We start from the raw sequence: 57,671 nt of genomic DNA, 5'->3' as shown, positions 1-57,671 counted from the left end.
TGATCATCGTGCCGGTGATCGTGCTCACGCTGCTGTTCGCCTGGCATTTCCGCGCGTCCAACAAGAAGGCCACTTACGATCCCGACTGGGATCACTCCACCATTCTCGAACTGCTGATCTGGGCCGCGCCACTGCTCATCATCATTGCGCTGGGCGCGATCACCTGGGTCAGCACGCACAAGCTCGATCCCTATCGTCCGCTCGAACGGGTCACCGCCAACCGTCCGGTGCCTGCCGATGCACGACCGTTGCAGGTCGACGTGGTCGCACTCGACTGGAAGTGGCTGTTCATATACCCGGAGCAAGGCATTGCCACCGTGAACGAGCTGGCCGCGCCGGTGGATCGCCCGATCCAGTTCAAGATCACGGCCTCCACGGTGATGAACTCGTTCTTCATCCCTGCGCTGGCCGGACAGATCTATGCCATGCCCGGCATGGAGACCCAGCTACAGGCGGTGATCAACGCACCCGGCGAATTCAAGGGTTTCTCCGCCAACTACAGCGGCCACGGCTTCTCGGGTATGCACTTCATCTTTCACGGTGTCACCGAAGAAGGCTTCGCGCAGTGGGTGCAGAAGGCCAAGGCTAGCGGCGGCGACCTCAGTCGTGATGCCTACGTGAAACTCGCCCAGCCCAGCGAGAACGACCCGGTGACGTACTACGCCACGGTGGAGCCGGGTCTTTACCGGGCCATCCTCACCAAGTGCGTGGATCCGGAAAGCCCTTCGTGCATGACGCGCATGGACCTGAGTCCGCACGAGACCAGCGATTCCGGCGTCATGCTGCAACCCGCACCGACCAGCGGCATGGACGCCATGGCGAACCAGCCCCACTCCGACTGATCCTTCCCTCCGGTGGTGTCCACGATGCTTGCCCAAACCGACCTAGCCAAGCTGATTTTCGGTCGACTCACGCTGGACTCGTTGCCACTGCACGAGCCCATCGTGGTGGTGACCTTCGCCGTGGTGGCGGTTGGCGCCCTCGCGGTGCTCGGCGCGATCACCTACTACAAGCTGTGGGGCTATTTGTGGCACGAGTGGTTCACCAGCATCGACCACAAGAAGATCGGCATCATGTACATGATCCTGGGCTTCGTGATGCTGCTGCGCGGCTTCTCCGACGCGATCATGATGCGCGGCCAACAGGCCATCTCTTTTGGCAGCTCGCACGGCTACCTGCCACCCGAGCACTACGACCAGATCTTCACCGCGCACGGCGTGATCATGATCTTCTTCGTCGCCATGCCAATGGTGACGGGCATGATGAATTTTGTAATGCCGCTGCAGATCGGCGCGCGCGACGTGGCGTTCCCGTTTCTCAACAACTTCAGTTTCTGGATGACGGTGGCGGGCGCGATGTTGGTGATGTGCTCGCTGTTCATCGGTGAGTTCGCACGTACCGGTTGGCTGGCCTATCCGCCGCTGTCGGACATCGTGTCGAGTCCGGATGCCGGCGTCGACTACTACATATGGGCTTTGCAGATAGCCGGTGTGGGAACGTTGCTATCGGGCATCAATCTGCTGGTGACCATCGTGAAGATGCGCGCACCCGGCATGACCATCATGAAGATGCCGGTGTTCACCTGGACCGCGCTGTGCACCAACGTGCTGATTGTCGCGGCCTTTCCGGTGCTCACCGCGGTACTCGCGCTGCTTGCGCTGGATCGCTACGCCGGCACCAACTTCTTCACCACCGAGCTTGGCGGCAACGCCATGATGTACGTGAACCTGATCTGGATCTGGGGCCACCCGGAGGTCTATATCCTGATCCTGCCGGCATTTGGCATCTTCTCGGAAGTCACCGCCACCTTCAGCCGCAAGCCGCTATTCGGCTATGCGTCGATGGTGTACGCCACGGTGGTTATCACCGTGCTGTCGTATCTGGTGTGGCTGCATCACTTCTTCACGATGGGATCGGGGGCGAGCGTCAACTCGTTCTTTGGCATCACCACGATGATCATCTCGATACCCACGGGCGCGAAGATCTTCAATTGGCTGTTCACCATGTACCGCGGCCGCGTGGAGTTCGAGCTGCCGATGATGTGGACGGTGGCCTTTATGATCACCTTCGTCATCGGTGGCATGACCGGCGTGCTGCTGGCGGTGCCCCCGGCGGATTTCTCGCTGCACAACAGCCTGTTCCTGATCGCGCATTTTCATAACGTGATCATCGGCGGCGTGCTGTTCGGCCTGTTCGCCGGCATCACTTACTGGTTCCCCAAGGCGTTTGGCTTCCGGCTCGATCCGTTCTGGGGCAAGTGCTCGTTCTGGTTCTGGGTGGTGGGCTTCTATTTCGCCTTCATGCCGCTGTATGTGCTCGGCCTGATGGGCATTACGCGACGCCTCAGCCATTTCGATGATCCATCGCTACAGATCTGGTTCGTAATCGCCGCATTCGGTGCGTTCCTGATTGCGCTAGGCATCGCCTGCAACATCATCCAGTTCGTGGTGAGCTTCAAGAACAAGGAAAAGCTGCGCGACACCACGGGCGACCCCTGGAATGGCCGCACGCTGGAATGGTCCACGTCGTCGCCACCGCCGAAGTACAACTTCGCTTTCACGCCGCTGGTCCATGATCACGACGCGTGGTGGATGATGAAGAAATACCACTACCAGCGGCCACTGAGCGGCTTCATGCCGATCCACATGCCACTCAACACGGGAGCCGGATTCATGATGGGCGCCCTGAGTTTCGTGTTTGGCTTCGCCATGATCTGGTACATGTGGCTGCTGGCGGCGGTGTCCTTTATCGCGCTGCTGGCGGTCGCCATTGGCCACACCTTCAACTATCACCGCGACTACTACTTGTCGTCGGATGAAGTGACCCGTACCGAGGCATCCCGAACGGAGCTGCTGGCCAGCCATGTCTGAGATATCTACTACCTTGCCTGCCGGCGGGCCAAAGCAACCGCTGGCCTTCTACGACACCACGGAGCATCACCCGGTCAACGGTACGTTGCTGGGGTTCTGGGTGTACCTGATGAGCGACTGCCTCGTCTTCGCCTGCCTGTTTGCCGCCTATGGCGTGCTGGGTCGCGAATACGCCGGTGGACCCACTGCCCAGGAGGTGCTGGAGCTGCCGGCCGTGGCGGTGAACACCACGCTGCTGCTGCTTTCCTCCATCACCTACGGCTTCTCGGTGCTGGCGATGCAACGCAACCAGCGCAATCCGATGCTGGTATGGCTGGTGATTACCGGCTTGCTGGGCGCTGGGTTCATCACGCTGGAGTTGCGCGAGTTTGCGCATCTCATCTCGATCGGGGCGGGGCCACAGCGCAGCGCGTTCCTCTCCTCATTCTTCACCCTGGTGGGCACGCACGGCCTGCACGTCACCTGCGGCCTGATCTGGATGGTGGTGCTGATCACGCAGGTGCTGACAAAGGGCCTGACCACTGCCAACAAGCGCCGCCTGCTGTGCCTGTCGATGTTCTGGCACTTCCTCGACGTGGTGTGGGTGGGCGTCTTCAGCTTCGTCTATCTGATGGGGGTGCTGCCATGAGTGCGCACGACGAGTTGCACGCCCACGGCGGCGATCACGGCCACGACGAGGAGGACTTCGGCATCCACGCCACCTTTGGTGGCTACATGACGGGCTTCGTGCTGGCGGTGGTGCTCACCGTCATCCCGTTCTGGCTGGTGATGGACCACGTCATTACGAAGTCCAGCACGGCGGCGGTGATTATCCTCACGCTGGCGGCGGTGCAGATCGTGGTGCACATGATCTACTTCCTGCATATGAACGCGAAATCGGAGGGTGGCTGGAACATGCTCGCGCTGGTGTTTACCATCGTGCTGGTGGTCATCACGCTGAGCGGGTCGATCTGGATCATGTATCACCTCAACAGCAACATGATGCCGTCGATGATGGATCCGTCGAATCTCCCCTGACGATCCATATCCCCTCTTTCGATACGTGGTTCCCCGATGACTGTTGCTGAAGAACCGGGCCGCCAGCCGCGCGGCCCCGTGGCGCTGGCCTTGCTGGCTTTGTTTGGGTTGGTGCTGTTCGCCGGTTTCGTGGCGCTGGGTACGTGGCAGGTCTATCGACTGAGCTGGAAGCGCGACCTGATTGAGCGCGTGGATGCCCGCGTGCATGCGCCACCGGTGGCCGCCCCTAGGCCGGCCGAATGGCCCAGCGTAGATGCGCAGTCCGCTGAGTATCGCCACGTCGAATTGCATGGCAGCTTCCTGCACGACCGCCAGACCCTGGTGTGGACGGCGACGGATTTCGGCACGGGCTACTGGCTGCTCACGCCGCTGCAGGAAGCGGACGGCTCCATCGTGCTGGTCAACCGCGGCTTTGTGCCCACGGATTGGTGCGGCATCAAGGGTAGCTGTGCGCCTGGGCCCACCGGGGAGACGACCGTAACGGGCCTGCTGCGCATCAGCGAATCGCCCCGGCCGTTTCGACACAACGACCCCTCGCGCAACAGCTGGTACACGCGTGACGTGGCAGCTATGGCCACGGCACGCGAGCTCACTCATGTGGCGCCGTATTTCGTGGACCAGGATGCCGCACCCGGCACGCTGGATGTCGGCAAGCCTGCGTGGCCGCAGGGCGGCCTTACCGTGATCTCGTTCCCCAACAACCACCTGAGCTACCTGATCACGTGGTATCTGCTCGCGCTGATGGTATTGGGGGCGGGTATTTATGTGGCGAGGGATGAGCGGCGGCTACGCCGCGGCCCGTAGTTCCGCGGTAGGCAGGAGCGCACGGGGTGCGCTCCTGCCGTGATCCGGCTTACTTCAGGAACGATTTGCCCTGCTTCAGCACGGTGTCGCATACCTTGGTGGTCAGCTGCGACTTGAGGTCGCTGTTGCCGCCGCCGAGGCTCGACAGATCCGTGGATTGCCCGTTGCCGCCCTGCAGGATGCCCTTGGCGCCGTTGAGGTAGCCCGGATCGTTGGTGCCACTGCCCGAGCTGCTGTCGGACGATTTCTTGCTGCCGGTGAGCTTGCCGAGCATGTCGCTCGTGCTCGATCCCGTGCTGTTGCTGGACGAATTGGAACCGCCCCCGCCCAGCTTGCCCATGAGCTGGCTTTGGATGCCCGAGGCACCCGAGTTGCCGCCGAGGTAGTTGTTCTTCACACAGTACTGCAGCAGGCCGGCCACGTTGCCCATGCTGCCGGACGTCATGGAACCGCCGCCGCCGGGAATCATGCCGCCGAGCTTGCCCAAATCCTGTGCTCCGCCTGTGGTGCAGGCCAGGCTCAGGCCGATGGCCACACAGGCCGTACCAATGCTGCCGATGCGTTTGTTCATGGGTATCCCTCCGTCAGGTGCGCGCATTGAACACCCCGCGTCGTTATGGCCGCGTCAGCGCAAGCCGCGAGTGGGGCGTTTGCATTGTGGATGTGCACAGGCATGACGCGCACGTACCATGGGCCAGTGGCCCGGTTCCGACCAGGCATGATGCAGTGCTCCACCGTCCCAACCCGACCGATGGAAGATCTTCGATGAAACGATATGTGGTCCTCGCTTTCGCTGTAACGCTGCTCGCCGGTTGCTCCAGCGCGGGCAGCCTACGCAACTCCAAGCCCACCGCTTCGTATGCTGGCGAAGGCAGCGCGGCCGATATCGCGTCGTGCGTGTCCGACGCGTGGGGCAGTAAACCCGTACACCTTGAGTCCTATGTGCTCTACACAGGCACCACCATCGAGATCCACCAGACCGAAAAAGGTCCTGCCGTGGCGCTGGTGGATATCAAGCCGGTGAGCGACCACACGGTGGCCACCTACTACTCGAACTTCGACGAAGACGATACTTGGTACTTCCAGCAGGTGGCGCACTGCGTGCAGTCCACGCCAGCACCGGCGCCGTAAACTCACTGCCCACCGTCCCTGGCCTTGCACCAGGGACGGCTTAGTCGGTGACGCCCTCAGAGGTTGTGGACGACCAGCGACATCGACGTGCCCAGGCCGTCGTACGGCGTCCGCACCACGGTCAGCGAGTACCCGGCACCATCGGCGAGAGGCCGCTGCACCTTAAGGCCGCCATCCACGTGGGTTACGGGTTGCCCGCTGGCGAGCGAGGCGGTCAATTGCGCGGCACGGCCTGGCTCGAGCACTCGCGCCGCCACCGATCGTGCCCGGCCCAACCACGCGTCGTCGGTCATGCCTTCATCGTTCGCCACCCACAGGCGCGCGGATAGCGTCGGCCTCACGCAGCCGATCGTGCCTACGCGCAGCACATCGCCATCGGCGAAAAGCACGGTGGCACTCGTCCGCGATGCATTCACCGACACCGCTTGCACATCCTTGTCCTGGCGCAGGTGATCCATATCCATGGTCAGCGGTCGCTGCGGGCAGCCGGCTTCGTCGGGCGCATCGGCTGCGTGCAGCGGGCCCCATGGAGAACACAACAGCACTGCACTCGCGAGCGCTACGCGCGCGGCAACATCCATTTTCATCGTTAACCCCTATCCGCCCTTGGCGATGTCCCGTCACTGTGGCATGCGCAGGGCCAGGTCGCCAACGACGTAGCCCGGATAAAGCAAAGCGCAATCCGGGATCGATCTTGCCAAAACCATTCAACGTGGCGCGGTGAGGCATGTTCTCCCGGATGCGCTGCGCTTATCCGGGCTACTCGCTTCCCTTGCAACGGGCCATGATGGAAAGTGACCTGGATTGTCGATGAGGTTATTCGACGGCTCAGAACCGATCGCTAATCGACAAACCTGAAGAAGCCGGATATCGAGAGGAGCTTGAACATGATCGAATGGCGAGGTGCGTTCGAGAATACCGAGGTCAATGCCCTCCATGCCGAATGCTTTGGACACCCATTGCAAGGCAACGACTGGTGGTCGCGAGTGAACCAGTTCAGTCTTGGCTGGGTTCTCGCCCGGCGAGCCACGCGACTCATCGGGTTCGTGAACCTTGCATGGGATGGCGCAACCCACGCTTTCGTGCTCGACACGATGGTGGCCCCTGCTTTCCAGCGTCAAGGTATTGCAAAGGGCCTGATCGAAGAGGCGGTGGCCCGGTCGAAGCAAGCGGATTGCGATTGGCTCCATGTGGACTTCGAACCGCACCTGCAATCTTTTTATCGGGACGCCTGCGGTTTCCGACCAACCAATGCGGGGCTCATCTCGTTGAAGTGATCGCGTCGCATCATTGCGCAGCCAGATGGTGGCTATGGCACGACGGATGCGGTGCCAATGCAGGTCACAGCGCAGGGACGTCTTTATTTCGCGCCCGACGAACTGAGCTATTTCCAACCAGTGCGCGACGCGCAGGGCAAAGTTGTACGGCTAGATTACGTCGAAGGTGGCGACGCACCCGCGCAGCCTTGGCCGCGCGTGGATGCGCCGCCTACGCGTTAACGCAGCGCGGCCGCTTCGCGCGCCAGCGCCTCGATGCCAGCCCAATCACCGCTACGCAGCTTGTCCGCGGGCGTGAGCCACGAACCGCCGACGCACACCACATTCGGCAGCGAGAGGAAATCCGGTGCGTTGCTCAGGCTGATGCCGCCGGTGGGGCAGAAGGTGATCTGCGGTAGCGGGCTCGCCCATGCACCGATGAGTTTGTGTCCGCCGGCGGGAACGGCCGGGAAGAACTTGAGGAAGCGATAACCACGCTCAAGCAACGTCATCACTTCGCTCGCCGTAGCAGCACCCGGCAGCAGCGGTAGTTCGCTGTCGTCGGCGGCATCCAGCAGGCCCGGCGACACGCCCGGCGATACCGCAAACTTCGCGCCGGCCTTGTGCGCCGCGCGCAGGTCCTTGGCGCTCAGCACGGTGCCGACGCCCACCACCGCGCCTTCCACTTCTTCCGCAATGGCTTTGATCGCGTCAAGCGCGGCAGGCGTGCGCAAGGTGACTTCGATAGCGGGAATGCCACCGGCTACCAGCGCGCGCGCCATCGGCACCGCGTGGCGTGCGTCCTCAATGATCACCACGGGAACCACTGGTGCGAGGCGCAGGGTGGATTCGACCTGTTTCTGCTTGGTTTCGATGCTCATGGCGTTCCGTGAATGTCAAAGAAGAGAAGCGGCGTTCAAAACACGCCTGCGCCGAGATCGGCGGCTGTGGCGTTGCGGCGGAACATGCCGAACAGTTCGCGTCCCAGACCGAACTGATGCGCGGAGAGATCGGCCGTCGCCGGCACGCGCGCCGCGAACTCGGCGGCTTCCACCAACACGTCCAGGCGGCCTTCCACGGCATCCAGACGCACGATGTCGCCGTTGCGGATGCGCGAGATCGGGCCGTTGTCCTCGGCTTCCGGCGTTACATGAATCGCTGCCGGCACGCGACCGGACGCACCGGACATGCGGCCATCGGTCAGCAGCGCGATGCGATGGCCGCGGTCCTGCAGTACGGACAGCGTCGGCGTGAGCTTGTGCAGTTCTGGCATGCCGATGGCCTGCGGGCCCTGAAAGCGCACCACCGCGATAAAGTCGCGATTGAGTTCGCCACGCTCAAACGCCTTGCGTACGTCGTCCTGATCGTGGAACACGATGGCAGGCGCTTCAATGACGAGGCGATCCTCCGGCACGGACGATACCTTGATCACCGCGCGACCCAGGTTGCCCGACAGCATGCGCAGGCCGCCGTCAGGGCGGAAGGGTTCGGCCATGCCGCGCAGCACGCCACGGTTGCCGCTTTCCTTGGACACCGGCGTCCACGCCAACGCACCGTGATCGTCCAGGTGAGGCACCTGCGTATAGCCATCCATACCGGTGCCGAATACCGTGCGCACATTGGCGTGCAGCAGGCCCTGGCTCAGCAATTGATCGATCAGGAAGGCCATGCCACCGGCTTCGTGGAACTGGTTCACATCGGCGTAACCGTTGGGATACACGCGCGCCAACAGCGGAATCACCGAGGACAGCGCGTCAAAATCATCCCAGCGCAATTCGATACCCGCTGCACGCGCAATGGCAACCAGATGCAGCAGATGATTGGTGGAGCCGCCCGTAGCATGCAGGCCGATCACACCGTTGATGATGGCGTTCTCGTCAACGATGTGGCCGATCGGCAAGTACGATGAACCCGGTGCGCTCAACTCAGCCACACGCAGCACGGCTTCGCGCGTTAGCGCGTCGCGCAGCGGCGTCTCCGGCGCGACAAAACTGGAACCCGGCAGGTGCAGGCCCATGATCTCCATCAGCATCTGATTGGAGTTGGCCGTGCCGTAGAAGGTGCAGGTGCCTGCCGCGTGGTAAGACGCTGCTTCCGCTTCCAGCAGCTCGGCCTTGCTGGCCTTGCCCTCGGCGTAGGCCTGACGCACCTTGGATTTCTGTTCGTTGCTGATGCCGCTCGGCATCGGGCCACTGGGTACGAAGATGCCGGGCAGATGGCCAAAGCTCAGCGCGCCGATCAACAGGCCCGGCACAATCTTGTCGCAGATGCCGAGGTACATCGCGCCGTCAAACATGTCATGCGAGAGCGATATAGCAGTGGCCATGGCGATGAGGTCGCGCGAGAACAGCGACATCTCCATGCCGGCGCGGCCCTGCGTAATGCCATCGCACATCGCCGGCACGCCGCCGGCCATCTGCGCGGTGATGCCCGCTTCACGCGCGACATTGCGGATCAACTCCGGATAGCGCTCGTACGGCTGATGCGCCGAGAGCATGTCGTTGTACGCATTGATGATGGCAAGGTTAGGTGTATGGCCCTCGCGCAGGCGTTCTTTGTCAGTCGGGCCACAAGCGGCGAAACCGTGAGCGAGGTTGCCGCACGACAGTCGTTCGCGATGCGGCCCGTTGCCTTGTGCCGCCTCGATGCGGCGCAGGTACTGGGCGCGTGATTCGCGGCTGCGCTCGCGCAGGCGTTCGGTGACTTCGGCAAGGACGGGGTGCAGCACACTCATGGTCGAACTCCGGGAAGATCATCGAGCGCGCCATGCGCGCTCAGGCATCGAATCAGGCCGCTGGCGCCTTAGGGGCACCAATAGACAGCCACCGGCACGCGTTGCTGCGTCAGCACCGAGCGCACGGGGAAATTTGCGGCGTCGCCAAGGCCTAGACGCGCATCCGCCAGCAACTGTTGCTTGGCATCGCCTTCGATATGCAGAACCAGCGCGCGCGTATCGAGCAGGGCAGACAACGTGAAGGTGATGCGCGGCTCGCCGGCGCCCGGCGCGCGCATCGGCAGCACACGTGCGGTGTTGTTGAGGTCCAGCGCCTCGGGCAGGCGATCGCCTTCGGGGAAAAACGAGGCCGTGTGGCCGTCGTTGCCCATCCCGAGGATCACCGCATCAAAGGGCAGTTCCAGCGATGCCACGCGTGCACGCACCGTGGCGAGACCGGCCTCCGGCGTCGGCGCATCGGTGTAGAGCGGCACGAACTGCGCCGTCGTCGCCGCATGCTGCAGGAGCAACGCCTTCACCATGGCGGCGTTGGAACGCTCGTTACTCTCCGGCACCCAGCGCTCATCGACCAGGGTGACCTGCACTTTCGACCAGTCCAGCGTTTGGCGCGACAGCTTCTCGAAGAAGTGGCGCGGCGTGCTGCCGCCGGAAACCGCGAGCAGCGCGCCACCACGCTGGGCAATGCCTTCGCGCAGGCGGTCGGCAATACGTTCGGCCAGCGCAACGGCAAGCGCGTCGCAGTCGGTGAAGCTATGCGTGGTGACGTCGAGGGTGTCAGACATGATGGGCAGAGTGCAGTAGCTGCGCGGGAACACACGCGTGGCGGGAAAACACGTTGGTCTTGGAGTCTAAAGACCGGCTTGCGATGCACAGGTGAAACGCCTGCGCATCGTTCTGGAGCAAACCCAGCGAGGGCTTAGTCACCATCCTCGTTCCAGGTGCGGCCATCGCGTTCGATCAGCGCCACGGCGGCACTCGGCCCCCACGTACCCGAGGTGTAGGGGCGCGGCGACTCGCCGCTCTCAGCCCACGCGGTGAGGATGGGGTCAGCCCAGCGCCATGCCGCTTCCACTTCGTCGCGGCGCATGAACAGGGTGGGGTTGCCGCGCACCACGTCGAGCAGCAAGCGCTCGTAGGCATCCGGCTGCGAGGCGCCGAACGCTTCGGCAAAGCTCATGTCCAGTGGCACGTGACGCAGGCGCAGGCCGCCCGGGCCCGGGTGCTTGATGGTGAGCCACAGCTTGATGTCTTCGTCCGGCTGCAAGCGCAGCACCAAACGGTTCTGCACCAGCGGACCTGCCGAAGCATCGAAGATCGAATGCGGCACGGCCTTGAACACCACCGTGATTTCCGACACACGCTCCGGCAGTCGCTTGCCCGTACGCAGGTAGAACGGCACGCCGGCCCAGCGCCAGTTGGCGATCTCGGCCTTCACCGCCACGAATGTCTCGGTGTTGGACTTGTGATCCTTCAGTTCATCCAGATAGCCCGGCACAGCCTGGCCTTCCGCCGAGCCCGCACGGTACTGGCCGCGCACAGTGAGCTGCGCAGCATTGGTTTCCGTGATCGGCTTGAGTGAGCGCAGCACCTTGAGCTTCTCGTCGCGCACCGCGTCGGGCGCGAGCGAGGAGGGCGGCTCCATCGCCAGCATGCACACCAGTTGCAGGATATGGTTCTGCACCATGTCACGCAGCGCGCCGGCATGGTCGTAGTAGCCCGCGCGCTGTCCCACGCCCAGCGTTTCGGCGACAGTGATCTGCACGTGGTCAATGTGCTCGGCATTCCACAGCGGCTCGAACAGCGCATTGCCGAAGCGCAGCGCCAGCAGGTTCTGCACTGTTTCCTTGCCGAGGTAATGATCGATGCGGAACGTCTGCGACTCGTCGAAGAAGCGGCCAACGTCGTCGTTGATCTGGTTGGCGCTCTTCAGGTCGTGGCCGATAGGCTTTTCCAGGACCACCCGCGACTTGCCCTTGTTGAGATCGTACTTGCCCAGGCGATTGCAGATATCGACGAACAGATCAGGCGAGGTGGACAGGTAGAACACGCGGATGCGGTCCGCGTCCTTGCCCATCAATGTAGCGAAATCATCCCAGCCATCGCCTTTGCGCGCGTCCAGCGAGCGGTAGCTGACCAGCTTCAGAAAGTCTTCGACCTTCTTGCCGTTGCCATCCTTCACCAGCACCTTGCGCAGGTTGTCGCGATAACCCTCGTCGTCGAGGACTTCGCGGGCAATACCGATGATGCGGCTGTCGTCGGGAATCTGGCCATCCGTGTAACGGTGGTAAAGCGCGGGCAGGAGCTTGCGCAGAGCAAGGTCGCCGGTGCCGCCGAAAATCACCAAGTCAAAAGTCTCGACCGGCTGGGAAGAAGCAGTCACTTCAGTCACCTCAAGGCGATACGTGGGGCCGTGCGTGGCTTGCATACCACGTACGTTTCCCACTGATCGTACCAGTGACATACCAGACAACACCAGTTCCCCGTTGGCCTCCGGTGGACCGCTATTGGACACGGATTTTTCCGTAAAACTGGTACCACCCAAAAGCCGCAGCAAAACAGTCGATTGCCAAATTGGTATGGTCATTGGTATCGTTTAGGTATGGAAACCGCCCTCGTCAACGAATACCGCCGGCTCAGCCGCGACCTCGCCACCAGCCAGCCGCTGGCTTATCTGCGCCTGCGTCGGGCTATCCGTAATGTGGTGGAACACCGCGACATCGAACCGGGTCAGGCATTGCCCAGCGAGCGCGATCTTTCCCGCCTGCTCCAGCTATCGCGCGTTACGGTGCGCAAGGCGATCTCCGGTCTGGTGGAAGAGGGCCTGCTCAACCAGCGCCACGGCGCGGGCACCTTCGTTGCCGAGCGCATCATCAAGCCGATGTCGCGCCTCACCAGCTTCACGGAAGACTTGCGTGCGCGCGGCTTGAACCCGCGCTCCGAATTCTCCGAACGAATCATTGGTGAAGTGACGCCCGAAGAATCGATGGCGCTCAACCTGTCGCCGGGTGTGCTGGTGGCACGCCTGCACCGCGTGCGTTATGCGAAGGAAGAACCCTTGGCGATCGAGCGCAGCGTGGTGCCCGCCAGCATCCTGCCCGACCCGACCATCGTGCAGGATTCGCTGTATCAGATCCTCGAAACGCTGGGCGCGCGCCCGCGTCGCGCCTTACAGCGCCTGCGTGCAGTTTCGCTGGGCGCGCAGCAGGCACGTCTGCTTCACGTGCCCGCCGGCAGCGCTGGCCTCAACATCGAGCGTCGCAGCTTTCTCGATGATGGCCGCGTGGTGGAGTTCACCACCTCGTGGTATCGCGGCGATATCTATGATTTCGTGGCAGAGCTGCAGACGGATTGAGTGTCTCGCGGATTCCGGTGGCGTCATGCTTGCGCGGCGCCATCCCCTCGGCAGTCATGACGCATATCGCCAACGAAACGCTAAGAAGAAAATGGTGCGCTGTCAGCAGGCAGCCTAGGAATCACCTGAGTTATCCAAACAGTAAGCGGCTCACCGCTTACACCATGCGCTGACCGCCACGGCTGCCCTAGTTGCATGGAACGGGAGCGCCACGCGCGGATCTCGCTCTGCGCTCTGACAATCCCAAGGGGAATGGATGATCCCTGGCCGCTCGTTTTTCTGCAGACACACGCCGCTATAAACGCCGCAGCCGTTGCCACGCGGTAGCTAAGTCGATAGTCAGCGGTGCGGTACTTCCTGCGGTGAAATCGAGGATGTCTGGGCGCTCCGTACCAGCGCCAAATCGATCGCCAGATGGCTTCGACTCGTAGAAATGACATGCTTAAGAACGAGTATGGATTATCCATACTTAAACTGTCAATGGGATCCGGACGACACGCATCAGGGTAAGCCGTACATTGCCAATCGGTGTTTGCCTAAAGGCAATAGGTACATGGTTGATTTCAGTGATCGCCTTCGGGCAGCAAGAACAGCTGCAGATTTCACGCAGGAACAGCTGGGTCTTGCGGTGGGCGTATCAAAACAAGCCGTGTCAGACTGGGAGAACGGACGGCAGCACCCCAGTTTTCAGCTATGGGATCCATTGCGCAAGGAACTAGGCGTAACACTGGATCACCTGATCGGTGGAGACCCTCTACCGCGCCGGGTGCAGGAAGAAACCGCGACCTACGGTGAACGGCTGCCTCCTGACCTTCGACGTCTGCTCGAGCTGGGACGTCGCTTGACGCCCCGCAAGCTCAAATTGCTGGTGACGTTTCTCGGCAGATAGGGCACACGAAAACCACCGTAGCCCGGATGAAGCAAAGCGCAATCCGGGATCAATCTTGCCAAAGCCATGCAACGCACGACGGTGAGCGCGTTCCCCCGGATGCGCTGCGCTTATCCGGGCTACTTCCGTGCAACGTCAATCGCATGGGTCACTCCCCAAACCCCTCACCCGACGCCCAATCCGCCGGTAATAAACCGTGCCGCACAAACCGGTGAAACGATGACCACGGCCAATCGACCGTGCGCGTGACAAGACCATGCTTGACTGGGTTGTAGTGGATGTAATCCACATGCCGCGCAAAATCCACGTCATCCCGAATCACGTGCTCCCAGAATCTGGACTGCCAAACACTCTGGCCCGCACCGACGGGCTGCATCCGGCATCTGGCCACGTGCCTGGTAAAGAGTGATTTGCACATCCGCCAACGCCCCGAATAATCGGCGTCCCCTGCGGGCAACGTCCACACTGCATGCAGATGCTCGGGCAGCACCACCATGGCATCGATCGTGAAGGGTCGTTGTAAACGCGTTTTACGTAACGCGTCGCGTAGGGCGTCGATGTGATCCACCAGCGTGCTCGCGCGCCGATCACGTAGCGTCACCGTGAAGAAGTACGTCCCACCCGCCACACGAGCACGCCGATAGTTCACCATCCACCCCATCTCCACGTCGCACAGCACGACAACAACGTAGCCCGGATAGAGCGAAGCGCCATCCGGGATCAGTCTTAAAAGTCGAGCGGTGTAGTGTTCACCCACAGATGGCGCAGCGCTTATCCAGGCAACCGCTGCACCAGCTCGATGTAGCCCGGAGGAAGCAAAGCGCCATCCGGGGTAATCCTCCCAAAGCCACGCAACGCGGCATGGTGAAGCGTATTCCCCGGATGGCGCTGCGCTTATCCGGGCTACTCGCTACTCGCTCGCTACCGCCGCACCCACTCGATGTAGCCCGGAGGTAGCGAAGCGAAGTCCGGGATCGACCCCGCCAAGGCCGCGCGGTGAAGTGAAGTGTTCTCCCGGATGCGCTGCGCTTATCCGGGCTACTCGCTTATCCAGGCAACCGCCGCACCACCTCGATGTAGCCCGGAGGAAGCGAAGCGAAATCCGGGATCGACCTCGCCCAGGCCGCGCCGTGAAGTGAAGTGTTCCCCCGGATGGCGCTGCGCTTATCCGGGCTACTCGCTCGTTGCGCCATGTCAACGTAGCCCGGATGAAGCAAAGCGCAATCCGGGGCAATCCTCCCAAAACCACGCAACGCGGCATGGTGAAGCGTATTCCCCGGATGCGCTGCGCTTATCCGGGCTACTCGCTCGCTACGGATGGATGAATTACAAGTACTGCATGGTGAATGTCATGGACGAATTGGCGGTGCCTGCGGAAATGGTCCCTGTGCGGTAGTAACGAGCGCTGAGCGGCACCGTATAGTTACCATCGGCGCTGCCGCTGAATCCGCTGAGCGTCTGCCAGCTGCTCAGCGGGAAGGCGGCGGTACCGGCACTATTGAGCAGCTGCACACCCACTCCCGAAGCCGAAGAGCCGGAGTTCAAGGCAACGACCGACTGTGCGCTATTGACTACGGTAGTCACAGGATCAATGCGGTACTGGACGCCATGGATCATTCCCGCTTGCGTGCCAGACACGGTGGCTCCGCCAGGGCAGTTGTTTAGTTTGACGGTGAAACTCACCGGCGTGGTACCCGCACCAACGCTAGCCATTTCGTTTGGCGAATGCGTGCCCAGGGGCACGAGGACGTCGGGGGTCGTGCAGGCGAGTGCATTGATCTGCACATTGATGGTGTAACTGTTCGCGAGCTGTGTCTGGGTAGCGTTGTTATCAATGGGCGCCAGTTGTACCGCGATACCCGAAATGAGGCCGCTCTGCGCCTGTGAACTTGTCTTAACAAGCGCAACCTGCACTTGGGCGCCAGCCGTACCGCTAGCAGCGTAGCCAGGCCCACCACAAGCTAGGCCGGCCCAGGAGTTCGCAGTGCTTCCCCAGCCGGTCCAACCTCCCTTGTACGTACAGGTTTGGGCGGTAAAAATCAAATTCCTGCCAACAGCAATGCCAACGCCCTGCACGTTGGTATTCCAAACCGTATAGGTGACCCCGCCATACGAGTAAGTCCCGCCGGAGTTACCTGTGGCCACAGGTCCTGTCTGGGCGCGAACGCCATAGTTGGCGTTGGGCCAGTTGCAACTCCAGATATTGGAGGTCTGACTCGACTGCACCCATGTCGTCAACAGCGAACCTACCGGCAGGTCGCGTGCAACCGATACCGTTGCCGGCAAACTGAGAGCGATCGTTTGCCCGCCACCGGTACACGTCGCCCATGCACCTTTGGAGCCCATGAGCAGCAGTATCAGTGCAAACAACTGCAGTTGGATACTGCGGCGTAGCTTCTTGTTCATTTCAATGGAAGTATTCATATCAGTACCCTCGGTGCATCGCAGAAACGACGCGCAAGTTCGTCATCTCGTAGTTAGCGGCACACCGCATCGGTCGATTCCACACCCGCACTCTGGCCCTTGGCCCGTGCCGGCAATTGATAACTCACGTGGCACTGCTTGGCCTCGTCATCGCCCCAACGCACCAGCAAGGTGCCGCCGTCTTCCGCACCACGTACAAATAGCTGACCACCCTGGCCGACCATGCCCACGGTGTTGCCCTTCTCGTCGAGCACGTCCGCACCGAATGGGAGCGGTTCGCCGTTAGGCTGCTTGGCGCTAATCATCACGGCGCGACCGCTGACGGTGTTGAACGTGAGCGGGATCACCGCACCCGCGCGCGGCGCTGTCTGCAGACGTGTGGTCTGCAGTTCCACGTCGCTGGAGGTGCCCGCCGGGTCCAGCGTTACATCGTTCATGCGGTACGGCATCAGATCGGTGGCTACCGCGTAGCCACGCCCGTCCACGGTGGTCTGACCGCTACTGGACACGCGCGCACCCTTGGCATCTGGCGCATGGATGATCGCAATAGGACTGTTAAGGTCCAACGACGGCGACAGCGTGATGCCGCCGCCATGCACCACCACGCCACCGGACGCACTGACGGACGCCTGCTGATAGTGATCGGAGTACGAGTAGCTACCGTTGAGATTGGCGTACGGTGCCTGCCAGCCCAGTGTGCCGCTCGCGGTGGTCTGCGAACTGCCCGAGCTGCTGTTGTTGTAGTTGCTGTAGGTCGCGTTGCCGCCGTAGTTGAATTCGCTGTTCTTGCCGAACGTGCCGGTGACACCGACGCGGTCGTTGTCGCCCATGACATCGTCGTGGGTGGCGCTGAAGGTCAACTGCGGTGCGTTACGCGAGGACGGACCACCCAGTGGGATGGAGACGTTGAGGCCGAACTGGTTGTCGTAGTGCGAGCCGTTGTACATCGGGCCGGCCGAATAGGTACGGCTGGCGGTGATACCGAAGTTCACGCGCTTATAGGTGTTGCTGTAGCCCATCTGGTAGGTGGTGGCATTGGTCATGCCGTTCCAGTAGGTGTTGTGCGACCCATTGAAATAGAGCTGGCCGTACTTGCCGCCAAAGTCCTGGTTGATGGTGACGTTGAGGCGCTGCTTCTGGCGCATCGTGTTGACCACGTCCAGGCTGGACGTGTGCATGGAGGTCATCATGTCCTGCGTGAGCACGGCATCGCTCAGCGACAGGTAGTTGCCGTTGGAATAGCGGTAGGACGCCAGCGCGAAGGTGGTGCCCGAGGTGGGAATCGCCTTCGAATACGACGCGCGGTAGCTATAGCCTGAGAGCGACTCAGCGCCCTTGAAGGTGGTGTGCGAATTGGTGACGTCCAGCGCGAACGCACCGATGGCCGTGTTGATGGCCGCGCCACCCAGGTACGAGTGGTACAGATCGCGGTAGGTGGACTGCACGCCACCGTACACCGTCAGCCAGTTGTTGATGCCGCGCTGATAGGTGCCTTCGACGAAGTACGGTTTGTCGTTGCGCAGCGCATCGTTGCGCACTTGGCCGTCGGTGATAGCCCAACGCCCGACGCCCGGACGCAACAGCATCGGTACGGCGGAGTACGGCACCAGAAAGCTGTGCACGCTACCGTCGGCTTCGAACACGAGGACGGTGAGGTCGCCGCCGTAACCGGTGGCATACAGGTCGTTGATCACGAACGGACCCGGGGCCACCGTCGTCTGGTACAGCAGGTTGCCGCTCTGGCGCACTTCCACGCGAGCCTGGGTGTTGGCGGTGCCGCGCACGGTCGGCGCATAACCCTGCTGCGAGTCGGGCAGCATGCGGTCATCGCTGTAAATAGTGAGGCCGCGGAACGGCGTGGTGTCGAACACGATACCCTGGGTGTAGCTATCGCCCAGTGTGAGCTGCGCCTTCCACTTCGTGATGTCATGGGTAGCGGTGGTGTTGACGTTGGTCCAGTGCTCTTTACCGGTGTTCTGATCCCACTGCACATTCTCCTGGCTGCGGATGCGCCAGCCCGCTACGTTCAGGCCGAGGTTAAGGCCGAGATACGCGTTGATGTCGTTGGAGTTGTAGCCACTGCTCTGCGCGGGCGTAAACGTGCCGCGCTGCACCTGCACGTACTGGCCGGCCGTGTTGAGCATGTAGTTGCCCGACGGCGCCGCTGTGTAAGAGCCACCGGGGCCCGGCACGTAGTACTGGCTACCCTGCACCTGCAATGGGCTGCCGTCCTCCGCCACGGCGGTACCGTAACCCGGGTTACGCGGGCCGGAATAGCTCTGATTAAGCGAGTAGGCGTTGAAGTTGTAGCCAACCAGCAAGGCCGTTTCGCCCTGATCCCACAAATCCGGGCTCACGTAACCGCGCGCCTGGCGCTTGAGCGCCTCCTGCGGAATGGACACGTCCAGGCGAAGCTCGCCGACGTTCATGGTCACGCTGGCATCGGCGCTGATGTCATGAATCGAGACGCACACGTTCTGCGGATTGACGACCTGCGGATCGAGGGCGCTGACATCCACACCCATCTGCACCAGCGTGGGGTAGTCGAAGCACGGCTGCGCGACCTGGCTACCATCTACCGCATGGAACTGGACGTTCTTGCGAGCGACACGACCGTCGTTGACGAACACGTCGACGTTGTAGTTACCCGGCAGCACCGGATTGCCATGCTCGAAGCGGGACACGTCCACCGACTGGCTAGAGGCAGTGAAGGCACTGCTGAATTCGACGGCACCACCCGGATCAGCGGCAGGTTCGAGCGCAGGAGCCGCCGCGGGTGCGATCGCCGGAGCGGCAAACACGGCGGCCGGCGACAAGCCCAGCGCGATCATGACCGACCAGCTCAGCAGGCGGGGGCGCGCCGTATCGCGCGAAGTAGCTTCCGTCGAGTGCGTGGAGTTCATGGATTTAATGCTCGTCGCGTTCATGGGTGTCACCGGACTCGTTGGGACAAAGACTCCCCGCCGGACAAGCCACGGATGCGGCGCCGGAAACAGTCTTTGAGGAGCAATGCCCTGCTGGGCTGCTTGCTTGGTTACGCCTTAACCAGCTCTTGAAGTGCGGCGGGTGCGCAGCATCTGCATCGGCGTCGGTGATGTCTCGTGGTTCTTTCCGACGCGAATAGGATCGCGCTGTGGCTGCACTGAAAGCATAGGAACTGTCTTAAACCCCACCACTTCGCAGAGACTCCAGAAGCGTCTCAATCGGAGACAACCTGACCGACGCCGCGCCCTGCGCGCCATTCGCTCGATCACCGAATGGCGCAGTCGCGTCCTTGCCGTGCTCTTTCTCCGTGGCGGGAGGGTTGCCGTTCACGTGCTATCGATCAGCGCGAGAAGCTGACCTCGCGCGGGTTGAAACCGCCAAAATCGTTGATGACCGTGACGACGAGTTTTCCACCGGCGTCGATCGTGCCTGTGACCGGGAACGTGCCCTTACCCTTGGCCGGACACATGCCGCCCTTGCTGACGGATGGCTGCTCGGGTGTGCCTTTTAACGAGACGTCGCTGAAGGAGATGTTGTACGGGGTATCGTTGGTGCATTCCACGTCGTAACCGTTGCCGTTGGACACCAGTCGCCAATGGGTCTGGTCCAGCGCTTCGTCCACCGAGCCCTGCAGGCCCTTGGGACGATAGAACAGCTTCAGGCGCGAACGCACTGCAAGCTGCATGAAATTGTTCGCCGCATCGCTGCCCGCTTTGGGCTTGGGCGGAATCTCGAGAATATTGAGCCAGAACACCGTTTCACGGTCCTGGGGAAGATTGCCCGTACCGGTGTACATGATGCGCAGGGTCTGGCCCTTGCTGGGATCGACGCGCGACATCGGCGGCGTGATCACAAATGGGGCCTTGCTGGTTTCGGGGCGCTCACTGGCGTCACCGGTATCGACCCATGCCTGGATGAGACGTGCTTCCTTGCCGTCATTGACCATGCTCAACGAAACCTCGCGCTGATCGGCGGGGTACACCACACGGGTGCCGTTGATGGTGATGCCTGCATAGGCGGAGCTGAGGCTCGCGGCGATGACGGTCACGGCGCACAAGACGCGGCGGAAGACTTTCATATCACTGCTCTCTGGGCTGGAAACGAACAACACTTATCCGTTTAGGGTTGAGCGAGGCCGGCGAACCGGCCTCGCTCCTGAAAGCTCAAGAGAGCGATCAGTTGTACTGCATGGAGTACGTCAGGTAGGTGGTGACCGCACCGGCGGTGGCGGCGCCACCGTTGGCGAGGTACTGGCCCACGTAATTCAGGGTCGCGGTGTTGCCGGCGATGGTGGCGGCCGGCTGGTTGCTGGCGGCGATCAGCGTGGTGCCGTTGACGACAGCAGCGTTGATGCCCAGGTTGATCGGCTGGTTGTTTGCCGGGTTAACCATGCGCACTTCGACGTTGGTCGCGCCACCGGAAGCCTGGTTCTTCAGGGCGCCCGTAGCGGTGTCCAGAGCCGGCGTGCCGGTGGTTTCGACCCACAGAGCAGCCGTCTTGCCGTTGGTGCAGTTGGTGCCGCCACCCAGGACCAGCGAGAAGTTGGTGTCGCCAGCGGTCTTGCCGGCAGCCGCCAGGGCCGAGGCGCTGACGGTCGGCAGGGTCACGGTGATGTTGCCCGTGCCGGTGGCAGCGCCGCCGCCGGTGATGGTGCAGGTGGTGTCGGTGATCTGGCCGTTGAACGTGATGGTGCCATCAGCAGCGGAAGCCTGCATAGCAACGAGGCCAAACGCGACAGCCAGAGCGGCGGAGAAAAGAGTCTTCTTCATGGGTGGTTCCTTAGTTTTAAAGTCGTCTTTCCAGGGATCGGCTGGAACGTTGGATAGTGGCCTCGTGATCCGAGTCCCTTGCGGGGTGAGGCGCCATGTCGACGCGAGGAGAACTCACTTAGCCGACTGTGCACATGATCCCGATTACCCATACCCCGGGATATCGGACGACTCTCAAAATAATCTGAGAAATATTCACTCCTGCACTCGTGAACTGGCGCAAGATCGCTCAAATGCCGCAATAAAGCGGGTTTGAAGCATTCATATGTCAGATGCAAGTAAAGTTCCTAGCTACGCGACATCCGGAATCTCCGTACACTCGCCATCAGCTTCTGCGCAAAAGGCGACAGCCCCATGGCTGTGTTCAGCGATGACCTTTGAGCCGCAAGAGCGGCTGTACATCGCGTGATAAGGCGGTTGGGTTCTGTGCCGGACGTATCGCTCGATCAAGGGATACGCGGCAGCCATCGACGACGGACAGGTTCGAGAGAAAGCCACAACACGCGGCTCTGGATTTTTACGTGTGCTCGAACTTCAACGCCGCCTTACGTTGTGCGACTTCAGTGTTTCGGGAGGATCGCAGGCCTTTCGCGCGGCCATTGATGACAGGTGGAACTCCTGCACTTGGGGATCGCGCAGAACACTGTGGCGCAATGACGCTGCCACGCGTAGGCGCACTCCTGGAATCCGCTTCGCTTGCCGCGCATCACGTCTGGAGCTTGACGAGGGGAAACGCAAGGAAGTGCTTCGACAGCCGGATTTCCTGGCCCACCACGTGAGCCATGCAGGCGTCGCCTATCGAATGGTCGGAATGCATTCGGCATCAGCAGCCATGACTGTGTCTATCAAGATGGACTGTCAGCCCATGTAACTCATGGAGATAGCGCCTATGAAGATACGCACGATCATTGCCGACGATCATTCCATCGTTCGCAACTGCATACGTACAGAGATCGAGACGATTGAATGGATTCAAGTGACGTCCGAGGTGTCGTCACCGCATGAGCTAGTCGCTGAGTTGTGGTGGGCTCCGTGCGACTTGTTGATTACGGACTTCAATATGTCGCAAGGGCCAACGGAAGATGGCCTGGCCATGCTCGACTGCATCCTTGAGCGTTATCTCGATCTGCCGATCATCGTGTTAACCATGGTCACCCAAGCGGACATGCTGCGAGCGATTTACAAGAGAGCGGTGTCGGGTCTGGTGAGCAAGAACGACTCGCTGGGTGCGATCTCGGCCGCTGTGCGAGCTGTCTCCGTGGGTCGCCGATATATCAGCGCGACTGTTCAATCCAAACTTCGCCCGCATTTGTTAGGAGCGAATGGCCATATACCGCCGCCTTCATCACTCAGTGAACCCGAACTTCGTGTACTGCGGCTGTTTGTGTCCGGACGCTCATTCGGCGAGATCGCAGCACTGCTGGGAAGCAGTATGGGGAAAGTGGCTCAACTGAAAATGGAGGCGATGAGGAAGCTGGACATTCGTAGCGACCTGGATCTGTATGGTTATGCCATGCGGCAGGGCTTCTCGGTTTGAACAAGCGCTCGAAGTGATCGTTTCACTCATTGTCCAACGATCTATGGATCTAACAGGAAAGCATTGAGAAGCGACCGAGTGGCCGCTTCTCAATATGGATGGCCCCTATGGCTTCTTCGTCAATGGCATCACGAGCACGCTCGGATGCTGCGCGTCGTGATAGAGGGTGACGGTAACGGTGCGCGCATCCTTGCCTGATTCGTTCGCTACCACGCCGCCGCTGTTGTAGTTCTTCTCGAAGAACCGGGTGTTGAGCGGCCCAATGGCCAGACGCAACCGGCTGCCCTTGGCAATGCGTCGCGCGATGAAGGCGAAGTGATCGACGTCATAGCGTTCGACCGCGCCGGGCTTGACCAACTCTGGCGTGCGCTGGCTCTTTCGATAACGCGCACGGAGGAACTGCGAACCCAGCTGTACGCTGCTTCCGTCTGGACGGATCTCGTAAAGGAAGGCAGCAAGATCGGTATCGGGCTGATCCATGGATAGCCACAGCGATAGCTTGGGAAAGCCGGCGAACTCGGTGTTCTGGGTGAATGGGGCCGTGTGATAGACAAGGATCTTGCCGTTGGCGCCCAGCAATCCGCTCTGGTCGGTGAGAGATGCTCCGGCGTCTTCTGCACCATCCCAGGCGTTGAAGGTGGTGTCGCGTGGATCGTAGATGTAGCTGTCGGGCTTGCTTGCATCGCGCGGCGCCGTGGAGGTAAGCGCGCCTGACTCGTAGATGCCACGGTTATGGCCGTTGTCGGAAGTCAGGTACATCGACGCGCTGCCGGTGGTAATCGCATCCAGTGATGGCGCATAGCGCCATTCGCCTTCATCACCCAGCAGCATGTAGTAGGTCACCCTGTCCTTGAGGAACGCGGGCTTGCTACCGGCTTTGAGCGTCCAGTCGTACCAGTCTTTGTCCAATGCATTGACGTCGACCATGCTGGCTGCACCGAATTTGATACCGGCGTAGGTTTCGGTAGGTGTGCGCGTGCCGGCGTGATCCCATGGGCCAATGAGCAGGTAGTGCCTGGCGGCCGCCTGGGCTGACGCGGCGCGCAGGTGATCGCGGTAGTAAGACAACGCGCCGTATTGGTCGTCGTCGTATTGGCCGGTGATGGTAAGGATCGGGAGGTCGATCTTGGCGAACTGCGCCGGTGTCGCGCTATAGCTATCCCAGTAGGCGTCGGGCTCGGGATGATCCAGCCAGGTCTGGAACACGGGTGACGGGTTGCCCACCACGGTATCGAGTTCGCGGAAAGGCCGCTGCGCCTTATACAGCTCGCCGAACTGCATGGCCCAGAAGGACCAATCTCCAAACGTCACTTCCTGCCCGGTATGCCCACTGGTCAGCGTGAGCCACTGCATGTCATAGGCGTAGTAGATGTTGTTTACGAAGGGAAAGTCGACGCCTGGGCGCACTGCGGCGACGGGTATGATGGTCGCGAGGTGCGGCGGAAACTCCTTGGCCGTCGCCCACTGGTCGTAGCCGGCGTACGAGCCGCCCCACATAGTGACCTTGCCGTTGCAGTAGGGCTGCTTGGCCAGCCACTCGACGACGTCGTAGCCGTCCTTGGCTTCCTGCAGCATCGGTGTGAACTCACCTTCTGAGTTGCCCCGGCCGCGTACGTCCACGGCGAGGAACACGTAGTCATGGGTGGCGAAGTAGACACCGCGGGGATGGTAGGTCTCCGCGATATAGGGGGTCAGCGTGAATATGCAGGGTAGGGGCGCGCGCTGGCCGGAAGGACGGTAGAGCGTCGCGTTCAGCTTAACTCCGTCGCGCAGGGGGATCTTCACGCCCCACTGAAAGTCGAGGGGCGCCGTGCTTCCGCCAGCGGGGCCATCGGCGATGACAGGGGTGGCAAGCAGCAGGGCGGATACGAAGGCGGCAACGCGCAATGACATGTCGGCGGTCCTTGTCGGGAGGGCGGGTCGAATCCACCCCAGACTGGCCGGACCGGGCCACCCAATCGTCCGAACGGGTCGGATCGGACGTTCAGATCGCCGGTTCGTTGCGGGTCTCGTGCCGGACGCGTCGATATTCGCGCGGGGTACTCCCGGTAAGCCGCTTGAACACGGCGTTGAAGGTCGACTTGCTGCCGAAGCCGCAGGCCAACGCGATCTCCAGGATGCTGCGTCCATCGCCGGGATCGGCAAGATGCCGTTCGGCGGCGGCCACGCGGTAGCCGTTCACGAACTCGAAGAAGTTCTGCCCACGCCCCTGGTTCAGTGCCTGCGAGACGTAGTTCGGCGGCCAGCCGCCGCGTTGACTCAGCAACTGCAGGTCGAGGTGGCTGTCGACATACAGTTGTTCGCGCTCCATCAGTCGCGCCAGTTCCGCCGCGATCTCCGCACATTGCGCGGCGGTGAGCGCTGATCTCGCGTAGGGCACGCCCGAGTCAACGGGCACGGGGGCCATCTCGTCCTTTGGGGGCTCATCCTGCACGAGCACCGGCTGGCGCAGGCCAAACCAGGCGAGCATGAACAAGGTGGCGAAGGTCATGCCATCCAGCATCAGGGCAGGCCAACCTTGTGGCGCCCGCCCAGCCGCCGTGGCGAAGCGATCCACCGTCATCCAGATCCAGCTCACGGCAATCAGGGTGGTCAGTCCCCGCAACCAGGTCAGGCGCAGCGCGGATTCGTCGGCGACGCTGCGCTCGAGCACATGCCGCGAGCGATAGATGTGCCGCACGGCAAACACCAGATAGGCCAGCCCCGACAGCACCCAGGCGTGATAGGTCACAAGGAACGCCTTTCCACCCATGCGTGTGGTGTCAAGGCCAGCCATGGCATTGGCCAGCGAGAACAGCATGGCCACGGCGAACGGCAGCAGATGCCAGAGCTCACGACGGTCGAATCCGCGCGAAGGAGACGTCAACGCGACGACGTAGCCGTAGAGCAACGGGCCATACAAATAGGCCACGGGCACATTCACGGTGTGCAGCCACCGGATATTGCCAACGGTCAGCGCGCGCCCCCAACCCAACCAGGCCAGGTCGACCGCGCTATCCAGGACCACGCAGATGAAATAGCCCAGAAGAAACAGTGATGCGCGCGTACGCGGCATGGCGGCAACCAGCACGATGGCCAGCGCACCCACTCCCAGCATGGCGGCCATGGTGGCCAGATCGACCAACGTTTCCGTCGTCACGGGCATCTGCATCGGGTGAGGTGCTGGGCAGTGTGTACGATGCGCGAAAACCTTGCCACGATTCCGTGGTGACGGTGGCTTAAGGGTGACGCAAGACTTCACCTGCATGGCCTTCGGCACACCACTAACGGCACATTCGCCATTGCGCCATTGCGTGCATAAAGACGTACGGGAAGATCGCCACAGGAAGGATCCCGTGTCCTAAGGCGCGGACGGGGCGCGCCGCCGCCAACGAACCGAATCGTGAACTTCTTCGCACCCTTGATACGTCGCCCCATCGGCACTTCGGTGCTGGCGTTTGGACTCGCGCTTGCGGGGTTCTGGGCGTACCTGCTGCTGGGTGTTGCGGCGCTGCCGTCGCTCGAATTTCCAGGCATGGTGGTCTACACGGAATTGCCGGGAGCGAATGCGCAGACCATGGCGGCGACGGTGGCCGCGCCGCTGGAGCGGCACCTGGGCCGCATACCGGGCATCAAGGAGATGCATTCGGAGAGCAACGACGGTTCGACGTCGATACGGATCATCTTCAACTTTGGCAACAACACGGACAAACGCGCGCGTGATGTGGAGGCGGCCATCAACGCGAGCATGGCGGATCTTCCGTCAGACATCCCGATACCGCCGCGCTATTACAAGTTCAACACCGCCAATATTCCGGTGCTGTTGTTGTCGCTTACCTCCAGCTCGCTGCCGCCGGACAAGCTTTACGATTTGGCCGACACGCTGATCAATCCGGCGCTTTCGCAGATTCCCGGCGTGGCGCAAGTGCGTGTGATCGGCGGCCGACCCAAGGCCGTGCGCGTGGAGCTCAATACGGAGGCGCTGGCAGCCAAGGGCCTGACGGCCAACGATGTGGCCAACGTACTGCGCGCCGCCAACGTGACCTCGCCAGAGGGTGCGCTGAGCGACGGGCGCACGCAAATGACGGTAGCCACCACGGCATCACTCAGTACACCGCAGGAGTTTGGCAACCTACTTATCGCGGTGCAGAAGGGTGCGCCGGTGCGCTTGTCGGATCTGGCCAAGGTGACGACGGGCCAGCAAGATGAGTATCAGGCGGCCTGGTTCAACGACCATCGCGCGGTGGCTATCCGCATCAGCAAACGGCCGGAGGCCAACGCGGTTGCCACCGCTGACGCTGTACGCGCCAAGCTGCCACAAATGCGCGCGTGGCTGCCGGCGGACCTGCAGATCACGCCGATCTTCGACCTGACGCAGACCACCAAATCCGCGCTGCACGAGGTGGAGGTGGCGTTGCTGCTCAGCGTGCTATTGGTGGCGCTGGTGATGCTGGTGTTCCTGCGCCGCGTGGGGCCGACGTTGATCGCCATGCTGAGCGTACCGCTGTCGCTGGCCGGCGCGTTCACGGTGATGTGGACGTTGGGCTTTACGCTCAACACGCTATCGCTGGTGGCGCTAGTGCTGTGCATCGGCTTTGTGGTGGACGATGCGATTGTGGTGATCGAGAACATCGTGCGCCATATGGAGCAGGGCTCGCCACCGCTGCAGGCGTCGCTGGATGGCGTAAAGGAAATCGGTTTTACGGTGGTGTCGATCACGTTGTCGCTGATTGCCGTGTTTGCGCCTCTGTTGTTCGGCAACAATCAGTTCACGCTGTTGCTGCGCGAGTTCTCAGTAACGCTTACGGCGGCGGTGGTGATCTCGGCCATTATTTCGCTGACGCTGACGCCGGCGTTGTGCGGGCGCTACCTTACGCTGGAGAACGCGGGCGGCCGTGAGCCCAATCGCATGGAGAAGGCGCTGGAGCGCTTTGACCGTGCGTTACACCACGTCTATGAGAGAGCGCTCGATTGGGCGATGCGGCATCGCCGGTTGATGCGCTGGCAGCCGCTGATTCTGCTGACGCTGACGGTGGGCATGGCCATGGCGGTGGTAAAGCTCTATGGCTTTGAGTTCATGCCGAAGGAGGACATCGGCATGATTCAGGGCGACGTGACGGCGGACAATAATATTTCGCCCACCCTGATGGCGGAGCGCGCGAAGAAGGCGGCGGCGATCATGGTGAACGACCCCGCCGTGCTCGATGTCACCACGTTCCTGGGCAGCGACAATGCCGGCGGCGCAGTAGGCAACCAGGCCACGATGTTTGTGGACCTTAAGCCGCGTGGTCACGGACCGGGCATGCGGGCGGAGTCGATCAAGGACACCATTACGCGGCTCAACAAAGCGTACGAGAAAGTCCCGGAGCTGCACGTTGCGCTCAATTCCATCGGCTTTTTCAACGACAACGACAATACCAACCGCGGCAGCCAGAGTTTCCAGTTGATCAGCGCCGACAACGCCGACCTGCAACCGTGGGTCTACAAGGTGACACAGCAGATGCGCCTGCATAAGGAGCTGCGCGACGTCACCAGCGACTACGACAACGTCGACAAGCAGCAGATGCTGACGGTTGACCGCCTTGCCGCAGGACGCTTGCATCTGAGCATGGGTGATATCGATTCGGCGCTGTACAACGCGTTTGGTCAACGTCAGGTGTCGATCATCTATTCGAACATCAACCAGTATTGGGTGGTGCTGACGTCGGCATCGGAGCGATCGCTGAGCCCGAACACGCTGCTCAATACTTATGTGCGCAGCGATACGGGAAGCATGGTGCCGCTGTCGGCGGTGTCGCGCATCGAGCCCAGTGTGCAGCCCTCGCTGGTGATCCATACCAACCAATTGGAAGCCACGCAGATCTACTACAACACCGAACAGGACCTTCCGCAGGACAAGGCGACGGCGCTGATCGAGCAGATCGTGGCTGATGTGCGGCCGCCACCGGGCATACAGCTAGGCTATTCGGGCGATGCGCAGAATTTGCAGGAAACCAAATCCAACGCCAACGTGCTGCTGCTTGGTTCGATCCTGGCGATGTACATCGTGCTCGGCATTCTCTACGAAAGCCTGGGCCACCCGCTGACCATTCTTTCCACGCTGCCGGCGGCCGGTGCGGGTGCGTTTCTGGCGATGCTGGTGACGGGTACGCCGATGTCGCTGATGGCGATCATCGCCATTCTGATGTTGATCGGCATTGTGAAGAAGAACGCGATTCTGATGGTGGATTTCGCGCTGGTGGCGCAACGTGAGCATGGACGTTCACCGCCGGATGCGATTCGCGAGGCAGCGCTGGTGCGCTTTCGCCCGATCACGATGACTACGCTGGTGGCCATGGGTGCCGCGTTGCCGTTGGCTGTTGGCTTTGGCATTGGCTCGGAGTTGCGGCAGCCGCTGGGTATTGCCATTGTCGGTGGCTTGCTGGTGTCGCAGTTGCTGACGTTGTTGAGTACGCCGGCGATTTATCTATGGAATTACGATCGAAAGGTGCATAAGGCGGCGCGGCAGGCGAGGCGGGCGGCTAAGCGGGGGTTGAAGGTGCAGCCGGTGGCGGGGTGAGGGGGTTGGTGCTCGCCTTACCGTTTCGATGAAACCGTTATCCCTGCGTACCCCAAAAGGGGGCAAAGGCCGGGATGACGACACAACCGTGAGGCTAGATTGCCCCCTTACCCCAACCCTCACCCCGAGGGAGAGGGAGCAAAGGCGAGCGAACCGCGTGCCCAAAGCCATGCAAAACACCCCAAATGCGTCAGCATCTTCACTTTTCTCACCCCCTGCCTTTCGGCACGGACCGACTTCAGGCACATTCGCGTATCCCGTCCTCACAGGCATAAAGAGCGGCATACCTGGGCCTTGCGCCTTGCTTGCGTGAACGTGTGCCCGCGCTGATGGTCTGCCTGGGTGACGGGCGTGCGCCGCCCTAACCAGTATGGAAACTGAGTGAACATCTTCGCCCCCCTGATTCGCCGCCCCGTGGGCACCTCGCTGCTGGCTTTAGGCCTGCTGCTGGCGGGCGTCTTCGCGTATCGCCTGCTGGGCGTGGCGGCGCTGCCGTCGCTGGAGTTCCCCGGCGTGTACATCGTGGCGCAGCTGCCGGGTGCGAGCGCGCAGACCATGGCCTCCACGGTGCTGGCACCGCTGGAGCGGCACATCGGCCGCATTCCCGGCATCGATGATATGTACGGTAATGCGGCGGAAGGTACGGCGTCGATCCAGGTGCGCTTTACGTTCGACCGCACAGCGGATCAGGCCGCGCGAGATGTGCAGGCGGCCATCAATGCGGCGCAGGCGGATCTGCCGGTGCTGCCTTCACCACCGCAGTATTTCAAATTCGATACCTCGCAGATTCCCATTCTGCTGGTGTCCCTCACCTCGACCAGCCTGCCGCAGGACCAGCTGTACGACCTCACCAATACGTTGCTGCAGCCCGCCGTCTCGCAGATTCCAGGGGTGGCCCAGGCTCAGGTCTTCGGTGGTACGCCACACGCCGTGCGCGTGGAGCTGGACATCAACGCACTGGCCGCGAAGAACCTTACTGCCAACGATGTACGCAACGCGTTGATCGCCGCGAACGTGACCTCGCCGCAAGGCGTACTCACCGATGGCCGCACCCAGATGACGGTGACGGCAAACGATGGCCTGCGCGAAGCCAGCGATTTCGCCAACGTCCTCGTCGCCACCCGCAACGGCGCACCGGTACGGCTATCAGACGTAGCTAGGGTCTACAACGGCCAGCAGGATATTTACCAGGGCGCATGGTTCAACGGCCAATCCACCGTGGCGATGCAGATCAGCAAGCGCCCCGAGGCGAATGCGGTGGAGACGGTAGACGAAGTCCGTCGTCGCCTGCCAGAGTTCAGCAAGTGGTTGCCGGCTGATGTGCAGATCACGCCAATCTTCGACCTAACCACGACCACCAAGTCGGCACTGCATGAAGTCGAAGTCGCGCTGATGATCAGTATCGCGATGGTAGTGCTGGTGATGTTGGTGTTCCTGCGCCGCCTTCGTCCCACCTTGATTGCTTCGCTGAGCGTGCCGCTGTCGCTCGCTGGTGCCTTTGTGGTGATGTTGGGCTTGGGCTACACGCTCAATACGCTGTCGCTGGTGGCGTTGGTGCTGTGTATCGGCTTTGTGGTTGACGATGCCATCGTGGTGATCGAGAACATTGTGCGCCACATGGAGCACGGCGAACCTCCGCTACAAGCTGCGCTGATGGGCGTTCGCGAGATCGGTTTCACCGTGGTGTCGATTACACTGTCGTTGGTCGCGGTATTCGCACCGCTGCTATTCGGTAACAACATGTTGATCATGCTGTTGCGCGAATTCTCAGTGACGCTGGCGGCAGCCGTGGTGATCTCAGCCATCATCTCGCTCACCCTCACACCGGCGCTGTGCGGCAAATTACTCAAGCATGAGGAGCCGAGCGAGCGCACACCTGGCCGCCTGGAGTTGGCGCTAGAGCGCATGGACAAGGGCTTTCACCGAATCTATGAGCGATCCCTCGACTGGGCCATGCGCCATCGCCGCGTGATGCGCTGGCAACCGATCATTCTATTGTTCGCCACCTTCGCCCTTGGTGCCGCGGTGGTGGCGACAGCTGGCGGCAACTTCATGCCCGAAGAAGACATCGGCATGATCCAGGGCGACATCCGCGCCGACGCCAACATTTCGCCGACGCTGATGGCCACGCAGGCGCAGAAGGCTGCCGACATGATGAAGGCCGACCCCGCCGTGCTCGACGTACTCACCACGCTCGGTGGCAATGATGGTACCGGCGCGGTGGGCAACGCGGGCAGCATGTTCGTTGACCTGAAGCCCAAAGGCAGCGGCCCGAACGACCGCCACGAAAGCGCGAAGGCGGTGATGGAACGCCTGGCCAAGCAGTACGACCAGATGGCCGGCATCCGAGTGTCGCTAAGTCTGGTGCAATTCCTCGGCGGTGGCGGCAGCGGCGACAAGGGTGGTGCATACGAATTCCAGCTCATCGGAAGCAATGGCGACGACCTGCAACCATGGACGCTGAAGCTCGTGCAGCAGATGCGCAAGATGAAGGAATTCCGCGACGTCGGCAGCAACTTTGATCTGGTCGGCAAGCAACAGCAGGTCAAAGTGGATCGCAACGCCGCCAGCCGACTGGGTGTAACCATCGGTGACGTGGACACGGCACTGCTTAACTCCTTCGGCCAACGCCAAGTGTCGATCATCTATTCGGACATCAACCAGTACTGGGTGGTGCTGACCTCCAGTTCGGCGACCTCACTGAGCCCCGAGACCCTCCTCAATGTGCGTGTGCGGAACGCGTCAGGCCAGATGATTCCGCTCTCGGCGATTGCACATATCGAGCCGAACATGAGCCCGACCCGCGTCCGCCATCACAATCAGCTGGAAGCCTCGACCATCACCTACAACCTGGCCAAGGATGTTTCGCAGGACGTGGGCACGAAACTGGTGGAGAACGCCGCCATCATGACCGGCCTGCCCGAAGGCGTACGTGTGGAATGGACCGGCCAGAACCAGCGCCTGCAGCAAGCCAAGAGCAACGGCATGGTGCTGCTGATCGGCGCCATTGTGGCGATGTACATCGTGTTGGGTATTCTCTACGAAAGCCTGGGCCATCCGCTGACTATCCTATCTACGCTGCCGGCAGCTGGCATGGGTGCTTTCCTGGCCATGCTGGTGACTCACACACAGCTCACATTGATGGCCATCATCGCGATCCTGATGCTTATCGGCATCGTGAAGAAGAACGCGATTCTGATGGTGGACTTCGCCCTCGTAGCGCAACGTGAGCGCGGGCTATCGCCACCGGATGCGATCAGGGAGGCTGCACTGGTACGATTCCGTCCCATCACTATGACCACCTTGGTGGCCATGGGCGCGGCGCTGCCTCTCGCCGTTGGCTTCGGCGTGGGCTCGGAGATGCGACAACCGCTGGGTGTGGCGATTGTGGGCGGACTTTTGGTATCGCAGCTGCTAACCCTGCTTAGTACGCCGGCCATTTATCTGTGGAACTACGACCGCAAGATCCGCAAGGCGGCGCGCAAGGCGCGCCGCGAGATGAAAAGAGCGAAGCTAAACAAAATCTCCAAGGCGATCGATGCGACTCCCTAGAAAGGGCGGTGGCCCGAGATGCGCTTCCCGGAGGCAGCGCATCTCGGGCCATCGTGCGGGGATAACATCAGAGGCGATTCTCGAAATGGCTGACATAGCCCTTTTAAATGGCGCGAATGACGCGCCAGAAATCGTCTCTTGAAAATATGTCGGCAGATTAAGAGGCGGTACTTACCGCAAAGAGCGCTGAAGAACGCTTGGCTTTTTATGGCGAACCATAAATAGCCAAGCGCTATTTCAACATGTGGCCGCTTGACCTACACATCTGTCATATGCAACCTTTTGATCGCTCCGCAGCTGACGCAAATCAGCGCCTGGAGTTACTGCTCAGAAGCGAACCTGTGCGATTAACTACGCAATGGGTGTTGGTTAATGGTCTTTGCGAAAGAGAATCGCGCGACTGAAGCGCAAGGCAGTGGATTTCGTTTATCCAGGCCAGTTTTGTCACATGGAGCATCTAGACGTACTCGACACTAACTCATAAAAGGAAGGACATTTATGAAGAATCGGATGCACGTTATTGCTGCAGTATTTGGATTGATGATGCTTTCTTCGACCGCAACGATGGCCGACACTGGCAATACCACTGGAAGGCCCGGTAGCAGCGCCACCTCAATCAAAGACGATACAAAGGTAGGCACCCAAGTTCTGTGGTGCATCCATTGGCTCGATGGCTCAGATTTGGCTTGCTACAATATTTAATGTTTGATCGGTCTGTGTAGCGTAGCCGTCTGATAGCGGCTTGGGCTTGCCGACCCAAAGGTCGGCAAGTTTTTAGGTGTTAGATGTACAACACGGTACGACGCACGGGCCTGGTCTTTCATACTCAGTGCCTGGCGCGGAAGCCAAGTCTTCAAGGTGAATTGGTCTCAGTCCCTCGGACTCGTACACGCCGCATAGCGGCGCCCCTCCACCTGCACCACATCCTGCCCCTTGATGCTGACCCCCGCGGTGTAATGCTCCGCCGAATCAAACTTCACCCGCCCGCGCGCCGCGTCCACCAGCCTCTGACACTGCAGCGTCCAGCTGAGCGCCGTACTGCTGCGATGCTGATCGGCGCGTTCGCATTGCGTATAGCCCGGCACAGGTAGTTGGGCGAACTCCACCCACGGGTCCGGACTTTCATCCACGCAATGCCAAGTGATCTGCGGCGGGCCTTCCTTGCCGTGATCGAACACACGCGTGACGATCTTCCAAAGGCCGGGCATGGCCTGGAAATCGCCTGGATCGGCATGACCCGGCTCACCCACGAACGCGGCAGCCAGCAACACCAGCACGGCAAGCGCGCGGGTGACGGTGTGGCCTCGGCGGCCTGGAACGGCTTGGCGGATCGGTTTCATGGCCGGCAACGACTCCCACTACGCAAAAAGAACCCCGCCCGCTTGAGCGGGCGGGGTCCGGTTCCCTGCTATTGGATCAGTCTTGTGTTTCAGCTGCTGCGTAGCTATGACCGTGACGATCGCGGTCGAAGTCGAACATGTTCATCAGGTTGCCGATGGCCGGTGCATTGAGCGGCACATACGGGTTGTTGGGCAGCGCCACCGGGTTGGGCAGGTTGTCGCGGCTGCGACCCGAGATGGTTTCACGCAGGCCCCAGTTGGCTTCGACGAATTTGTCGAAGGACACATGGTCGTAGTATGTGTGCACTACGCGGCCGCCTTCGGAGAAGCGCGACACCACCAGCAGCGGGATGCGCGTGCCGTCGCCGAAGAAGTCCACCGGCTGTATGTAGCCCGAGTCGTAGTAACCGCCGCCTTCGTCGAAGGTCACCATGATCACAGTGTCGTTCCACACCTTCGGGTTGGCCTTGGCCATGTCCACGATCTTCTTTACGTAGCCTTCGAACAGTTCCAGCTTGGACGATGCCGGGTGTCCGTCCAGGATGCCATCCGGCTTCGCGATGGAGACCGCCGGCAGGGTGTCGTTCTGGATGTCGTTGTACAGGTCGGTGATGTCCTGGTTGTTCGCACGCAGCTTCGGATTGGTCATGACCTGCGTGGAGTACAGGAACGGATCGCAGATGTTGCAGAACGTGCCGGCTTCGCCGCTCTCCTTGCCGTCTGCATAGCCTTCGCCGTAGTACTTCCACGATACGTGGTGGCGGGAAAGCAGCAGCGCGAGGTTGTCCTGGCGTGTCGGCGGGATGGTGAACTGGGTAGCGCCCAGCGGGGCCGGGGTGCCGTCACCCAGGTAACCCGGGTTGTAGTTGTTCACTAGGTAGTAGGCGTTCTTCTTGCAGTCGGTGCCGTGGAAGGTGTGATACGGCAGGGACTTCAGGTAGTCCTTCACGGCGCCCACGCCGGGCTGCGTGTCATCGGCGCAGTTGACGTAGGAACCACCACCGTAACCGTCCTGCACGTACCAGTTGTTGGTGCCGGACTGTGCGTCCGGATTTTCGATCTGGTTCGACGGCGGCGTCGCCGGCTCGCCATTCGCATCGGCGTAGTAGATGGGCTCACCGAAGCCCAGCATGATGTGGTTGGCACCCGTGCCGCCCATCACCGACTGGTGGAAGTTGTCGCTCAACGCATACGTGCGGGCGAGCTCGGCGAAGTAGGGCACGTCGCCCTTGGCGATGTTGAGGAACTGCATCGCGGTGGAGCCTTCGCCCGTGGATTCGTCATCGAAGCCGGCGGGTTGCGTCTTGCCGTTGGTGCCGGCGCCCACGGTGGTTTCCACCCACGGGAACAGATCCATGCGGCAGCCGCTGGGGTTCTTTTCAGTGGCGACGTTGGTGTCGCAGTCCAGCTGCTGCCACATCTGGAAGAAGCGATGCACCGGGCTGTTGGCGTAGTCGTCGTAGCTGATCGATGCATGCATATCGACCGGCGCATTGGCGAGCACCGACGGGAAGCGCGTGTCGATGGTGTCGTTCGGCAGGCCGGTGCCGCCAGCAGCCAACTCGCTGTAGTCACTGGTGGGCAGTGCGGGCTCGATGGCCTGCGCCTGCGCAGCCGACGCGAATGGCGCCTGCGTCGGTGCACCGCCGGTGTTCATCTGCGGCAGCGAGGTGAACGCGGTGGTGTGCGTGGGGGCTACGGAGTACTTACCGGTGTTGCTGGCCTGCCACTGCTTGGCAACGGCGACGTTCGGGCCCGGCGTGCCATCGGCGTTGACGATGCCTTCGGATAGCAGGTTGTGCACGCTCTGGCCCTTGGGCGGCGTGTACGTGGCGAACACGTGGTCGAACGTGCGATTTTCGCCGATCAGCAGGATCACATGCTTGATGGGCGTGCGGGTGCGATCGCTGCGATCGTCATGGTCACCACCCGGTGTGTGCAGCACGGTGACGCCGGTCGCGGGAGCCTGGGTAGCCGCGGCGGCATTCTGCTCGGTGGGATTGCTCTGCGCGCTCACCACGCCGGCCAAGCCGACAGCAAGCGTACCAATAGCGAGCGGCAGCAGCCGCTTGCGGACGTGCGTCATAGACATGACTTCGATCTCCTGCAGCGATCCCTGGAAGGGCTGCGTGAGTGGACCCCCTGATTAACCGGCACCTGTTCGCAACGTGGAGGGGTGCGGCCGGCGGCGAGTCTGGTCCGCACAGATGACGGACCCTTGGCGCTTTTGCGACAGGGATGACGTGCTACATGACAATGCGGAGACGCCGCAAATGTTTGCGAAATTTAGACAAGGGCAAAGCGCATGGCTGTGCGACCTGTGCGATCGAACGACTGCGGGCGAGCGCAATAACGGCAAGAAATTGCCTTGCGTTTGCATCGTGAAAAATATCTAGAAACGCGCGCGGCGACACATTCGCGCGAATGTGCGCACACAGGGTCATGTGCCCTTGCGATTCGCGAGGACAGGAAGGGTCCTGATCAAACAGGCGTCGCCGCGACGTCGTGCGCGCAGGACGATGTGCGTCGCTAGCCTTCCGCCCAAAGGCGATACACCCAGAACGCTTCCTGCTGCTGCATGCCTTCGTACAAGGCCTGCGGCGCGTAGCCGGTGATGCGACGCGTCACCCTGCACAGATGGGGCTGGTCGGCAAAGCCCGCCGCTGCCGCCACATCCGCCCAACGCACATCGGTCTGCGCCACGTCCGCTTCCACGGCCTCGAAGAACGCGCGTTCGGCGCGACCAAAACCGCGCAACTCGCGCAGTGGAAGGCCCGCCCAACGTTTGATGCGCCGCTCCAGTTGTCGCAGGCTTCGCCCGACGGAAGAAGTCGCCGCACGCTGGGTGAGGTAAACCGCCCAATCTGCATGGCGCTGCACGGCCAACGGCAGCTCCGGCCTGCATGCCCACCAGCGCGGCTCCAGAAAATTTTCCAGGCAGGCGATGCGCTGCGCGTCGTCAGGTAGGTCCTGCACGTTTGCGCACATCGCCAGCCACTCCGGCGGCAACACGTCCGCCGCATCGACGAAGCGATCAGTAAGTTCTGCGGGCTCCAATCCCGTCAATAGATGCAAGGCATCGGGCATCAGCAGCACCACCATGCTGTGAACGGGGCCCGGACACCATGTCGAAGTGGGCTGCGTCTGCGGCCCACCGAACACCCAGCGGCCGGGCGGCGGCATGCGCGGGCTTTCCAGGCCGGGCATGTTGTCCGCATCGGCGGGCAGGAGCATCTCGCTGCTGCCTTCGAACCACCAGCTCAGGCTGCACATGGGTGTGGCGGGAAAGCGATTGATGCGTTGCTCGTCGTCCAGCGCATAACCCACGGTGCTGCGCACCACCACGCTGCGCACGCAGGCGACCAGTGAGGCACGCGGCAACCAGAGCTGGCCCGATGGGAGCAAGGCATCGGGCTGACGCATCGAAGGGGAAACCAGGGTAGCCATGCGCCGCAGTGTAAAACGTCGGCGATGTCGTAATCGTTCAATACCGTGGATTGGTCGTGCGAGAGCATGCCCGCCATGAAGACAACGACCTTTACCGCTGCCCTGGCATCAACCGATCATGCGCTCCCGAGTGGCCCCACAGACCGATGGTGGGGGTTCTCGCTGTTGCGTCGCATGCGCGCCGACTACCTCGGCTTCGTCACGGACTTGCAGCGAGAGTACGGCGACCTGACGCGTATGCGCCTGATCAACGAGGACGCGTGGGATCTGATGTCGCCCGCGCTGATCCGCGAGGCGATGGTGACGCAGTCGGGTCAGTTGATCCGCTGGGAGCGTGCCACGCGCGTTTTCAGCGAGCTGTTTGGTCAGAGTGTGCTGGTGACGCATGGCGATACCTGGCAACGGCAACGCCGTATGCTGATGCCGGCGTTTACCGCCCGCCGTGTGGGTGGCTATGCGCGGTTGATGACCGACGCTGCACGCACCGCGCTCGATCAAGCGGTGCCTGCGGGCGAATCGTCCGCGCAGGTGAGCATGAATGACCTGTGGAATGGCGCCACCATGGACGTGATCCTGCGCACGCTGTTCAGCGAATCGGTGCAAACCGATGCCCAGGCAGCCGCGAAGGCAACGCAGACCCTGATGACCAGTGCGTTCCACGAGATGTTCGTGCCGTGGACATGGCCACTCTGGTTGCCCACACCGGGTAATGCGCGTAAGCGAAACGCGCTGGCCACGTTGCGTGGATTGGTGGGTCGACAGATCGAGGCGCGATGGAACGCGGTCGATGACGAACCGCCACGCGACGATCTGCTGCAGATGTTGCTGGCGGCCCGTGATGATGCCACTGGCGACCGCTTGTCGAAGCAGGAGGTGTTCGACCAGTGCATGGTGAGCTTTGAAGCGGGGCACGAAACTAGCGCCACCACGCTGCTGTGGTGGAGCCTGCTGCTCGCCCGTCACCCGGAGGCGGCGCAGCGTGCGCAGCGCGAAGTGGATGAGGTACTGCGCGGCGCCACGCCCGGCGCGCAGCACGTGGACCAACTGCCGTGGCTGCAGGCTACGTTGAAGGAAACCTTGCGTGCGTATCCGGCGGTGTCGGTGCTGATGACTCGCCGCAACACGGCGCCGATCACACTGGCCGGCCACGCGGTGCCGAAGGGTGCGATGTTGCGTGTCACGCCGTGGGTGATTCACCACGACGAGCGCTGGTTTCCGCAACCCGACCGTTTCATGCCGGAACGTTTTCTGGATGATGCGCCGCATATCCCCAAGGGCGCCTGGATTCCCTTCGGCATAGGGCCGCACGTGTGCATCGGCCAGCATTTCGCGATGCTGGAGATGACGTTGCTCGCCGCCATGCTATTGCAGCGCTATATGCTCTCGCTGGATGACGATAGCCACGCCGACCACACGCCCCAACTCTCGGTAACGTTGCGTCCGCGCGATCCCGTGCGACTGCGCTTGACGCGACGTGCCGGTTGACGGGTCGCGTCAGGCCGGCAGTAGCTGGAACGGGCGCATCATCTCGTTGTCTTCGTGCTCGAGCAGGTGGCAATGCCACACGTAGCGACCGGGCTCACCTTCAAACTTGGCGATGATGCGCGTGACCATGCCGGGATCGGCGCGCACGGTGTCTTTCCAGCCCATCTCTTCTGGCGCGGGGGGGATCGCCGGGCCGGTGTACTTGAGTGTCTTGCTCTCGTTCCACACGAACAGATCGAACGGTCGCCGTTCCAGCACCTGGAAACGCACCAGGTGCAGATGCATGGGATGTGCATCACCGGTGAGGTTCACCATGCTCCAGATCTCGGTGGTGTTCTGGCGCGGATCTTCGGTGATGGGGGCGGACCAGTGCTTGCCGCCGAGCATCATCATCATCGGGCTGCCACCGGCGTCATCCTGCTCGCCCAGTGTGAGTACGCGGTCGCGCACGGCGCTCGCCTCGGCCATGCGTTCGATGGTGCGTAACGTCGCCGGGACCGCACTGGTGTCTTTGCGGCCGCGATCGCGCACGCGAAATTCCATGATGGCATCGCCCTGCTGGCGCAACTGCGCCTGTTTGCCGTCCATGCCGGAGAAGTCGACGATCACGTCGGCGCGCTCAGCCGGGTAGAGCGTGACGTGCGAACGTGTGAGCGGCGCGGCAAGCAGGCCTTGGTCGCTGGCGATCTGCGTGAATGCCAATCCGTTTGACAATGAAAGTTCGTAGAAGCGCGTGTTCGCGGCGTTGATGAGGCGTAAGCGATAGCGCCGTGGCTCGACCTCCGTAAAGGGAAAGAGCTTGCCGTTGCATAGGATGGCGTTGCCATTGCACTCGGATACCCAGGGCGCATCCGGATCATCGGAGACGGGGTAGTACAACTGGCCGTCTTTCGCGATCAGGCGGTCGCACAGGATCAGCGGCAGGTCGCAGTCGCCGGTCGGCAGGTTGAGTGCCTTTTCCGCGTCGTCTTCGATCAGGTAGGCACCGAGCAGGCCCGCATAGATGTTGAGCCGCGTGATGCCCATGGCGTGGTCGTGATACCAGAGCGTGGCCGCGTCCTGCGCGTTGGGGTAGTGGCTGACCGCCGAACGGCCGGGTTCGAACCATTCTTCCGGATAGCCGTCGCTGGATGGCGACACGCGCGCGCCGTGGACGTGCGTCACGGTGCGTACTTCGGGCTTGCTGCGCTCAGCGCCGTGGATGGTGTGGTCGATGGGCAGGAAGTGTTTTTTCGGCAGCGCATTGGCCCATTCGATCAGCAAGGGCTCGTTGCGCCTGGCGACCAACGTCGGGCCCGGGAATGATCCGTTGTAGCCCCACAGCGGCGTGGGTGGCAGGTCACGATGCAGTTGCGCCTTGAACGCGCGCATCTCCATTCGGTACAGCGGCAGCTGTTTGCCTGGATGCGTGGGATCCGAACGTTGACCGACGGGCTTTGCTACGGCGGGTAAGGGCAACGGATCCACGAAGCGCGCCAGCGTCACCGGGTTCACCAGCGGCACGTTGGGTGCGGCGAGCTGGGGCATGGCCATGCGCGCCATCTTCTCGTCGCCGATGGCCGGCGCGGACCAGGCCAGCAAGCCGAGCTCTGCCGCCGTGGCGGCGCCGACCATGTCGAATAGACCGCGCAGGAACTGGCGGCGTGAAGGGTTGATGCGAGTCATCGAGCCACCCTAGGCAGCCCGGATGACAGTCGCGTGGCAAAGCGTGAAGGGAGGTTCACCCCGCGCGCGCGTTGGCGCGAAGGGTGAAGCCGGTCACTCCGCGGAGGCGGGTACGCCTTGTCCGGTGGTGGGGGCCTGTTGGCCGGCAACGGCGGCCGAATCGTCTTGCCCGGCCTTTTCGATCGGCGTGGCCAGCATGCGTGCACGTCGCCAGCCGCCCCACTTGTAGTAGCCCATGGCCATCAGCATGGAGGCGAGCGAGCCCAGCGGAAAACTCCACCAGATAGAGTCCGCCCCCAGGTGCGGCGCCAACGCCAGCGCAAACGGCGGACGGATCAGCCACATGGAGATGAACAGGATGATCAGCGGTGGCAGCACCGCGCCGGTGGAACGCACCACGCCAAACAGCACGAAGGTGACGCCAAAGAACATGAAGGACCACACGGCGATGCTGTTGAGGTGCTGAGCCAGCGTCAGTGCCTGGGCGTCGTTGGGCAGGAACATGCCGAGCGCCGCGTGATTGAACAGATAGATCACTCCGATCAAGCAGCCGCTGAGCAGGAAGTTGTAGAGCACGCCCACCCGGGTAATGAGGCTCACGCGGTCCCACAGTTTGGCGCCCACGTTCTGCGCCGCCATGGACGACACCGCCGCACCGATCGCCATCGCCGGCATCTGCACGTACGTCCACAGCTGCGTGGCAGCACCGTAAGCAGCGGTGGTCTTGGAGCCGTACTCGTTCACCATGTGGATCATGATCATCGCGGAGCTGGAGATCACGATCATCTGCAAACCCATCGGCAAACCCTTGACCACCAGCGAGCGGAGGATTTCCCGATCCGGGCGCAGGTAGCCGAGCTCGTGGCTGGTGAGGCGCAGGAAGTGCTTGCGCCGGTACAGCGTGAAGATCAGGGCGAACAGGGCAATGGTCTGCGCGATCAGCGTGGACGTGGCGGAACCGGCAATGCCCATGCGCGGGAACGGACCCACGCCGAAGATCAGCAGCGGGTTGAACACAATGTCCATCACCACCGACAACGCCATGAAGACAAACGGCGTACGCGAATCGCCCGCGCCGCGCAGCGTCATCATGAGAAAGTTGTAGAAGAACATCGACGGCACGGCGATGAAGATGATGCGCAGGTACGGCACCGCGAAGGCCTGTGCATCGACCGGTGTGTTGAGCGCGCGCAGCATCCACGGCGTGCCGAAGTAGCCGCCGATGGCTACCAACACCGATATCGACACAAAGAATGTTACGCCCGTGCCCACCACGCGCTTGGCTTCCAGCATGTTGCGCGCGCCGAGGCTCTGGCCGATCAGGATGGTGCACGCCATGCTCAGGCCGAATACGGCGCCCAGCAGCAGGAACAGGATCAAGTTGGCGTTGCTCACCGCCGTGAGCGCAGCTTCGCCCAGGTAGTGGCCGATCCACATGGCGTTGACCGAACCGTTGAGCGACTGCAGCACCGTGCTGCCCAAGATGGGCAGGGCGAACATGAGCAACGTGCGGGCAATCGGTCCTTCGGTAAGCAGCGGCTGCTTTGCAGCGAACGATGACATCGAGAATTTTCCGCGAAGGGGAGGGGGAAATCAGTCGCCCGCGATGGCCGCCTGCCATGCGCGCGTTGCGAGAACACGCACATGCTCGCGCACATCGACGGGCCATGCATCTGTCAGCTGGATGAAACGCTCACGCTCCTTACGCCAGAACGCGCGAGAAGCTTCTTCGTGATTGGCTAGATTACCCGTCATGGCGCTCATGAAGCGATCCACCGCTTCACCGGCAAGGCGAACGGCATCGCGCTCGCGATGACTGCGACGCGCCTCTTCGACAAGACGACGCAAGGTTGCCGAGGCACCACCCGGCTGTTCCGCGAGCCAATGCCAATGGCGTGGCAGCAAGGTGACCTCCCGCGCGATGACGCCCAGACGGGGGCGTCCGGGGCCGCGCGGCGCGGGTTCCTCGTCTGAGGGTGGCGCAGGCAAGCGGGCGAGTACGTCGTCCGGCGTGCCGCGCAGGTCGAGCTCTACCGGGCGGCTGCTGAGATCATCGAAGACCAGCACGGGCCCTTTGGCTCCGGCATCGACGGCATGTTTGACGGCAAGCGCCACCTCGGCCAGCGTGCCAGCGCCAATCCGCCGATGGCCGTCAAAGGCAGTGCAGGAAGCGATCTCGAAGGCAGACATGGTTTCATCCGGGTATAAATGAGGCGGGAATATTGCCCGGGCGATTCCTGAAGATCAAGCGCCGCCGCGGCTAAGGGGCGAGCGCGGTACCATTTCCCCAGTTCCCGCCAAGCCGCTCCCATGGTCATCCACCCTCCGCATCGCTCGCTCCGGTTGATGCTGTTCACCCTGCGCGGCTCCATTGTTCCGGTGATCTGGAAGCGGGTGGTCGGGATGATGCTGCTGTCCGTGGCGGTGGTGCTGCTGGAGCGCCGCCTGCCGCACACGGGTGTGGAGCTGGGTGCCATTCCGCCCACGCTGATGGGCCTGACGCTGGCGATCTTCCTCGGCTTTCGCAACACGGTGGCCTACCAGCGCTGGTGGGACGCGCGGACGCTGTGGGGCGAGTTGTTGATCGTGCTGCGCAATCTGGCGCGGCAGACGATGAGCCTGCCAGCAAGCCTTTCTGCGGCAGAGCGCGAACGGATGGTGCACCGGTTGATCGCCTTTGCCCACGCGCTGCGTCACCACCTGCGCGGCACCTTGCCGGGCGACGATGTATCCCGCTGGCTGACACCGGAAGACCAAGCCGCGCTCGCGGACCGTCCCAATCCACCCAACGTGCTGCTTGGCCTGATTGGCCAGGGCTACGCGCAACTGCAACGAGAAGGCCGGCTAGACGTCATCCTGCTGGCGAGTATCGATGCCCAGGTGACACGCGCCTCGTACGTGCTGGGTGGGTGTGAGCGCATCCAGGGCACGCCGATTCCGTTCGCCTACATTCTGCTGCTCCACCGCACCGTCTACATCTACTGCCTGCTGCTGCCGTTCTGCTTGATCGGCAGCGTCGGCTGGGTGACGCCGCTGATGGTGGGCGTGCTGTCCTACACGTTCTTCGGGCTCGATGCGCTGGGCGACCAGATCGAGAACCCGTTCGACCGCTTGCCCAACGACCTGCCCCTCGACGCCATGTGCCGCACCATCGAGATCGGCCTGGGCGAACTGCTGGGCGAACGTGACCTGCCGGCGCCGCTGCAACCTGTGGACGGCGTGCTGCTCTAGGCGGGAACGTCCAAGGCACCGCCGAAACCGCCAATAGCCCGCTCCCCTTGTCGTAGTTTTACGGCATTTTCGGCGTGCGCTTCACGCTACCTGAGACAGACTGCTGGTGTGCCGGGAAGGGATATCCACGCACTTGTGCCGCCCAGGCAACGCACTGTTGCCTCGATTCGACCTATTTCCAATACCGGTCGGTCCAGTTAAGTAATTATACTAGGCGGTGCATAAATTCCCTCCCCCAAGCACAAAGAAGAAATCACATGCGATCCTCCCTCCTGCGCAGTGCCGCAGCGTTCGCACTGATCGGCGTTTCCGCTACGGCCTTGGCCGACACTCGTATCGAAATTAATGGTGGCCGAAGTTACTCGGACGGCTACTGGACCAACACCGCCTGGGTCGAAGCGATCTGGGGCGAGCACAACCTCGGCGACAGCCGCATCACCTGGGCCCCCATGGCCTCGTTGGGCTTCCTCAACGGCCGCAAAGTAACGCGCTACGGCAATGCCGTTTCCGACGATGTGTGGCTGGGCGGTGGCGGCTTACGCATCCGCTATGGCAACGCCAACGACTGGTATCACCACCTGTTCTGGAACTCGGAGATCGCGGTCCAGGCGGGTCGCACGCTTGCGCTGAGCAGCGGCGGCGAGTTTGTGAATTCGGTGGGCTGGACGGGTGAGCATTGGACGTTCCAGATTCGCCACGCGTCGAATGCGGGCATCAAGGGTTCCAACCGTGGCGAGACCATGGCGTTGGTGGGGTTTGCGTTTAATCCTTGAGGTGGTGGTGTTGGTGGTGTTTAGGACAACGGCTCCGTTAGGGGCCGTTGTTGTTTGGATGGCTAGATGGTTTTGAGGTGGACGCTGCTGCTCTGCTCCCTCGCCCCTTTGGGGAGAGGGTTGGGGTGAGGGGTCAACCTAGCCTCACCGTTTCATCTAAGCCGTCATCCCTGCGTAGGCAGGGATCCAGTGTCGTCAGTGGTCGGCTGTCGCCTCATGCGTTACCGCGATCTGGCCGCTTACGCAGCGGGCGTTTCGCCCTCCTGCCGGAGGCCGAGTCACCTTTCTTTGCTTGCCCAAAGAAAAGTAACCCAAAGAAAGGGCACCCCCACTTGGCGCTGGCCGGTGGAGCCGGCCAGTTCGCGAGGGGCGGCCGGGCTTTTCGACGGGGCTCCTGCCCCGGCGAAAAGGAATCGGCATCCTTGCCGATTCCCCTGCGGGCCTTCTCGTCCACCCCTCACCGCCGCACAGGGGGCCCGGTAGATCAAAAGCGAGAGCGCACGGCTCGTGCAGCGGAGCTGCACATCGCGCTGATGCGGAGAGGACTTAAAGCGGGCTTCGCTACGCTTTCCGATTGCTGGGGCTTGGGAAAGAGGACGCTACGCTTCCCGACCGGTATGGAGAACTCGCCACGGAACGGCATCCTCTTGCTCTTCTGTCTTGGCTTTGTGCTCTAGAGCAGGAGCAACGCGACCTGCTGGCGCGATGTGCAGCGCAGCGGCACGAGCCGTCCGCTTGGTGCTTTTGATCTCCCGGGCCCCGTATGAGGCGGCGGGCGGGTGGAGATAAGGCCCCGCAGGGGTGGCTGGCAAGGATGCCAGCCACTTTTCGCCGGGGCAGGAGCCCCGTCGAAAAGCCCGGAACCCGACCGCGTACCTGGAGGACGAAGCCCGCAAGGCGCCTCATCCGGGGGGCCCTTTCTTTGGGTTACTTTTCTTTGGGCAAGCAAAGAAAAGTGACTCGGCCTTCGGCAGAAGGGCGAAACGCCCGCCGCGTAGGCGGCCCGATCTCGACTACGCGACAACTGAGCGATAACGCCTGGACGATGGCAAAGATGAAACGCTCAGGCGAGCACCCACCCCTCACCCCAACCCTCTCCCCGAAAGGGAGAGGGAGCAGAGCTAAAGCCCACCAGCACATCGGCACCACACCCGAAACCAAAGAAAAAGGCCGCATCACTGCGGCCTCATCCACCCACATCACACAAACACAATCAGTGGTCCGCCCCCGGCCCCGCCTTCGCGCTGAACGGCGGCCGCGCCATCCATACCACCACAATCAGGAAGAAGAACACCCAGCCCAACAGATGGAATACCTCGTTGAACGAGATCTGGTAGCCCTGCTGCGTGATCATCTGATCCAGCATCACGTTCGCCGCCTGCCCCTGCACCCCAACACCCTGCAGCGCAACCTGCGCTGACGTATCGTAGGGCGTGATGTGCTCTGACAGATGTGCGTGATGCACGATCGCACGGTGATCCCACAGGAATGTGGTGAGCGACGCGGAGAAGCTCGCGCCTAGCGTACGCAGGAATGTCGCCAGGCCGCCGCCCGAGGCGATCTCGTTCGGTTGCAGATCCGACAACAGAATCGTCGTCACCGGCATGAAGAACAACGCGACGCCCAGGCCCTGGAACAGCTGCACGCCGGCGACGTGCCAGAAATCTATCTGTAGGAAGAACTCGGAACGCATGAAGCAGGTCGTGCCCATCACCAGGAACGCGCACGAGGCCAGTAGGCGCATGTCGGTACGCGACGCGTACTTGCCGACCAGGAAGGTGAGCATCACCGGCAGAATACCTAGCGGCGCAGCGGCAAAACCTGCCCACGTGGACGTATAGCCCATATTCCGCTGCAGCCACTGCGGTACCAGCAGGCCGATGGCGAAGAACGCCGCATAAGCCAATACCAACGCAATGGTGCCGGTGCGAAAGTTGTGGTGGCGCAGCAGGCGCAGGTTGACGATGGGTTCCTTGTCGGTGAGCTCCCAGATCAAGAAGACCGCCAGAGAGATCACGGACACGATGCTGGTGATCACGATGAACGTGGAGTTGAACCAGTCCTCGTCGTTGCCCTTGTCGAGCACGATCTGCAGCGCGCCCACACCGACGATCAGCGTGATGAGCCCCACGTAATCCATCTTCGGCCGCATGGTGACTTCCGGGCGTCCCTTCATCTGGTTGCCCACCACCATGCTGGCGAAAATACCGATGGGCACGTTGATGAAGAAGATCCACGGCCACGAATAGTTATCAGTGATCAAGCCACCGAGGATCGGGCCTGCGATGGGTGCCACCACGGTCACCATCGCCAACAGCGCGAGCGCCATGCCGCGTTTGGCGGGTGGATAGATGGAGATCAGCAAGCTCTGCGTGACCGGGTACATCGGGCCCGCTACCGCGCCCTGGATGGCGCGGAACAGGATCAGCATGGGCATGCTCTGCGCGATGCCACACAGGAACGACGCAATGGAGAACAGCAGCGTCGACCAGATAAACAGCTTCACTTCGCCGAAACGACGGGTGAGGAAGCCGGTAAGCGGCAGCGCAATGGCCATGCTCACCGCGAAGGAGGTGATGACCCAGGTACTCTGATTGACGCTCACGCCGAGGTTGCCGGCAATCGTCGGCAGCGACACGTTCGCGATGGTCGTGTCGAGCACCTGCATGAAGGTCGCCAACGAGAGGCCGACAGTGGTCAGCGCCAGGTTGGGCGGACGGAAATCTTGACTCATCGCACGGATAACCTGCGGTATGAAGGGTGTGCCCGCGCCGAACAATGCATCGAAGCGGGTCTTATTTTTTCCGCATCATTCCGGTGCAAGCCGGAACGACGCTTTGAATCACTGATGCAGTTGGCGTGGATGGCGATGCAGCGCCTCCACGCCTACGGCAAACCACTTATTACTTCGGACCTTCGCTGGCGCCCGCCATATTCGCGTGGATGATCTCCGCGATCATGCCGTCGGCCTTGGCCAGCTGTTCCTTGTAGACGTCGGTCTTGAAGGCCGGCTGCGTCGGCGCCTGGTTGGCAAGCAGCAAGCCCTTCTGGTCGTGCAGGTTCACTTCCACCTTGGTCGACAGGCCGATGCGCAGCGGATGGTCTTCCAACTGCTTCGGATCGGTGAAGAACACGCGAACCGGAACGCGCTGCACGATCTTGATCCAATTGCCGGTGGCGTTCTGCGCCGGCAGCAGCGAGAACGCGCTACCCGTGCCGACGCCAAGGCTCTGTACCGTGGCCTTGTAGGTCACCGTGCCACCGTAGATGTCGGCGCGGATTTCCACCGGCTGGCCGATGCGCATGTTGGTGAGCTGCGTTTCTTTGAAGTTGGCGTCGATCCACACTTCATGCAGCGGCACCACCGCCATCAGCGGCGTACCCGATGCCACGCGCTGACCCAACTGCACCGAACGCTTGGCGACGTAGCCGTCCACCGGCGCGATGATGGAGGTGCGCACGTCGTCGAGGTAGGCGCCACGCAGGCGGGCGGCGGCGGTTTGCACATCCGGATGCGAAGCGACGACGGTGTCGTCCACCAGCACCTTGTTGGTCTGCAACTGCTGCTGCGAGGTGGTCATGGCGCTCTGCGCCGTGGTCAGTGCATCCAGCGCGTGTGACAGCTCTTCGGCGGAGATCGCACCGGACTTGGCGAGATCACGACGACGGTTGTAGTCGGCCTGTGCCTTGTCCACCGCGGTTTTGCGTGCGGCCACTTCGGCCTGGGCACCGCTGACGTTGCTGTACAGACCGCGCACCTTACGCACGGTGCTGGCGAGGTTTGCGCGCGCCTGCTCCAGTGCGACGTCGGCATCAGCCGGATCGAGCTTCACCAGCACGTCGCCGGCATGCACCAGGTCGCCGTCATCGGCACCGATGGTGATGACTGAGCCGGGCACCTGCGGGGTGATCTGCACGACGTTGCCGTTGACATAGGCGTCGTCGGTCTCTTCGTACCAGCGGCCTTCGAGGAAGTACCACAGGCCCCAGCCGATGGCGGCGATCACCACCACGGCCGCAAGCGCGCGCAGCAGGAAGCCGCGACGGCTCTTTGGGGGTTGAGCGGCCGCATTCTCGGCCGCAAGCGGGGTTTGGCTAGACATGGGGGCAGCCTTTTTTCTTAAAGCGAATGATCAGAGGAAGATTGGACGGCCACATCGGCCGAGGCGCCTTGCGGGCGGAAGCCGCCGCCGAGGGCCTGGATGAGCTGCACGGACAGGTCGACCTGCTGCGACTGCAGCGCGGCAAGGCGCTCCTGCGCGGCGAGCAACTGCTGGCGCACGATCAGCGCCTCCAGATAGCTGCCCACGCCAGCCTTGTAACGCTGCTCGGAGAGCTGCCACGCCTGCGTGGCGGCATCGACTGCGCGCTGCTGGGCGGCGACCTGCTCCTGCGCGGACTGCACGGCGTCGTAACCGTCGGCCACTTCGTTCACCGCGCGCACCAGCGTTTGGTTGTACTGGGCCACGGCTTCGTCGTACTGCGCATCCTTCGAGGAGAGGCTGGAACGCAGACGGCCGCCATCGAAGATCGGCAGGCTCAGCGACGGACCAAAGGTGTAGAAGCGAGCCGGCAACTGCAACGGGTTGATGCTGCCGAACGCCGCCACGCCCGCCATCGCGCTGATGCTCACGTTGGGCAGGAACTGGGTCTTGGCGACCTTGATCTCCTTGCCTGCGGATTCCACGCGCCAACGCGCAGCGACGATGTCGGCGCGATGGCCAAGCAGCTCGCTCGATAGATCCGCCGGTGCGGTGAGCGCACCCGGCGTCAGCATCTGCGGACGACCGATGTCGAGGCCACGGTCCGGACCCTTGCCGAGCAGTACGGATAGCGAGGAACGGGCCGCATCGATGGCGCGCTTGGCAGCGGCCACTTGTTGGTCGGCGTTGGCAACTTCGGTGTCGCTCTGCTTGAGCTGCAACTGGTTATCGAGACCGGCGGAGACGCGCTGCTGGGTTAGCTGGCGCGCCGTAGTGGCCCGCTCGTGCTCGGCTTTGGCCACATCCTGCTGTGCATACGCGTAGGAGAGCTGCACATAGGCGCGAGCCACGTTGGTGGACAGCTCGATGCGAGCGGCCTGCTGCTCGATCTCGGCAGCGTGCTGCATGCCTAAGGCGGCTTCCCACGCGGCGCGCTTGCCGCCCCACAAATCGAGGCCCCAGCTGAAACTGCCGCGGGCGTCCTTGAACCAGGTGAACTTGCCACCGCCCAGATCCGGCGGCGCCGCGGTAAGCGGCAGGCGCTGGCCAATCATGTTGGCTCCAGCCGTGACACTCGGACCGCGGTCGGCATCGGCTGCGCCAGCTTCGGCCTGTGCCTGGCGGGCGCGGGCGTCGGCCACGGTCAGGGTGGGGTTGTCTTTCAGCGCTTCAGCGATCAACGCGGTCAGCTGCGGGTCGCCGAGGCCGGTCCACCAATCGCTGCCGGGCCAGGCGGCAGGGGAGAGCGCAACGCCGGACAGGCTGCGATCGGCTTTCAGCGAAGAGGCATCGGTGAGCGCGCCCTCCGGATGCAGGCCGCCGCTGCTGACGCATCCCGCCAGCGCGAGGGAGAGGCCGGTGGCTGCCGCAAGGATTTGCAGACGCATGGGCTTGGTTTCCAGAAAAATGAAACGGGTCAATTCATGTCGCGGAGCGCGACTAACACGCGCTCCAGGTAATCGCGTAACTGCTCGCGCTCGGTCGGGTCCAGCGCCTTCTGGGCGGCGTCCAGAACGCGGTCGTTACACGGTGTCATCTGTCGCCACATGACGTCGCCAGCCGCCGTCAGCTCGATACGCAGGGCCCGACGGTCCTGCTGATGCGGCTGGCGGCGCAGCAGGCCCTTGCCTTCAAGCTGATCGAGCTGGCGAGTCATGGCGCCGCCATCCAGTTCCACCGCGCGAGCTAGCTCACTGGCTGACATCGGGCCTAACAGCGCAAGGCGCTTGAGGATCAGGAACTGGATGAAGCGCAGCTCCACGCCCGACGCTTGCAACTCGGCTTCCGTCTTGCGGACCAGTTCGCTGCGAACCAGTCCGATGAGGACGCCGATGCTGTCCTGCGGGTATGTAGGGGGATATGAGGGGGTCATGGAGCGGCAATTCTATTGCCGCCAATATATTTGTCAAGGCAAATATGTTCTGGTTAGATTTTGCCTGAACAAAATTTGGAACTGCCTCAATGAGCTCCCTCCTTTAACTCATCGTCCAGCCAGGTCCGCAGGGCGGGGTCGCGCAGCTCGAACAGCTCGAAGACGCCCAAGGCCCGCAGAGTTGGCAGCAGGGCGAGCACCCGCGTTTCCATCGCGCGTCGAGCCGCTTCGGGGGTATCTGGGTCCAGCATCTGGTGGGCACAGGCCACGAACGCCTCGAGCGGGGCGGTCTCGGCGGTAGGTATGCGTACGGCAATCATCGACATGGGTCGGCTCTCCCTTCGACGCCGGGCGGTGGCGCCGCTTGCTTCAGTGAGGACGTGTGTCGGGGTGCGGGCGTGACCGCGCCGGATCAAGCATGAGGAATGGCACGGGTGGGGGAACCGCGACCGACGGCACGTTCGGCACCGCAAGCGGCGGCAGCGGTGGGAATTGGACGAGCATGATTGAGCAGGCAGGTGGATTACTGTTAGCGTTATTTGGTCAAAGTTTGTCGAGAATCGGCCATGGGCCATGTAACAGAAAAAGACGAGACACAGTTCCACACGATGATCGAGCGCCTCGATGGCCCCTCGGTGATCGCCTATTGGACCGAAGGCGTAGCCTCGAGCGAGTACAGCGAGAACACCCGCGAATACGGCTGGCACTCCCACGCGCGTGGCCAGCTGTACTGCGTGGAAAGTGGGCTGGTGCACGTGCGCACGGCGCAGGGCTCGTGGCTGTTGCCACCGCACCGGGCCGGCTGGATGCCAGCCGGTGTCGAACACACCGTCACCCTCAGCGGCCCCATGAGCGGCTGGGGCGTATTCGTCACACCACAGGAATGTGGCTGCCTACCCACCGAGCCTTGCGTCATCAGCGTGACGGAGCTGATGCGCGCGCTGGTGCGCCGAGCCAGCTCATGGGTGTGGGAGCGGGAACTCGACGAGAGCCAGGAACGGATCACCCGTGTGTTGCTGGAAGAGATCTGCCGCGCACGCCACGAACCCCTGCACCTGCCGATGCCAACAGACCGCCGTGCACTCCGCATCGCCGTGGCGCTGCTGGAAAACCCCAACGACAACCGTGGGCTGGAGGAGTGGGCGGTATGGGCTGGCTTGTCCCCACGCAGCCTGAGCCGATTGTTCCGCAGCGAAACGGCATTGAGTTTTGCGCAGTGGCGGCAGTTGGCGCGTTTGACGCGTGGGTTGGAACAGTTGGCGGATGGCGAGCCGGTGTCTGCGGTGGCGGATGCGTTGGGGTATGCGAGTGTGAGTGCGTTTGTGGCGATGTTTCGGCGGAGTTTTGGGCAGCCGCCGGCTAGGTATTTTGCGGCGCAGGCGGGGCAATAACTTCGGTGGCTTCCCGAGCGTCGTAGAGATCTTGCTCTACGGCAGCACGCGCTTCTTACCCTCACGCAAAAACCGCGACGCGATGTGCAGCGAAGCTGCACGAGCCGTGCGCTTGCAGCCTTTGATCTACCCGGCCCCCCTGTGCGGCGGTGAGGGGTGGACGATCAGGCCCGCAGGGGGATCGGCAAGGATGCCGATTCCTTTTCGCCAGGGCAGGAGGCCCTGTCGAAAAGCCCGGCCACCCCTCACGAACTGGCCGGCTTTATCGGCCAGCGCCAAGCGGGGGTGCCCTTCTCTTTGGTTACTTTCTCTTGGGCAAGCAAGAGAAAGTAACCCGGACTGCGGCAGCAGTTCGGAAGCCCGCGGCAGGCGAGCCAGGTCGCAGTAGCGCAACAACTGAGCAATGCAAAAACTGGATTAAAACCCGCGCTGAGGCGAGAAAAGAAACAGTGAGGCTAGATTGGCCCCTCACCCCAACCCTCTCCCCGTAGGGGAGAGGGAGCACAAGCATCATTGCTTCGCGGGCTTCACATACGTATTGAACAACTCATCAATACGACGGTACTCGTCGTACCACGAATCCGGATGCTGGAACCCATGACGCTCCATCGGATACAGCGACATCCAGAAGTTGTTCTTATGCAGCTCGATAAAGCGCTGATACAGACGAATGGTGTCGCTGGTCAGCACGTTGTCATCGATCAAACCATGCTGCATCAACAGCGGATCCTGCAGCTTGTCGGCGTAGTTGATCGGTGAGCTGATCTGATACGACTCCGGATCGAGCTGGGGATCGTTGAGGATGTTGGACGTGTACTCGTGGTTGTAGCTGGTCCAGTCGGTGACCGGACGCAGCGCGGAACCCGCAGCGAACTCACCCGGCGCCCGCAGCAGCGACATCAGCGTCATGAAGCCACCGTAGCTGCCGCCGTACATGCCGACGCGCTTGGGGTCCACGTTGTGGTTCTTCACCAGCCAGGCCTTGCCGTCGAGCAGGTCTTCCAGTTCCGGGTGGCCCATCTGGCGATAGATCGCCGTGCGCCACGCACGGCCGTAGCCATCGGACGCGCGGTAGTCCATGTCGAGCACCACGTAACCCTGCTGCACCAGCAGGTTGTGGAACATCTGCTCACGGAAGTAGTTGGAGTACGACAGCGTGACGTTCTGCAGGTAACCCGCACCGTGCACAAAGATCACTGCCGGACGCGAAGCTGCGGCGGCTTCATCGGCCGGGCCGTAGTACTTCGCCCAGATGGTGCCCGCGCCGTGCGAGGACGGCACACCGATGATCTTCGGCTGGATCCACGCATGCGCGGTGAAGGCCGGCTTCGTGGTGTTGGTGAGCTCGCGCGGCGAACCGCCGTCGGCGCTCTGTACCGCTAGCTGCGCTAGCGTGTACGGCGAGGAATGCAGCACGGCGAGCTGGCGACCATCGGGCGACAGCGCAAAGTCGTCCATGCCCTGATACTGCGTGAGGCGAGTCAGTTCGCCACCCGCGCTGGGCACGCGATAGACGTCGTAGCTATACGGGGCCACCTGATTGGTGCGCACGTAGAACCACTGGCCATCCTCGCTCAGCACCGGATGGCTCACTTCGAACTTGCCCGTGGTCAGCGACTTGGCCTTACCGCCGGGTGACTTGGTGTAGAGCTGCGAGTAGCCGGTTTCCTCGCTCAGGTACCACAACGTACGGTTGTCCTTGAGCCAGCCGAAGTCGTTGAAGTTCCAGTTGATCCAGGCGTTGTCAGTCAGACGATGCTGGTTGACCAGTGCATGCTTGTCGAAATCGACACTGGCGATCCAGCGGTCCTTGTTGTCAATGGCGCGCAACTGGATGGCGACATTCTGGCCGTCGTCGCTCCACACGATGCCGCCGCCACCGCCGTCGTCAGCATTGGAAACAATGCGCACCGAGCGCACGTCCGGCGCCTTCAGCGCCTTGGCTTCGTCGGCCTTGCCGTCCTTCTGCAGGGCGGCCACGGTCTTGGCGCGAAGGTCCTTGAGCGGGTCGTCCTTGATGCCCGGCAGGCCGTCCGTCTTGAGCGGATAGAACTTGGCGGACTTCAGGTCCACCAGCACCATCGATTGCGGCGCGGGATCGTTGTTACCCACGTAGACGCGCGTTTCCTGCTGCTCGGCGTAGCCGGACTCGGTGACGTAGTGGGTAACCTCGGGGCGCTTGCCTTCCTTCGCGCCCTTGGGCTTGGTCACCACGACCATCCAGCGGCCATCGGGCGACAGCTCGGTGTCGGCCGGCTCGCCACTTTCACCGAGGTAGATCGGCTTGGGCGCGCGGCTGGGGTCGGCGGCGATCAGCGCATCGTCGTTCGTGCGCGCGGCGTCCTTGTCCGACTTGTTTTCACGCAGCGACTTGAACAGTTCCAGCTGCATGTCCTTGAGCTGATCGGGCTTCTTTTCCTGCGGATCGTCGGTGAAACGCAGCACGGCGGCGGGTGCGCTCACGCCGGCGGCAAGGTCGTAAACGAACCAGTTGTTGCCCTGGCGGTACTGCAGGCCGCGGCCGTCGCTGGAGAAGCGCGGCGACGATTCCGCTTCGGACGAGCGGGTGACTTGCACGCGACGGCCATTGGAGAGATCGACCATGAAGATGTCGCCATGCATCACGTAGGCGGCGTGCCGATGCGTGCGGTCGTAGATCGCCGGGCCTTCGGCCTGCGCCATGGCGGTGGGATCGAGCTTCACGCTCTGGCCGTTGGCCGGGTCTACGCGATAGAGGTCGCGTACTTTGCTGCCGTCGCGCTTGAGCGAGTAGTAGAGGCTACGGCCGTCGACGCTCCAGTAGGGCTGTTCCACCGCGGCGCCGATCCAGTCGGGATTGGCCATGATGGTTTCCAGATCCAGCTGACCGCCAGACGACGGGGGCGACAGGGCCGCCGCGGGGAACGCGGCAAAGGCGGCAAGGCCGGCGAACAGCATTCGGCGCATGGAGGGCTCCACAGTCAAAACGTTTGAGCATAGCCAAGCTCTGAAACAGCACAAGCGCCGATGGTCGCGGTTCAAACTGATCGCCTAGGCAGGTAATCTTATCGGTTACTTCGGCGCCCCTCCGGCGCCCCCGTGCGGCCTGCACCTTGTCGGCCAAGCGGCAGACCGTGCGTTCGGTGAGGTTCTTGTGCATGTCTTCGAGGCATGCTTCCCGCAGCCCCAAGCCCGGCGAGCCCACATGCCCCTACCCAGCGTTGAGATCGAAACGCCCCCCACCCCAGCCATAGCGTGATCTGGCTGCACGGCCTGGGCGCCGATGGCAACGACTTCGCTCCTATCGTGCCGGAGCTGGTGCCTCCCACCTGGCCCGCGCTGCGCTTTGTCTTTCCCCATGCGCCGGTGCGACCGGTCACGGTGAACGGCGGCATGCCGATGCGCGCCTGGTACGACATCGTGGGCGTCGACCTTATTTCCCGGCAGGACGAAACGGGCATGCGTGCATCCATTGCCAACGTGGACGCGCTGATTGCCCGCGAGAACGAGCGCGGCGTGCCTTCCGAGCGCATCCTGCTGGCCGGCTTCTCGCAGGGCGGCGCTATCGCGTTGTCGGCAGGGCTGCGCCATGCAGGGAAACTGGCGGGCGTGATCGCCCTGTCCACCTACCTGCCGCTGCAGGATGCCTTCGCCGCCGAGCGCAGCGCAGCCAATGCACAGACGCCGGTGTTCTGGGGGCATGGCACAGCCGATCCAATCGTTCCGCTCACGCGCGGCGTGAGCTCGCGTGACATGTTGCAGTCGCTGGGTTATTCGGTGAGCTGGCACACCTATCCCATGCCGCATTCGGTGTGTGCCGAAGAAGTGGCCGACCTGCGTCAGTGGATGACCGCACGCCTGGAGGCCTGACGGTCACACTCTCTGTGTAGCCCGCGATGGCGCGCAAGGAAGCCTTGGCAAGCATGCGGCATACTCCTTTGCATGAGGGAGTCCACCACCGATATACCGGCGCCTGCGCGCAGAGAACGTCACCCGTTGCCTGATTTCTGCAGCGGGCCGGTGATCTTTGCGCTGCTGATCACGGCGTCGTTGACCGTGACCCTGATGTGGCTGGCGCCCAACAATGCTCATGGGTGGCGCGCCTATTCCGTCGGCATGTTGTTTGCCGACTGGCTGGCAGTGGTGATCGGCGTGGCCCTCTGCAAGCTGCGTCCATTGTTCGAGCGCCTGCCCGGCCATGGATCGTATGCAGGCGTATGGCTGGCGATGGTGCTGATCGTGGCCGGAGGCAGCGCGCTGGTGTACTGGATGGACGGCGTCATGCAGATGCAACTGCTGCGCGACAGCGCTGGCGATTTCATTCGCAACAACACACTTATCGCTGCGCTGCTCGGTGCGGCCATGCTGCGCTACTTCTATCTGCTGGCCCAATGGCAGACCCGGCTGGAGGCTGTGTCGCAGGCCCAGGTGGCTGCCTTGCAGGCGCGCATCCGGCCGCACTTCCTGTTCAACAGCATGAACACGGTGGCTGCGCTGGTGCGGGTCGATCCGACGGCAGCCGAGCGCTGCGTGGAAGATCTCTCGGAACTATTCCGCGCCGCACTAGGCGAGCACAGCACGCGCGACGGTACGCTGGGCGAGGAGCTGGTCCTGGTCGACCGTTATCTGGATATCGAACAGCTACGACTGGGAGAACGCCTGCACGTGCGACGCGAACTGGACGACCTGCCCGGCGACTTCCCGCTTCCGCGCCTGCTGCTGCAGCCCTTGGTGGAGAATGCCGTGCGCCATGGCATCCAGCCGTTGCGCGAAGGTGGCGAGGTCGTCCTGCGTGGCCGGCGCGAGGCCGACGGCATCGTCATCGAGATCGACAATCCACTGGTGAGCACACCGGCGCCCGGCGGGCATGGCCACGGCCTGGATAGCGTGCGCCGGCGGGTGGCTTATCGTTTCGGGCCACGCGCAGGCGTGATCTCCGGCCCGCGGGGCGACCGCTTCGTCGTACGCCTTGAACTGCCTGCACGGTAAAAAAATATGCGCGTACTCATCGTGGACGACGAACCTCTTGCGCGGGCACGCCTCGCGTCGCTGCTCGGTGATTGCAACGACGTGGACGTCGTCGGCAGCGTGGCCGACGGCGAGGCCGCGCTCGAGGCGATGGGCAGTTTGCAGCCGGACGTTTTGCTGCTGGACATCAACATGCCTGGCATGAGCGGCACCGCGCTCGCTCAGCGCCTAGCCGGCAGCAAACGCCCGCTGGTGGTGTTCTGCACGGCCTATGAGGGCCATGCGCTGCAAGCCTTCGAGCTAGGCGCCGTGGACTATCTGCTGAAGCCGGTTCGATTGGAACGACTCAACGAAGCGCTGCAGCGCGCGCGCCAGCGCCTGCAGCATGCGCCACGCGACAGCGGCAGCTACCTGCACGGACGGTTGCGCGGCGAACAGGTGCGCGTGGCGCTGGATGAC

At 62.3% G+C, this 57,671-nt stretch carries 43 protein-coding genes and 1 pseudogene (2 of these 44 running past the window's edge); 19 read left to right on the top strand and 25 right to left on the bottom strand.

Annotation, left to right across the window (positions count from 1 at the left end):
* The 5 genes in view from cyoA to DyAD56_RS04945 are tightly spaced (at most 54 nt apart) and all read left to right on the top strand, a layout consistent with a single transcriptional unit that may run on beyond the window.
* Nucleotides 1-842: the 3' portion of a ubiquinol oxidase subunit II gene (cyoA, locus tag DyAD56_RS04965; protein ID WP_233202289.1), read on the top strand. It extends 136 nt beyond the left edge of the window; only the last 842 of its 978 coding nucleotides appear in the window; its start codon lies beyond the left edge, outside the window; it ends in the stop codon at nt 840-842.
* Nucleotides 843-896: 54 nt separating this feature from the next.
* Nucleotides 897-2,870, top strand: coding sequence for a cytochrome o ubiquinol oxidase subunit I (cyoB, locus tag DyAD56_RS04960; RefSeq protein WP_199178891.1), 1,974 nt, complete (start codon nt 897-899; stop codon nt 2,868-2,870).
* Nucleotides 2,863-3,498, top strand: a complete 636-nt coding sequence (gene cyoC, locus DyAD56_RS04955) for a cytochrome o ubiquinol oxidase subunit III (protein ID WP_102301636.1) — start codon at nt 2,863-2,865, stop codon at nt 3,496-3,498. The genes cyoB and cyoC overlap by 8 nt, the downstream gene beginning before the upstream one ends.
* Nucleotides 3,495-3,887, top strand: coding sequence for a cytochrome o ubiquinol oxidase subunit IV (gene cyoD / locus DyAD56_RS04950; protein WP_102301635.1), 393 nt, complete (start codon nt 3,495-3,497; stop codon nt 3,885-3,887). Before cyoC ends, cyoD begins: the two co-directional genes overlap by 4 nt.
* Nucleotides 3,888-3,923: 36 nt before the next feature.
* Nucleotides 3,924-4,691 (top strand): SURF1 family protein, encoded by a 768-nt coding sequence (locus tag DyAD56_RS04945; protein ID WP_102301634.1) that lies wholly within the window; start codon nt 3,924-3,926, stop codon nt 4,689-4,691.
* A 49-nt stretch (nt 4,692-4,740) separates the two neighbouring features.
* Here the strand turns inward: DyAD56_RS04945 and DyAD56_RS04940 are convergent, their stop codons facing one another.
* On the bottom strand, nt 4,741-5,262 hold the full coding sequence (locus DyAD56_RS04940) for a DUF2501 domain-containing protein (protein ID WP_199178887.1): 522 nt from the start codon (nt 5,260-5,262) through the stop codon (nt 4,741-4,743).
* Nucleotides 5,263-5,456: 194 nt separating this feature from the next.
* Between DyAD56_RS04940 and DyAD56_RS04935 the strand changes: the two genes are divergently transcribed.
* Nucleotides 5,457-5,822 (top strand): membrane lipoprotein lipid attachment site-containing protein, encoded by a 366-nt coding sequence (locus tag DyAD56_RS04935; RefSeq protein ID WP_102301632.1) that lies wholly within the window; start codon nt 5,457-5,459, stop codon nt 5,820-5,822.
* A 56-nt stretch (nt 5,823-5,878) separates the two neighbouring features.
* Here the strand turns inward: DyAD56_RS04935 and DyAD56_RS04930 are convergent, their stop codons facing one another.
* Entirely contained in the window at nt 5,879-6,409 is a 531-nt protein-coding gene (locus tag DyAD56_RS04930) for a hypothetical protein (protein WP_146010439.1), read from the bottom strand.
* Between the two features lie 300 nt (nt 6,410-6,709).
* Here DyAD56_RS04930 and DyAD56_RS04925 point away from each other — a divergent pair, with 300 nt between their 5' ends.
* Nucleotides 6,710-7,099 (top strand): GNAT family N-acetyltransferase, encoded by a 390-nt coding sequence (locus DyAD56_RS04925; protein WP_102301630.1) that lies wholly within the window; start codon nt 6,710-6,712, stop codon nt 7,097-7,099.
* A 218-nt stretch (nt 7,100-7,317) separates the two neighbouring features.
* On the opposite strand, the gene eda is transcribed toward DyAD56_RS04925, so the two are convergent.
* The 4 genes from eda to zwf form a co-directional block, all read right to left on the bottom strand.
* Entirely contained in the window at nt 7,318-7,959 is a 642-nt protein-coding gene (gene eda, locus DyAD56_RS04920) for a bifunctional 4-hydroxy-2-oxoglutarate aldolase/2-dehydro-3-deoxy-phosphogluconate aldolase (protein WP_102301629.1), read from the bottom strand.
* A gap of 35 nt (nt 7,960-7,994) precedes the next feature.
* On the bottom strand, nt 7,995-9,812 hold the full coding sequence (edd, locus tag DyAD56_RS04915) for a phosphogluconate dehydratase (protein ID WP_102301628.1): 1,818 nt from the start codon (nt 9,810-9,812) through the stop codon (nt 7,995-7,997).
* Nucleotides 9,813-9,880: 68 nt separating this feature from the next.
* On the bottom strand, nt 9,881-10,594 hold the full coding sequence (gene pgl / locus DyAD56_RS04910) for a 6-phosphogluconolactonase (protein WP_102301627.1): 714 nt from the start codon (nt 10,592-10,594) through the stop codon (nt 9,881-9,883).
* 134 nt (nt 10,595-10,728) lie between these two features.
* Nucleotides 10,729-12,192 carry a glucose-6-phosphate dehydrogenase gene (gene zwf / locus DyAD56_RS04905; RefSeq protein WP_102301789.1) on the bottom strand — a complete coding sequence of 488 codons (1,464 nt, stop codon included), beginning with the start codon at nt 12,190-12,192 and terminating at the stop codon, nt 10,729-10,731.
* 219 nt (nt 12,193-12,411) lie between these two features.
* Between zwf and DyAD56_RS04900 the strand changes: the two genes are divergently transcribed.
* Both DyAD56_RS04900 and DyAD56_RS04895 read left to right on the top strand, forming a co-directional pair.
* Entirely contained in the window at nt 12,412-13,164 is a 753-nt protein-coding gene (locus DyAD56_RS04900) for a GntR family transcriptional regulator (RefSeq protein WP_102301626.1), read from the top strand.
* Nucleotides 13,165-13,618: 454 nt separating this feature from the next.
* The gene (locus DyAD56_RS04895) at nt 13,619-14,053 is read left to right on the top strand and encodes a helix-turn-helix transcriptional regulator (protein WP_233202288.1); all 435 of its coding nucleotides are present in this window, start codon (nt 13,619-13,621) and stop codon (nt 14,051-14,053) included.
* Nucleotides 14,054-14,201: 148 nt separating this feature from the next.
* Here the strand turns inward: DyAD56_RS04895 and DyAD56_RS04890 are convergent, their stop codons facing one another.
* The 5 genes from DyAD56_RS04890 to DyAD56_RS04870 all read right to left on the bottom strand — a co-directional run bounded on the left by DyAD56_RS04890 (nt 14,202) and on the right by DyAD56_RS04870 (nt 21,231).
* Entirely contained in the window at nt 14,202-14,810 is a 609-nt protein-coding gene (locus tag DyAD56_RS04890) for a transposase (protein WP_233202287.1), read from the bottom strand.
* A gap of 569 nt (nt 14,811-15,379) precedes the next feature.
* Nucleotides 15,380-16,477 (bottom strand): fimbrial protein, encoded by a 1,098-nt coding sequence (locus DyAD56_RS04885; RefSeq protein ID WP_233202286.1) that lies wholly within the window; start codon nt 16,475-16,477, stop codon nt 15,380-15,382.
* A gap of 53 nt (nt 16,478-16,530) precedes the next feature.
* Nucleotides 16,531-19,380: a fimbria/pilus outer membrane usher protein gene (locus DyAD56_RS04880; protein WP_102301786.1), complete on the bottom strand. Its 2,850-nt coding sequence runs from the start codon at nt 19,378-19,380 to the stop codon at nt 16,531-16,533.
* Between the two features lie 422 nt (nt 19,381-19,802).
* Entirely contained in the window at nt 19,803-20,540 is a 738-nt protein-coding gene (locus tag DyAD56_RS04875; RefSeq protein ID WP_102301624.1) for a fimbria/pilus periplasmic chaperone, read from the bottom strand.
* A 97-nt stretch (nt 20,541-20,637) separates the two neighbouring features.
* Complete coding sequence (locus tag DyAD56_RS04870) at nt 20,638-21,231, bottom strand: fimbrial protein (RefSeq protein ID WP_102301623.1); 594 nt, start codon at nt 21,229-21,231, stop codon at nt 20,638-20,640.
* 889 nt (nt 21,232-22,120) lie between these two features.
* Between DyAD56_RS04870 and DyAD56_RS04865 the strand changes: the two genes are divergently transcribed.
* Nucleotides 22,121-22,768 carry a response regulator transcription factor gene (locus tag DyAD56_RS04865; protein ID WP_158241257.1) on the top strand — a complete coding sequence of 216 codons (648 nt, stop codon included), beginning with the start codon at nt 22,121-22,123 and terminating at the stop codon, nt 22,766-22,768.
* A gap of 105 nt (nt 22,769-22,873) precedes the next feature.
* Here DyAD56_RS04865 and DyAD56_RS04860 read toward each other — a convergent pair whose 3' ends face one another.
* Together DyAD56_RS04860 and DyAD56_RS04855 are read right to left on the bottom strand one after the other, a co-directional pair.
* Nucleotides 22,874-24,661: a CocE/NonD family hydrolase gene (locus DyAD56_RS04860; RefSeq protein WP_158241256.1), complete on the bottom strand. Its 1,788-nt coding sequence runs from the start codon at nt 24,659-24,661 to the stop codon at nt 22,874-22,876.
* 91 nt (nt 24,662-24,752) lie between these two features.
* Complete coding sequence (locus tag DyAD56_RS04855) at nt 24,753-25,907, bottom strand: AraC family transcriptional regulator (protein WP_158241255.1); 1,155 nt, start codon at nt 25,905-25,907, stop codon at nt 24,753-24,755.
* A 243-nt stretch (nt 25,908-26,150) separates the two neighbouring features.
* Between DyAD56_RS04855 and DyAD56_RS04850 the strand changes: the two genes are divergently transcribed.
* Nucleotides 26,151-29,306, top strand: coding sequence for an efflux RND transporter permease subunit (locus tag DyAD56_RS04850; protein ID WP_102301619.1), 3,156 nt, complete (start codon nt 26,151-26,153; stop codon nt 29,304-29,306).
* 381 nt (nt 29,307-29,687) lie between these two features.
* Nucleotides 29,688-32,858, top strand: a complete 3,171-nt coding sequence (locus tag DyAD56_RS04845; RefSeq protein ID WP_102301618.1) for an efflux RND transporter permease subunit — start codon at nt 29,688-29,690, stop codon at nt 32,856-32,858.
* Between the two features lie 869 nt (nt 32,859-33,727).
* Here DyAD56_RS04845 and DyAD56_RS04835 read toward each other — a convergent pair.
* The 3 genes from DyAD56_RS04835 to DyAD56_RS04825 form a co-directional block, all read right to left on the bottom strand.
* Entirely contained in the window at nt 33,728-34,198 is a 471-nt protein-coding gene (locus DyAD56_RS04835) for a DUF3617 family protein (RefSeq protein ID WP_102301616.1), read from the bottom strand.
* A gap of 76 nt (nt 34,199-34,274) precedes the next feature.
* Nucleotides 34,275-36,290, bottom strand: coding sequence for an alkaline phosphatase family protein (locus DyAD56_RS04830; RefSeq protein WP_233202285.1), 2,016 nt, complete (start codon nt 36,288-36,290; stop codon nt 34,275-34,277).
* A 437-nt stretch (nt 36,291-36,727) separates the two neighbouring features.
* A complete protein-coding gene (locus tag DyAD56_RS04825) occupies nt 36,728-37,621 on the bottom strand; it encodes a helix-turn-helix domain-containing protein (RefSeq protein ID WP_102301614.1) in 894 nt (297 codons plus the stop codon).
* Between the two features lie 99 nt (nt 37,622-37,720).
* Between DyAD56_RS04825 and DyAD56_RS04820 the strand changes: the two genes are divergently transcribed.
* Nucleotides 37,721-39,130 carry a cytochrome P450 gene (locus tag DyAD56_RS04820; RefSeq protein ID WP_102301785.1) on the top strand — a complete coding sequence of 470 codons (1,410 nt, stop codon included), beginning with the start codon at nt 37,721-37,723 and terminating at the stop codon, nt 39,128-39,130.
* A 9-nt stretch (nt 39,131-39,139) separates the two neighbouring features.
* On the opposite strand, the gene DyAD56_RS04815 is transcribed toward DyAD56_RS04820, so the two are convergent.
* The 3 genes from DyAD56_RS04815 to DyAD56_RS04805 all read right to left on the bottom strand — a co-directional run bounded on the left by DyAD56_RS04815 (nt 39,140) and on the right by DyAD56_RS04805 (nt 42,985).
* Entirely contained in the window at nt 39,140-40,795 is a 1,656-nt protein-coding gene (locus DyAD56_RS04815) for a multicopper oxidase domain-containing protein (RefSeq protein ID WP_233202284.1), read from the bottom strand.
* A gap of 93 nt (nt 40,796-40,888) precedes the next feature.
* Nucleotides 40,889-42,358, bottom strand: a complete 1,470-nt coding sequence (locus tag DyAD56_RS04810; RefSeq protein ID WP_102301613.1) for an MATE family efflux transporter — start codon at nt 42,356-42,358, stop codon at nt 40,889-40,891.
* A 30-nt stretch (nt 42,359-42,388) separates the two neighbouring features.
* Nucleotides 42,389-42,985, bottom strand: a complete 597-nt coding sequence (locus DyAD56_RS04805; RefSeq protein ID WP_102301612.1) for a DUF2239 family protein — start codon at nt 42,983-42,985, stop codon at nt 42,389-42,391.
* A 120-nt stretch (nt 42,986-43,105) separates the two neighbouring features.
* Between DyAD56_RS04805 and DyAD56_RS04800 the strand changes: the two genes are divergently transcribed.
* A complete protein-coding gene (locus DyAD56_RS04800; RefSeq protein WP_102301611.1) occupies nt 43,106-44,026 on the top strand; it encodes a bestrophin family ion channel in 921 nt (306 codons plus the stop codon).
* Between the two features lie 257 nt (nt 44,027-44,283).
* The gene (locus DyAD56_RS04795) at nt 44,284-44,799 is read left to right on the top strand and encodes a lipid A 3-O-deacylase (RefSeq protein ID WP_102301610.1); all 516 of its coding nucleotides are present in this window, start codon (nt 44,284-44,286) and stop codon (nt 44,797-44,799) included.
* Nucleotides 44,800-46,012: 1,213 nt separating this feature from the next.
* Here the strand turns inward: DyAD56_RS04795 and DyAD56_RS04790 are convergent.
* From DyAD56_RS04790 to DyAD56_RS04770, 5 genes are all read right to left on the bottom strand, one after another.
* The gene (locus tag DyAD56_RS04790) at nt 46,013-47,533 is read right to left on the bottom strand and encodes a DHA2 family efflux MFS transporter permease subunit (RefSeq protein ID WP_102301783.1); all 1,521 of its coding nucleotides are present in this window, start codon (nt 47,531-47,533) and stop codon (nt 46,013-46,015) included.
* Between the two features lie 169 nt (nt 47,534-47,702).
* Complete coding sequence (locus DyAD56_RS04785; protein WP_102301609.1) at nt 47,703-48,902, bottom strand: HlyD family efflux transporter periplasmic adaptor subunit; 1,200 nt, start codon at nt 48,900-48,902, stop codon at nt 47,703-47,705.
* Nucleotides 48,903-48,919: 17 nt separating this feature from the next.
* Nucleotides 48,920-50,389, bottom strand: a complete 1,470-nt coding sequence (locus DyAD56_RS04780; protein WP_102301782.1) for an efflux transporter outer membrane subunit — start codon at nt 50,387-50,389, stop codon at nt 48,920-48,922.
* 29 nt (nt 50,390-50,418) lie between these two features.
* Nucleotides 50,419-50,874: a MarR family transcriptional regulator gene (locus DyAD56_RS04775; protein WP_102301608.1), complete on the bottom strand. Its 456-nt coding sequence runs from the start codon at nt 50,872-50,874 to the stop codon at nt 50,419-50,421.
* 86 nt (nt 50,875-50,960) lie between these two features.
* Entirely contained in the window at nt 50,961-51,200 is a 240-nt protein-coding gene (locus tag DyAD56_RS04770; RefSeq protein ID WP_102301607.1) for a hypothetical protein, read from the bottom strand.
* Nucleotides 51,201-51,440: 240 nt separating this feature from the next.
* On the opposite strand from DyAD56_RS04770, the gene DyAD56_RS04765 reads away from it, so the two are divergent.
* On the top strand, nt 51,441-52,265 hold the full coding sequence (locus DyAD56_RS04765) for a helix-turn-helix transcriptional regulator (protein WP_102301606.1): 825 nt from the start codon (nt 51,441-51,443) through the stop codon (nt 52,263-52,265).
* Nucleotides 52,266-52,775: 510 nt separating this feature from the next.
* Here the strand turns inward: DyAD56_RS04765 and DyAD56_RS04760 are convergent.
* Nucleotides 52,776-55,211, bottom strand: coding sequence for a prolyl oligopeptidase family serine peptidase (locus DyAD56_RS04760; protein ID WP_102301605.1), 2,436 nt, complete (start codon nt 55,209-55,211; stop codon nt 52,776-52,778).
* 238 nt (nt 55,212-55,449) lie between these two features.
* Here DyAD56_RS04760 and DyAD56_RS04755 point away from each other — a divergent pair.
* From DyAD56_RS04755 to DyAD56_RS04745, 3 genes and pseudogenes are all read left to right on the top strand, one after another.
* Nucleotides 55,450-56,114: pseudogene (locus DyAD56_RS04755) on the top strand (dienelactone hydrolase family protein).
* Between the two features lie 72 nt (nt 56,115-56,186).
* Complete coding sequence (locus DyAD56_RS04750) at nt 56,187-57,233, top strand: histidine kinase (RefSeq protein WP_102301604.1); 1,047 nt, start codon at nt 56,187-56,189, stop codon at nt 57,231-57,233.
* 6 nt (nt 57,234-57,239) lie between these two features.
* On the top strand, nt 57,240-57,671 hold the 5' portion of the coding sequence (locus DyAD56_RS04745; RefSeq protein WP_102301603.1) for a LytTR family DNA-binding domain-containing protein. Its footprint extends 273 nt past the window's final position; 432 of the gene's 705 nt are visible here — the first part of the coding sequence; it begins with the start codon at nt 57,240-57,242; its stop codon lies off the right edge, out of view.

The sequence above is a fragment of the Dyella sp. AD56 genome, assembly GCF_002878475.1.
Lineage (GTDB): Bacteria > Pseudomonadota > Gammaproteobacteria > Xanthomonadales > Rhodanobacteraceae > Dyella.
Note: the sequence above shows the minus strand (reverse complement) of the source record. Positions and strands in the feature narration are given on the sequence as shown.

Bases quoted from the DNA above. Each gene is read 5' to 3' on its own strand.
- DyAD56_RS04895 (WP_233202288.1), top strand. From the start codon at position 13,619: ATGGATTATCCATACTTAAACTGTCAATGGGATCCGGACGACACGCAT.
- DyAD56_RS04810 (WP_102301613.1), bottom strand. From the start codon at position 42,358: ATGTCATCGTTCGCTGCAAAGCAGCCGCTGCTTACCGAAGGACCGATT.
- cyoD (WP_102301635.1), top strand. From the start codon at position 3,495: ATGAGTGCGCACGACGAGTTGCACGCCCACGGCGGCGATCACGGCCAC.
- DyAD56_RS04785 (WP_102301609.1), bottom strand. From the start codon at position 48,902: ATGTCTAGCCAAACCCCGCTTGCGGCCGAGAATGCGGCCGCTCAACCC.
- DyAD56_RS04815 (WP_233202284.1), bottom strand. From the start codon at position 40,795: ATGACTCGCATCAACCCTTCACGCCGCCAGTTCCTGCGCGGTCTATTC.
- DyAD56_RS04775 (WP_102301608.1), bottom strand. From the start codon at position 50,874: ATGACCCCCTCATATCCCCCTACATACCCGCAGGACAGCATCGGCGTC.
- DyAD56_RS04790 (WP_102301783.1), bottom strand. From the start codon at position 47,533: ATGAGTCAAGATTTCCGTCCGCCCAACCTGGCGCTGACCACTGTCGGC.
- DyAD56_RS04835 (WP_102301616.1), bottom strand. From the start codon at position 34,198: ATGAAACCGATCCGCCAAGCCGTTCCAGGCCGCCGAGGCCACACCGTC.
- DyAD56_RS04935 (WP_102301632.1), top strand. From the start codon at position 5,457: ATGAAACGATATGTGGTCCTCGCTTTCGCTGTAACGCTGCTCGCCGGT.
- DyAD56_RS04940 (WP_199178887.1), bottom strand. From the start codon at position 5,262: ATGAACAAACGCATCGGCAGCATTGGTACGGCCTGTGTGGCCATCGGC.
- DyAD56_RS04805 (WP_102301612.1), bottom strand. From the start codon at position 42,985: ATGTCTGCCTTCGAGATCGCTTCCTGCACTGCCTTTGACGGCCATCGG.
- DyAD56_RS04800 (WP_102301611.1), top strand. From the start codon at position 43,106: ATGGTCATCCACCCTCCGCATCGCTCGCTCCGGTTGATGCTGTTCACC.
- DyAD56_RS04880 (WP_102301786.1), bottom strand. From the start codon at position 19,380: ATGAACTCCACGCACTCGACGGAAGCTACTTCGCGCGATACGGCGCGC.
- DyAD56_RS04820 (WP_102301785.1), top strand. From the start codon at position 37,721: ATGAAGACAACGACCTTTACCGCTGCCCTGGCATCAACCGATCATGCG.
- DyAD56_RS04825 (WP_102301614.1), bottom strand. From the start codon at position 37,621: ATGCGTCAGCCCGATGCCTTGCTCCCATCGGGCCAGCTCTGGTTGCCG.
- edd (WP_102301628.1), bottom strand. From the start codon at position 9,812: ATGAGTGTGCTGCACCCCGTCCTTGCCGAAGTCACCGAACGCCTGCGC.
- cyoC (WP_102301636.1), top strand. From the start codon at position 2,863: ATGTCTGAGATATCTACTACCTTGCCTGCCGGCGGGCCAAAGCAACCG.
- DyAD56_RS04925 (WP_102301630.1), top strand. From the start codon at position 6,710: ATGATCGAATGGCGAGGTGCGTTCGAGAATACCGAGGTCAATGCCCTC.
- DyAD56_RS04885 (WP_233202286.1), bottom strand. From the start codon at position 16,477: ATGAATACTTCCATTGAAATGAACAAGAAGCTACGCCGCAGTATCCAA.
- DyAD56_RS04860 (WP_158241256.1), bottom strand. From the start codon at position 24,661: ATGTCATTGCGCGTTGCCGCCTTCGTATCCGCCCTGCTGCTTGCCACC.
- DyAD56_RS04780 (WP_102301782.1), bottom strand. From the start codon at position 50,389: ATGCGTCTGCAAATCCTTGCGGCAGCCACCGGCCTCTCCCTCGCGCTG.
- DyAD56_RS04870 (WP_102301623.1), bottom strand. From the start codon at position 21,231: ATGAAGAAGACTCTTTTCTCCGCCGCTCTGGCTGTCGCGTTTGGCCTC.
- DyAD56_RS04760 (WP_102301605.1), bottom strand. From the start codon at position 55,211: ATGCGCCGAATGCTGTTCGCCGGCCTTGCCGCCTTTGCCGCGTTCCCC.
- DyAD56_RS04795 (WP_102301610.1), top strand. From the start codon at position 44,284: ATGCGATCCTCCCTCCTGCGCAGTGCCGCAGCGTTCGCACTGATCGGC.
- DyAD56_RS04830 (WP_233202285.1), bottom strand. From the start codon at position 36,290: ATGTCTATGACGCACGTCCGCAAGCGGCTGCTGCCGCTCGCTATTGGT.
- DyAD56_RS04765 (WP_102301606.1), top strand. From the start codon at position 51,441: ATGGGCCATGTAACAGAAAAAGACGAGACACAGTTCCACACGATGATC.
- DyAD56_RS04865 (WP_158241257.1), top strand. From the start codon at position 22,121: ATGAAGATACGCACGATCATTGCCGACGATCATTCCATCGTTCGCAAC.
- eda (WP_102301629.1), bottom strand. From the start codon at position 7,959: ATGAGCATCGAAACCAAGCAGAAACAGGTCGAATCCACCCTGCGCCTC.
- DyAD56_RS04875 (WP_102301624.1), bottom strand. From the start codon at position 20,540: ATGAAAGTCTTCCGCCGCGTCTTGTGCGCCGTGACCGTCATCGCCGCG.
- DyAD56_RS04945 (WP_102301634.1), top strand. From the start codon at position 3,924: ATGACTGTTGCTGAAGAACCGGGCCGCCAGCCGCGCGGCCCCGTGGCG.
- DyAD56_RS04900 (WP_102301626.1), top strand. From the start codon at position 12,412: ATGGAAACCGCCCTCGTCAACGAATACCGCCGGCTCAGCCGCGACCTC.
- pgl (WP_102301627.1), bottom strand. From the start codon at position 10,594: ATGTCTGACACCCTCGACGTCACCACGCATAGCTTCACCGACTGCGAC.
- DyAD56_RS04930 (WP_146010439.1), bottom strand. From the start codon at position 6,409: ATGAAAATGGATGTTGCCGCGCGCGTAGCGCTCGCGAGTGCAGTGCTG.
- DyAD56_RS04770 (WP_102301607.1), bottom strand. From the start codon at position 51,200: ATGTCGATGATTGCCGTACGCATACCTACCGCCGAGACCGCCCCGCTC.
- DyAD56_RS04750 (WP_102301604.1), top strand. From the start codon at position 56,187: ATGAGGGAGTCCACCACCGATATACCGGCGCCTGCGCGCAGAGAACGT.